The 57,671-nt window shown below is 48.9% G+C and carries 48 protein-coding genes, 2 tRNA genes, 3 rRNA genes, 1 pseudogene and 1 riboswitch (2 of these 55 only partly in view); of the genes and pseudogenes, 20 read left to right on the top strand and 34 right to left on the bottom strand.

Features of this window, described 5'->3' with window-relative positions; translation table 11 throughout:
• A protein-coding gene (locus SIB66_RS04760) for a hypothetical protein (RefSeq protein ID WP_063421486.1) crosses the window boundary here: on the top strand, positions 1-45 show its final stretch. The gene continues 144 nt to the left of window position 1, outside the view; the window shows 45 of its 189 coding nt (coding positions 145-189); its start codon lies off the left edge, out of view; it ends in the stop codon at positions 43-45.
• Positions 46-170: 125 nt separating this feature from the next.
• Here SIB66_RS04760 and SIB66_RS04755 read toward each other — a convergent pair whose 3' ends face one another.
• Entirely contained in the window at positions 171-1,358 is a 1,188-nt protein-coding gene (locus SIB66_RS04755) for a trypsin-like peptidase domain-containing protein (RefSeq protein ID WP_063405951.1), read from the bottom strand.
• 330 nt (positions 1,359-1,688) lie between these two features.
• On the opposite strand from SIB66_RS04755, the gene SIB66_RS04750 reads away from it, so the two are divergent.
• The 8 genes from SIB66_RS04750 to SIB66_RS04715 all read left to right on the top strand — a co-directional run bounded on the left by SIB66_RS04750 (position 1,689) and on the right by SIB66_RS04715 (position 9,421).
• A complete protein-coding gene (locus tag SIB66_RS04750; RefSeq protein ID WP_063405932.1) occupies positions 1,689-1,964 on the top strand; it encodes a DUF2973 domain-containing protein in 276 nt (91 codons plus the stop codon).
• A gap of 58 nt (positions 1,965-2,022) precedes the next feature.
• Positions 2,023-2,406, top strand: a complete 384-nt coding sequence (locus tag SIB66_RS04745) for a hypothetical protein (protein ID WP_036911765.1) — start codon at positions 2,023-2,025, stop codon at positions 2,404-2,406.
• 212 nt (positions 2,407-2,618) lie between these two features.
• The gene (gene hrpB, locus SIB66_RS04740) at positions 2,619-5,180 is read left to right on the top strand and encodes an ATP-dependent helicase HrpB (RefSeq protein WP_063421488.1); all 2,562 of its coding nucleotides are present in this window, start codon (positions 2,619-2,621) and stop codon (positions 5,178-5,180) included.
• Between the two features lie 105 nt (positions 5,181-5,285).
• Positions 5,286-5,432 (top strand): hypothetical protein, encoded by a 147-nt coding sequence (locus tag SIB66_RS04735; RefSeq protein ID WP_063405952.1) that lies wholly within the window; start codon positions 5,286-5,288, stop codon positions 5,430-5,432.
• A gap of 116 nt (positions 5,433-5,548) precedes the next feature.
• On the top strand, positions 5,549-5,734 hold the full coding sequence (locus SIB66_RS04730; RefSeq protein ID WP_041374662.1) for a hypothetical protein: 186 nt from the start codon (positions 5,549-5,551) through the stop codon (positions 5,732-5,734).
• Positions 5,724-6,881, top strand: a complete 1,158-nt coding sequence (gene xseA, locus SIB66_RS04725) for an exodeoxyribonuclease VII large subunit (RefSeq protein WP_063405934.1) — start codon at positions 5,724-5,726, stop codon at positions 6,879-6,881. Before SIB66_RS04730 ends, xseA begins: the two co-directional genes overlap by 11 nt.
• Entirely contained in the window at positions 6,878-7,210 is a 333-nt protein-coding gene (xseB, locus tag SIB66_RS04720) for an exodeoxyribonuclease VII small subunit (protein ID WP_063405935.1), read from the top strand. The genes xseA and xseB overlap by 4 nt, the downstream gene beginning before the upstream one ends.
• Positions 7,211-9,061: 1,851 nt before the next feature.
• Positions 9,062-9,421: a DUF2834 domain-containing protein gene (locus tag SIB66_RS04715; protein WP_011131010.1), complete on the top strand. Its 360-nt coding sequence runs from the start codon at positions 9,062-9,064 to the stop codon at positions 9,419-9,421.
• Between the two features lie 105 nt (positions 9,422-9,526).
• On the opposite strand, the gene SIB66_RS04710 is transcribed toward SIB66_RS04715, so the two are convergent.
• From SIB66_RS04710 to SIB66_RS04655, 12 genes are all read right to left on the bottom strand, one after another.
• Complete coding sequence (locus tag SIB66_RS04710) at positions 9,527-9,883, bottom strand: hypothetical protein (RefSeq protein ID WP_011131011.1); 357 nt, start codon at positions 9,881-9,883, stop codon at positions 9,527-9,529.
• A gap of 1 nt (position 9,884) precedes the next feature.
• On the bottom strand, positions 9,885-10,121 hold the full coding sequence (locus tag SIB66_RS04705; RefSeq protein ID WP_011131012.1) for a hypothetical protein: 237 nt from the start codon (positions 10,119-10,121) through the stop codon (positions 9,885-9,887).
• Positions 10,122-10,181: 60 nt separating this feature from the next.
• A complete protein-coding gene (locus tag SIB66_RS04700; RefSeq protein ID WP_063405938.1) occupies positions 10,182-11,126 on the bottom strand; it encodes a YihY/virulence factor BrkB family protein in 945 nt (314 codons plus the stop codon).
• A 178-nt stretch (positions 11,127-11,304) separates the two neighbouring features.
• A 5S ribosomal RNA gene (gene rrf / locus SIB66_RS04695) occupies positions 11,305-11,421 on the bottom strand.
• Between the two features lie 107 nt (positions 11,422-11,528).
• Positions 11,529-14,405, bottom strand: a 23S ribosomal RNA gene (locus SIB66_RS04690).
• Between the two features lie 491 nt (positions 14,406-14,896).
• Positions 14,897-14,969: transfer RNA gene (locus tag SIB66_RS04685), tRNA-Ala, on the bottom strand.
• Positions 14,970-14,978: 9 nt separating this feature from the next.
• A tRNA-Ile gene (locus SIB66_RS04680) sits at positions 14,979-15,052 on the bottom strand.
• A gap of 182 nt (positions 15,053-15,234) precedes the next feature.
• A 16S ribosomal RNA gene (locus tag SIB66_RS04675) occupies positions 15,235-16,719 on the bottom strand.
• Together the 16S, 23S and 5S rRNA genes with 2 tRNA genes alongside form the textbook arrangement of a ribosomal RNA operon.
• A 624-nt stretch (positions 16,720-17,343) precedes the next feature.
• Entirely contained in the window at positions 17,344-18,156 is an 813-nt protein-coding gene (locus SIB66_RS04670) for an inositol monophosphatase family protein (RefSeq protein ID WP_063405690.1), read from the bottom strand.
• Complete coding sequence (locus SIB66_RS04665; protein ID WP_063405689.1) at positions 18,156-19,886, bottom strand: TolC family protein; 1,731 nt, start codon at positions 19,884-19,886, stop codon at positions 18,156-18,158. The genes SIB66_RS04670 and SIB66_RS04665 overlap by 1 nt, the downstream gene beginning before the upstream one ends.
• Before the next feature lie 24 nt (positions 19,887-19,910).
• Positions 19,911-21,308, bottom strand: coding sequence for a TIGR03279 family radical SAM protein (locus SIB66_RS04660; protein ID WP_063405688.1), 1,398 nt, complete (start codon positions 21,306-21,308; stop codon positions 19,911-19,913).
• A gap of 21 nt (positions 21,309-21,329) precedes the next feature.
• Complete coding sequence (locus tag SIB66_RS04655) at positions 21,330-22,211, bottom strand: undecaprenyl-diphosphate phosphatase (protein ID WP_236070080.1); 882 nt, start codon at positions 22,209-22,211, stop codon at positions 21,330-21,332.
• Positions 22,212-22,307: 96 nt separating this feature from the next.
• On the opposite strand from SIB66_RS04655, the gene SIB66_RS04650 reads away from it, so the two are divergent.
• From SIB66_RS04650 to nadB, 3 genes are all read left to right on the top strand, one after another.
• Positions 22,308-23,099, top strand: a complete 792-nt coding sequence (locus SIB66_RS04650) for a DUF3120 domain-containing protein (RefSeq protein WP_063405687.1) — start codon at positions 22,308-22,310, stop codon at positions 23,097-23,099.
• 111 nt (positions 23,100-23,210) lie between these two features.
• Positions 23,211-23,573, top strand: a complete 363-nt coding sequence (gene psbU, locus SIB66_RS04645; RefSeq protein ID WP_063399140.1) for a photosystem II complex extrinsic protein PsbU — start codon at positions 23,211-23,213, stop codon at positions 23,571-23,573.
• Positions 23,574-23,643: 70 nt separating this feature from the next.
• On the top strand, positions 23,644-25,314 hold the full coding sequence (gene nadB, locus SIB66_RS04640) for an L-aspartate oxidase (RefSeq protein WP_063405695.1): 1,671 nt from the start codon (positions 23,644-23,646) through the stop codon (positions 25,312-25,314).
• A 9-nt stretch (positions 25,315-25,323) separates the two neighbouring features.
• Here nadB and SIB66_RS04635 read toward each other — a convergent pair whose 3' ends face one another.
• Positions 25,324-26,265, bottom strand: a complete 942-nt coding sequence (locus SIB66_RS04635) for a vitamin K epoxide reductase family protein (protein WP_063421414.1) — start codon at positions 26,263-26,265, stop codon at positions 25,324-25,326.
• Between the two features lie 108 nt (positions 26,266-26,373).
• Here SIB66_RS04635 and rimO point away from each other — a divergent pair, with 108 nt between their 5' ends.
• Positions 26,374-27,792: a 30S ribosomal protein S12 methylthiotransferase RimO gene (gene rimO, locus SIB66_RS04630; protein WP_063405685.1), complete on the top strand. Its 1,419-nt coding sequence runs from the start codon at positions 26,374-26,376 to the stop codon at positions 27,790-27,792.
• Positions 27,789-29,024, top strand: a complete 1,236-nt coding sequence (locus SIB66_RS04625) for an MFS transporter (RefSeq protein ID WP_063405684.1) — start codon at positions 27,789-27,791, stop codon at positions 29,022-29,024. Before rimO ends, SIB66_RS04625 begins: the two co-directional genes overlap by 4 nt.
• Here the strand turns inward: SIB66_RS04625 and SIB66_RS04620 are convergent.
• Complete coding sequence (locus SIB66_RS04620; protein WP_063405683.1) at positions 29,011-29,103, bottom strand: cytochrome B6; 93 nt, start codon at positions 29,101-29,103, stop codon at positions 29,011-29,013. The two genes, SIB66_RS04625 and SIB66_RS04620, sit on opposite strands and share 14 nt — an antisense overlap.
• 151 nt (positions 29,104-29,254) lie before the next feature.
• On the opposite strand from SIB66_RS04620, the gene SIB66_RS04615 reads away from it, so the two are divergent.
• On the top strand, positions 29,255-30,829 hold the full coding sequence (locus SIB66_RS04615) for a B12-binding domain-containing radical SAM protein (RefSeq protein WP_063405682.1): 1,575 nt from the start codon (positions 29,255-29,257) through the stop codon (positions 30,827-30,829).
• A gap of 15 nt (positions 30,830-30,844) precedes the next feature.
• Here the strand turns inward: SIB66_RS04615 and SIB66_RS04610 are convergent, their stop codons facing one another.
• The 8 genes from SIB66_RS04610 to SIB66_RS04575 all read right to left on the bottom strand — a co-directional run bounded on the left by SIB66_RS04610 (position 30,845) and on the right by SIB66_RS04575 (position 35,676).
• A complete protein-coding gene (locus SIB66_RS04610; RefSeq protein ID WP_063405681.1) occupies positions 30,845-31,216 on the bottom strand; it encodes a DUF4346 domain-containing protein in 372 nt (123 codons plus the stop codon).
• Between the two features lie 368 nt (positions 31,217-31,584).
• Positions 31,585-31,914, bottom strand: a complete 330-nt coding sequence (locus SIB66_RS04605) for a penicillin amidase (protein WP_236070079.1) — start codon at positions 31,912-31,914, stop codon at positions 31,585-31,587.
• A gap of 129 nt (positions 31,915-32,043) precedes the next feature.
• Complete coding sequence (locus SIB66_RS04600) at positions 32,044-33,180, bottom strand: GNAT family N-acetyltransferase (protein ID WP_063405679.1); 1,137 nt, start codon at positions 33,178-33,180, stop codon at positions 32,044-32,046.
• Between the two features lie 174 nt (positions 33,181-33,354).
• Complete coding sequence (locus SIB66_RS04595; protein ID WP_063405678.1) at positions 33,355-33,585, bottom strand: hypothetical protein; 231 nt, start codon at positions 33,583-33,585, stop codon at positions 33,355-33,357.
• 107 nt (positions 33,586-33,692) lie between these two features.
• Positions 33,693-33,815: a hypothetical protein gene (locus tag SIB66_RS04590; RefSeq protein ID WP_268873677.1), complete on the bottom strand. Its 123-nt coding sequence runs from the start codon at positions 33,813-33,815 to the stop codon at positions 33,693-33,695.
• Positions 33,816-33,842: 27 nt separating this feature from the next.
• The gene (locus SIB66_RS04585; protein ID WP_063405677.1) at positions 33,843-34,034 is read right to left on the bottom strand and encodes a hypothetical protein; all 192 of its coding nucleotides are present in this window, start codon (positions 34,032-34,034) and stop codon (positions 33,843-33,845) included.
• On the bottom strand, positions 34,031-34,747 hold the full coding sequence (locus tag SIB66_RS04580) for a RibD family protein (protein WP_063405676.1): 717 nt from the start codon (positions 34,745-34,747) through the stop codon (positions 34,031-34,033). Before SIB66_RS04580 ends, SIB66_RS04585 begins: the two co-directional genes overlap by 4 nt.
• Before the next feature lie 8 nt (positions 34,748-34,755).
• Positions 34,756-35,676 carry a 6-carboxytetrahydropterin synthase gene (locus SIB66_RS04575; RefSeq protein ID WP_063405675.1) on the bottom strand — a complete coding sequence of 307 codons (921 nt, stop codon included), beginning with the start codon at positions 35,674-35,676 and terminating at the stop codon, positions 34,756-34,758.
• A 52-nt stretch (positions 35,677-35,728) separates the two neighbouring features.
• Between SIB66_RS04575 and SIB66_RS04570 the strand changes: the two genes are divergently transcribed.
• The 3 genes from SIB66_RS04570 to SIB66_RS04560 all read left to right on the top strand — a co-directional run bounded on the left by SIB66_RS04570 (position 35,729) and on the right by SIB66_RS04560 (position 40,230).
• Complete coding sequence (locus tag SIB66_RS04570; RefSeq protein WP_063405674.1) at positions 35,729-36,307, top strand: shikimate kinase; 579 nt, start codon at positions 35,729-35,731, stop codon at positions 36,305-36,307.
• A gap of 1,504 nt (positions 36,308-37,811) precedes the next feature.
• Complete coding sequence (locus tag SIB66_RS04565; RefSeq protein WP_063421410.1) at positions 37,812-38,429, top strand: hypothetical protein; 618 nt, start codon at positions 37,812-37,814, stop codon at positions 38,427-38,429.
• Positions 38,430-39,903: 1,474 nt separating this feature from the next.
• Positions 39,904-40,230, top strand: coding sequence for a DUF1499 domain-containing protein (locus SIB66_RS04560; RefSeq protein WP_063421408.1), 327 nt, complete (start codon positions 39,904-39,906; stop codon positions 40,228-40,230).
• 870 nt (positions 40,231-41,100) lie between these two features.
• Here SIB66_RS04560 and SIB66_RS04555 read toward each other — a convergent pair.
• The 9 genes and pseudogenes from SIB66_RS04555 to ruvB form a co-directional block, all read right to left on the bottom strand.
• The gene (locus SIB66_RS04555; protein ID WP_063405670.1) at positions 41,101-41,283 is read right to left on the bottom strand and encodes a Nif11-like leader peptide family RiPP precursor; all 183 of its coding nucleotides are present in this window, start codon (positions 41,281-41,283) and stop codon (positions 41,101-41,103) included.
• A 2,232-nt stretch (positions 41,284-43,515) separates the two neighbouring features.
• A pseudogene (locus tag SIB66_RS04550) lies at positions 43,516-43,899 on the bottom strand (phosphomethylpyrimidine synthase ThiC); the annotation flags it as partial.
• A gap of 627 nt (positions 43,900-44,526) precedes the next feature.
• On the bottom strand, positions 44,527-45,645 hold the full coding sequence (locus SIB66_RS04545) for a glycosyltransferase family 2 protein (protein ID WP_236073636.1): 1,119 nt from the start codon (positions 45,643-45,645) through the stop codon (positions 44,527-44,529).
• A gap of 41 nt (positions 45,646-45,686) precedes the next feature.
• Positions 45,687-47,288 carry a hypothetical protein gene (locus tag SIB66_RS04540; protein ID WP_236070076.1) on the bottom strand — a complete coding sequence of 534 codons (1,602 nt, stop codon included), beginning with the start codon at positions 47,286-47,288 and terminating at the stop codon, positions 45,687-45,689.
• Positions 47,289-47,892: 604 nt separating this feature from the next.
• A complete protein-coding gene (gene thiC / locus SIB66_RS04535) occupies positions 47,893-49,293 on the bottom strand; it encodes a phosphomethylpyrimidine synthase ThiC (RefSeq protein ID WP_063405666.1) in 1,401 nt (466 codons plus the stop codon).
• A gap of 44 nt (positions 49,294-49,337) precedes the next feature.
• A riboswitch (TPP riboswitch) is annotated at positions 49,338-49,441 on the bottom strand.
• A gap of 134 nt (positions 49,442-49,575) precedes the next feature.
• Positions 49,576-49,794, bottom strand: a complete 219-nt coding sequence (locus SIB66_RS04530) for a DUF3188 domain-containing protein (RefSeq protein WP_063405665.1) — start codon at positions 49,792-49,794, stop codon at positions 49,576-49,578.
• Positions 49,791-50,987 (bottom strand): amidohydrolase, encoded by a 1,197-nt coding sequence (locus SIB66_RS04525; RefSeq protein ID WP_063405664.1) that lies wholly within the window; start codon positions 50,985-50,987, stop codon positions 49,791-49,793. Before SIB66_RS04525 ends, SIB66_RS04530 begins: the two co-directional genes overlap by 4 nt.
• Complete coding sequence (locus SIB66_RS04520) at positions 50,984-51,796, bottom strand: tetratricopeptide repeat protein (protein WP_063405663.1); 813 nt, start codon at positions 51,794-51,796, stop codon at positions 50,984-50,986. The genes SIB66_RS04525 and SIB66_RS04520 overlap by 4 nt, the downstream gene beginning before the upstream one ends.
• Entirely contained in the window at positions 51,793-52,851 is a 1,059-nt protein-coding gene (gene ruvB, locus SIB66_RS04515) for a Holliday junction branch migration DNA helicase RuvB (protein ID WP_063405662.1), read from the bottom strand. Before ruvB ends, SIB66_RS04520 begins: the two co-directional genes overlap by 4 nt.
• 51 nt (positions 52,852-52,902) lie before the next feature.
• Between ruvB and smpB the strand changes: the two genes are divergently transcribed.
• The gene (smpB, locus tag SIB66_RS04510; protein ID WP_011129533.1) at positions 52,903-53,400 is read left to right on the top strand and encodes an SsrA-binding protein SmpB; all 498 of its coding nucleotides are present in this window, start codon (positions 52,903-52,905) and stop codon (positions 53,398-53,400) included.
• 144 nt (positions 53,401-53,544) lie between these two features.
• On the opposite strand, the gene SIB66_RS04505 is transcribed toward smpB, so the two are convergent.
• Together SIB66_RS04505 and SIB66_RS04500 are read right to left on the bottom strand one after the other, a co-directional pair.
• Positions 53,545-55,437: a serine/threonine protein kinase gene (locus SIB66_RS04505; RefSeq protein ID WP_063405661.1), complete on the bottom strand. Its 1,893-nt coding sequence runs from the start codon at positions 55,435-55,437 to the stop codon at positions 53,545-53,547.
• 92 nt (positions 55,438-55,529) lie between these two features.
• The gene (locus SIB66_RS04500; RefSeq protein WP_413410267.1) at positions 55,530-55,817 is read right to left on the bottom strand and encodes a hypothetical protein; all 288 of its coding nucleotides are present in this window, start codon (positions 55,815-55,817) and stop codon (positions 55,530-55,532) included.
• A 1,085-nt stretch (positions 55,818-56,902) separates the two neighbouring features.
• Between SIB66_RS04500 and egtB the strand changes: the two genes are divergently transcribed.
• Positions 56,903-57,671: the 5' portion of an ergothioneine biosynthesis protein EgtB gene (gene egtB / locus SIB66_RS04495; RefSeq protein WP_063405659.1), read on the top strand. 413 nt of this gene lie beyond the right edge of the window; 769 of the gene's 1,182 nt are visible here — the first part of the coding sequence; its start codon is at positions 56,903-56,905; the stop codon falls past the right edge of the window.

Below are 57,671 nucleotides of genomic sequence, written 5' to 3'. Positions count from 1 at the left end.
TGCATCACCCGTTGCGTGGAGCAGTTACGAGACACTGACGAATGAATAGCTTCTAGCCGCAGCCGCAAAATGAGATTGCATCACTACCCGCTCATGGGCTGAACATGTCTTAGATCCTTTTGTAGAGCCTGAGACTGGACTAGTCGGGAGTAGTGCACATAACAACAGGGTCAAGGTGCCTGCATCGCCTTCAGCTCCACTGGTGTAACCGCCAGCTCAATCCGACTGTTGCCCCGGATTAATCCAAAATTGATTGGTCGCCCAACTCCATGACGATCAATCGCGCTCACTACCTCAGCAGGCCCATCAATCGGTAACCCTTCCACCGAAACGATCACATCATCAACCTTCAACCCGGCACGCGCTGCAGGCCCACCCGGCACCACGGAACGAATCACAGCACCAGGAGAGTTGGCTTCCCCAGAACGAACAGATGGCACCGGCGAGAGACCTACACCCACCATCGGATGACTGGCCCGTCCTCGCTCCACCAGCTGGTGGGCGATGGTCCTAGCCCGATTAATAGGAATAGCAAAACCCAGCCCAGCTCCTGGTCCAGAGCGAACGAGTGTATTGATACCCACCACATTGCCCTCAGAATTCAACAGCGGTCCTCCTGAGTTGCCTGGATTGATAGCAGCATCGGTCTGAATTAAATCCAACCGCTTGCCAGAGATCCCTAGCTGAGAGACGTTGCGGTTGAGGTTGCTGACGATTCCCAACGTCACCGTATTTTCAAGGCCAAAAGGGTTGCCAACAGCTATGGCCCAATCCCCGACCCGAAGCTGGTCCGAGTCTCCCAATGGGGCTGTGGGCCAAGGCCCCGAGCCATCCAACTGCACTACAGCCAGATCCGTAATCTTGTCCTGACCAACCAATCGCCCAGGCACCCTTCGACCATCTGGCAATCCCACCATCAGCTGATCGGTCTTCTCCACGACATGAGCATTGGTGAGAACCAATCCGTCCGCCGAAAAAATCACACCACTTCCCTGCCCTCGTTCTATCCGCGAGCGGGGAGCGACTCTGCCAGGCAAACCAAAGAAATGTTGGAACAGCGGGTCTGCTAATAGCCCCTGAGGCAGACCAGCCATGCCCATAGAACGGACCGTCCGACTCGTCTCAAGAGTCACCACAGCTGGGCCGCTGCGAGCCACGGCATCCGCTACAAACGACTGCTTGGATAAGGCTGTCGCGGCTGATGCCGCCTGCAGCCGTTGAGGGGAAAGTCCCGACAACACAGGCAGACAAACCAATCCAGTGCCAAGCAGAAGACCACCACGGAAAACCCTTCTCAAACCTGAAGATTGGCTGGATAACCGCAACTCTGCGGAGGATTCCTCAAGTAACGCAGACATTGGCCAAACGACAATCAATTCATGACTTTGACCGTAGACAGAGCTCTCTCAAACAACAGTGTCAATCCTTGACAGAGCTGTGACCAAATACGCCTGAGCTCGTCTTCATGAAGCTTCATTCCCCCACAGAACAGCTCAACAAGCTCCAAACTGAATGAACTGTTGCAACAAATCCTGGGCGCTAACCAGCCCTTTGCCTGAGTTTCGTGAAGTTTGAAAGGCCTGAGCTTTGCAAGAGCCTCGTGATTAGCACGATCATTCAAAGGCAAGCAATGATGAACGCAACGTGGCGACCACCCAATCGCCTTTATCGCAAACCATGAAGACGTCATGGAGAACCCCTTGTTCCCGATCCTTTACGGCGCTGCTTTCCTGATCCTGCTGTGGCAAGCCTTCCGCGTGATGGGGAAGGGTTTCGGCGCCGCACAGCAACCAATACGTAGCCAAGCAATTAGGAAGAACTCACAAGGTGATCGCACCGGTTTGGTGACCGTTCACCCTGAATTACTAGACCAGGAAGGCCGCCTCACAGAAGAAGAGCTCCTCACAGTTCGTTTCTCAGGAGACAACGAGCCACCCCAGTCAACAGAAACTCCTGCTGAATAAATTAGAAAGCCAGTGTCAAAAGGCTGGCACTGGATTGGACTCGATTGGGGGAGCCCTGGTGGATCAAAGAACGCGCATCGTGGCTGCAGTCATCAAAGCCGTGAAGTTGCCTCCGCGGTTTCGACTGCGGCTGGTCAAAGAAGATCCTGTTCGGCTTGAACTAAGCCTCACCCCTGCTTACGGCAAACAGCCGATCCAAGTGGGATTGGTCGAGTCTCTTGACCTGGTAGCTCGGCGCGATCGGGAAGGACGCATCCCTAGAGACTTGCAGGGAACATGGGATTGGACGGTCCGACACGGCGACGTAAGCACCGGGGGATGGAATCCCTTTCTCAAGGAAGCACTTCAAACCATGTTTGAAACAGGGCTACCAGCCATCGTTTACGAAGAACTCACAGGCGAGGACTATCACCCCGTTGACGGCACCCGCCACGTGCGCTGAGCGTGAAGGATGTGAAGCCCTGCGAACTACCAGGGCTACAAACAGGGACAAGGGGCTAGACCAGTACAGTTCCGGCTCTTAAGGTTTTCTTCATGAGCAGCCTGCAGCTTTCGACGGCGCCTTTAGTGAGGCTTCTCTTTGCGATAGGAGCCCTAAGCAGTCTGATGCTGCTAGCTCTTCTCAATCTGATCAGCTAACTCTTTCTTTGCAGCTTGGGAGTTCTCCCGATCGACTCGCTGCTAACGCAGCTCTGCCACAGCCTTACTGCAAGTGCCACAGTGCTGCTGCAAGCGCCACCAGGGGCAGGGAAAACCACCAGAGTTCCGCTTGCGCTACTTGGTGCCCTTGATGGTCACACCCCTCTTCCAGGCAGAATCTGGATGCTGGAACCCCGACGATTAGCTGTCAAAGCAGCAGCCTCGCGACTAGCCGCAAGCTTGAAAGAACCCTTAGGGGAGCGCGTGGGCTTCGCTATACGACATGAACAACTGCGCTCAAAACGAACTCAATTAGAGGTCATTACAGACGGCTTGTTTCTACGTCGCCTTCAGAGTGATCCAAGCCTAAACGGCATTGATTGCGTGATCTTTGATGAATTTCACGAACGACGGCGAGACAGCGACCTCGCCCTGGCCCTTTTGCTTGAAGCCCGACCGCTGCTCCATCCAGAGCTACGGCTTCTGATCATGTCTGCAACGCTCAATCTTGGCGAATTACAAGATCGCCTACCAGAAGCAACCCTTCTACAGAGCGAGGGGAAAGCCTTCCCCGTCGTCACCCATCATCAGACACCCCGCCCAGACGAACCGTTACCCCATCAGGTGATGCGGGCCATTAAGGCCCATGCCCTACCTCTCACAGAAGCAAGCGATCGCACCAGTTCACACCCCACCGTGCTGGTGTTCCTGCCTGGACAACGTGAGATCAAACGCACCCAAGAACTACTGGCGGTTCAAGAAAGTCTTACTCATTGGAATCTTGCCTATCTTCACGGTCAACAGCCTCTACATGTGCAAGCGCGTGCATTGCTGAGGGCTGAATCGCCTTGGATAGGCAAGATCGTCTTAGCAAGTTCTATCGCGGAGAGCTCACTCACCCTCGAAGGAGTTCGACTGGTCATCGACAGCGGCCTGAGTCGGCAAAGTCGCTTTGACCCCAACACTGGCATGGAGGGACTTGAGACAGTGCCCTCCAGCCTGGCAAGCGCCAAGCAACGCCAAGGGCGAGCCGGACGCCAAGGTCCAGGCCAATGCGTTCGACTTTGGTCGCTAGCAGAACAACTGCGCAAGCCCGAACATGCCCCTCCAGAAGTACTTGTTACCGATCCCATGCCCGTGGTACTTGAGCTCGCTGCCTGGGGCGCTGGCTTAGGAGAAACCCTGCCATGGATCGACCCCCCACCTCAATCAGCGTTGCAGAAGGGAAGGCAACAACTGATCAATCTGAACGCCCTCAACCATGACGGACGGATCACAACGCTAGGCCGCCATCTCTGCAAACTAGGCATACATCCCAGGCTAGGGATCCTGTTGCTCCAAGCCCAAGGATGGGGATGCGCAGCCCTGGGAGCCGAACTAGCCGCTTTACTTGGTGATCGAGATCCCCTCAACAGCCATCAGGTTGGCTCAGACCTGAGAACTCGTCTGGATTGGTTACGTCAGGACCAGCGAGAAATTCATCGATCTGCAAGAAAAGGCCATCAACAGATGCGCCGTCTCAGTCAAAGGCTGCTTGGTCAACTCAAGACCATTAGGCAAGACGATCAATCCAGCAAACAAGCAAATAAAGACCTCTCAGAACATGCCCTGGCAGCACAACTCATTGCCACAGCCTTCCCGGAATGGTTGGCCTTGGAACGACCAGGAAAAGCCGGACACTATCGATTGCGACAAGGACGCGGCGCCATTCTCCGCCAGCATGACCCTCTCAGATCTTCTCCTGCCCTAGCAGTTGCAAGGGTGGATCTTGGCCAGGCCAACACACTCATCCAGCTCGCAATCCCCCTCCCGGTGCAATGGGTAGAGACGCTGAGCAAGACAGATGGGGAATGGAGTGAATCAGTGAGCTGGGATGAAAAAAGCTCGCGAATACGAGCAGAGCGACTGTTGAAGATCGGCGAACTACTAATCCAAAGGGAACGCCTGCCACAGCCCGAACCAGAACACTGCCGCAAGATCCTGCTCGATGTCTTGTGCCATCAGGGTCTAGGGCAACTCCCCTGGGGCCGTCGCAGCCAACAACTGCGTGCACGCCTGGAACTCGCCCACCGCCACCTAGGCACCCCCTGGCCACCTCGCGACCTTAAATTCCTTGGCCATCAGCCAAGTTCATGGCTCAACCAACCGCTGTTGGGCTGCCATAGCTTGGATGAGCTGGGTGAAGAAGGGCTAATAGAAGCTCTCTGGGGAGAGCTCCCCTGGGAGATGCACCAGACACTAGACATCCTGCTGCCAAGCCAACTAACCATTCCCTCTGGTCGGTCTGCTGTACTCAACTATGGCGATGGAGAGGTGAAGTTATCGGTGAAGCTTCAAGAAATGTTTGGCTGCGAAGACGGTCCAAAACTGATCAATGGCAAGCTTCCTGTGACCCTTGAACTTCTCTCTCCAGCAGGGCATACTCTCCAGCTCACAAGAGATCTAGCAGGCTTCTGGAATGATAGCTATCAGGACGTGCGCCGCGAAATGCGCGGTCGCTACCCGAAGCATCCCTGGCCAGAAAACCCGCGAGAAGCCCAAGCAACAGCCAGCATCAAAAAACACATGGCCGGATGAGATGAATACAAGGGGGAAATTGCCTAAAAAATGGGAGTCTATTGCCATGGAGACGGTCAAGCCATCTCCATGCTTTGTTACATTGATGAGATCTTGGAGTTACAAATGGCCGACAAAACTCAGCCCCGTTTCGGCTTCGTTAACTTCGCAGAAACCTGGAACGGCCGTCTAGCAATGATAGGCGTCGTCATCGGCCTCAGCACCGAACTTCTGACCGGCCAAAGCATTCTCTCTCAGATGGGCCTTGGCTGAATCTCATTGCAACCCTTCAAGCAGTAGCAGCCATATGAGGTGATCACTGTAAATCGACAAAGTTTGCGTAAAGCGCGCCCTGCAATAACGATGGGCCACAGTAGATAAACGTTGGAGTGATTAACTTGCCCCCACTCTTCGTCAACAACCGACGCGATGGCGCAAGGCTGCTGAGCAGCGCCCTGGTGATTTTCACAATCGCATCCACCCAACTGGATCATGCCTGGGGGCAAGCTGTTGCTGCGCTTAGCGTCGTGATCTGCCTCTACTGGGGCATGGCCTACCGACGCCTTGACCGCTGAATCCCTTCCCAACTATTCAGTCCGCGATCTCAACGCGGCTATTGGCACTCTGCTGGAACGTGGCTTTGCACCTCGCTTTCTGGTGGAAGCGTCAGTCTCCAAGCCACAGATCAAAAAAGGGCATCTCTGGCTAACTCTGACTGACGGCAACGCAAGTATCACGGCAGTGGCTTGGGCTTCCAAGCTGCAGCAACTCACCTACAGGCCTGCAGAAGGGGATGGGGTAACGGTTGTCGGCAAGCTCAACTTCTGGGCAACCCGAGCAAGCCTGGCCGTGCAGGTCATAGACCTGCGACCGTCCCTATCGACGGTGCTGCGTCAGTTCGAAATTGTGAAAGCCCTGCTACTGAAAGAGGGCATCATCGACGAATCGAAACGGAAAGCGTTACCAAAATATCCAGAGGTTGTAGCCATCTTGACCAGCGTGCCCAGTTCCGCCCTAGCAGACATGCTGCGTACAGCAAAAGAGCGCTGGCCTCTAACTCAATTGCTGATCATTCCAATTCCAGTCCAAGGTGATGTAGCAAAACAAATCCAATCCGTTTTACGTTCTCTGGCTAATCAGCATGATGAGCTGGGGATTGCAGCGATCGTACTGGCCAGAGGAGGTGGCAGTCGTGAAGACCTGATAGTGTTTGATGATGAAGGCCTGTGCCGTGACCTGGCCAGTTTCCCAATACCGGTGGTGACTGGACTAGGGCATGAGGACGACCAAACAGTGGCTGATCTGGTTGCTGACCATAGAGCCGCGACGCCAACAGCAGCGATGGTGGCCCTGTTGCCCAGTCGGGAGTCAGCTCAAAATGTGCTGATGCAACGCCGTCATCGACTTAAAGACCACTGCAATTGGCTCATTCGCAAAGAACGTGAGCGGCTTGTAGATCGAGGCAAAGCGTTGGAGTGTCAACAACCGCTGAAACAGATAGAGCTTCAGCGCATTCACTTAAGCCAGAAGCATCAGCTCCTCCAAGCTCTATCACCAGAACTCTGGTTGATGCGCGGTTTTGCCATCGTGAAGAACAAGCAAGGCAAAACTCTGCGAAGCGTGGGTGATGTATCTGTGCTGGACAATTTGACCATCCAACTCAGCGATGGGCAGATCAATGCCACCGCAGAAGCAATTAATCAGCAAAGGCCATCGACATGATAAAAGCCACTTCATCATCTGAGAAGACGCCGAGAGATTCCGGCTCTAAACAGCAAAAGCACGGCATCAATACTGCGCAATCAACGCTAGATAGCATGCTGAAAGAATGGCGCCAAGATGCGAAATCACTCAGCTACGAAGAATCTCTACAAGCTCTCGATTTACTCCTTACTCAATTGCAGAATGACAGCGTTCCTGTAGAAGATCTCCAAAGACACTACTTACAAGGGAAGGTCTACCTTGAGCACTGTGAAGCACTGCTTAATGCAGTCGAACAAAGCGTGCTGCAGCTCGATGCGAACAACCTAAAGCCTGAATCAGGCACATAATTCAGCAGAAGTTTACACTTTAGGCAAGTCCTGAGTCCAACTTTCTGGAGCCTACTTGCCTAAAGAAATTACAAGTCTATTGCGACCTCTTAAGAATTTTACCTTATAAATTCCAGTCCATCCCCGACCCAATTGAGCTGATTCAACAGCCACAATATTACCCTTTAGAGCCATACATTAAGCGATGCAAATAGCATACCAACCCCCTCTCTTATTTTTAAAGCAACTGATCCATATAAAACCTAGGAGATCAGACTTAATGATGCAAGTTCCTTGGTCTTTAGCTTAGCAAGAGTCAGGGAAAATCACCACCCAATCAACAAACCGAGGCTCAAGAACGAGTTCTCACGTACTCGAGAAAACTAACATTTTCCTATAGGTCTTACGACTAGCCTTGTAAACTGATTCTGCAAATGATGTCTTCTGACTAAAACCTAATACGGCAGCAAGAGGAATGCGGCGAACAATCAATCCACGCATAACCAATACAGCCAACCAAAACCATTTCATAAACTAACAGCAATAGGCTATCTGATAGTTTTACAGGCTTAAATTCAATCGCATTAGAAGCACCTATTTGAGCCCTGGAAAGTGAACATCGCGTATCAATTATTACAATACCTCAATAAATTACTAATTGACTAGTTTTAAATTATTGAAGGCTGTCCTCAGGGGAAGCCCGGAATAATTCGGAAATAAAAAACTACTATTAATACTTTTAGGAGGCAACAGTTACGCACTTAGCAATCAATCAAGACCTGAGTCATTAACAATACGAGCCACAATCACTGAAGCAAACTTCTAGCAATCGCCAATGAATCATGCTCCCTATTGCTTGGCATGATTTCTCATCTGTTCAAATCAGAACCAATCTAAATGCCTTGACGAGTACTAGAGACTATCACTCCAATGATGCTGTTTGCACCTAGCAAGAAACAAATTCTATCAAGAAAATTGTGCTCAAAATCATTTCACTCAAAAATTCTTAAATGTAAAAATCAATAGCACCTTGAAAGGATCGCTACAATGGTTTCAGCTAAAGCAAATCAATGGGCATGGTTCTCAACTACATACTCTTGACCTTTATCAGTTGGCCATTTGTAGCACTGATAGCAGGTTGGTGTTGCCAACCGTTATTTCCAAATAACAAGGCCTTCGACTTACAAAGGAATAGTGGCCGTACAACATTCGCCACTCGATCGCTGATCATCTCTGCTGTTCTCTCAGCAATTGCCTGCTTCATCGATTTACCGCTCATCAGCCAGCCTTCAAGTTTAGGCCTTTAAAGAAACAACTTCATGCCTCTCGTTAACGACCACTGAAAATCAAAGAAAATTCGATCTCTGCTTTGATTGGCAACGCCACTTAAAAACATAATCATGAGGCAGCATTCGCTTTGAGCTTGGCTATGGAGAACAGACATCTGTAATCATTGAAAGTCATCTGTTTACGCTGAAAAATCATGGGCCAAGAGAATCTTTCAGCCAAAATTCAACTCGAGCCATATGATCTAAATGCCAACTTCAATTCCATAAAGACAATTGACAAAAAGCATCTACCCTAACTTGATTGAAACTCCAAAATAACAAGCAGCTCTAACCACTTCAAAGCCATACATTGTGGCCACTATTCGTTAAGGTAATGAGTGGGTATCTTAGGGCATTGCTCAAGCAAAGCAAAAAAGATATTTCCAAGACTTTGCCACTTGTTCTTCAGGCCCAGCGCATTGAACAGCAGTTCGCCTCTATGAAGGCACTGGCGAAACTCAGACCAGTAATCATACATATACAACTAATCAGTGATTTCACATGGCTTCTTCACTAGCGTTGCAACTATCACATCACGAGTGGCATGAAAGCACCAAATAGTTTGCTGCAATGGGTCTACTTGATCCTAGCAATCACTGGAGCGATCCTTCCTACACTAGCCAACATCGACTTTATGCAGCAATACGGCCCAGACTTTGATATCAGCTTATTTGTAGCACTATCGAATGCAAATCCTGCAGCTCAATCTTTATCCCGAGATCTGATCATAGGTGCTAGTGCTATAACCATCTGGATCGTTGTAGAGAGTCGACGACTTCAAATGCGACACCTGTGGATCGTGCTTTTAAGTAGCATCACAATTGCCTTTGCATTTGCCGCACCATTATTTCTCTTCCTGCGTGAACGTCGGCTACAAGAAATGGCTAATCATGCTGAGAACTAGAAATACACTGTTGATAGCTCTAATTGATTTTTTCAACCTCTTATCCAACAAAAAAACGCTCCTCAATAGGAGCGGATAAACACACTGATTAGTGTCTAAAGATCATCAACCCTCTGAACCAGCATCTTCAGCCGTAATATCAATTGTGGCCGCACTAGCAGGGGTAGAAATCCCTCCATCATCTTTAAAATCACCTAACTCTGAAGTATCAGACAGCCCTGCACCACAGACAGGACACTGACCAGAGCTGCCAAAAGTGCGCAATCCACAAGCCTGACAAGTCACCATGCGGGACTGAAGAACACGCCAACCCAACCAACCAAAGCCAGCTAGCAAAAACGGTAAGACCAAAGCGACAAGCATTAACCCACCAGCGAGATCAAGCAAAATCCGCCCGGCTGCAGTGGGCAACAGCAAGATCAGCAGAAGGGCCAACCAAATCAGAGGAGAAGGCCTGGCCATTTCAACGCTGGAAGCGGGCGTCCCGCTCCATCCAAGACTCCAAGGCTGCTAAGACTTCGATCAAAGCCCAGCTTCCAAAAAAGACTCCGGCAACCAGAGCTACCACAAATCCGATCAGCAGCATTACAGGCACCGCCAAAAGAGTAAGACCTGTAATCAGCACAACCGCACCTATCGCCATACTCAATAGAGCCATGCCTGCAAAGGCCGGCGGCAACCGGGCAGAGCGTGCTCGCATCAGAGAAGGCACAACAATCAATTAAAAATCAATTTTATGCTGACTGAAGACGTTGTGAAATCAGCTTTTTAGCGGGTTCGGTTCTCCCCATTGATGCCGACTCCTACTGGCAAGAACCACGCTCCAGCACTGCCCAAAGTAAAGGATCACACCGACCATCCAAACCCAAAAGGTGAGCACCAAAACACCACCGATGAAGCCATAAGCCTGATAACGCGTGCCCAGCGAAAGAATGCTGCGGCTAACGACCAGGTTGAGGATCGTCAAAAGCGTACCAATCAAAAAAGACCCAGGAACAAGAGGCCTCAGTGGGACACGTCTACTAGGTAGCAAAGCCTGCAACAACAACGCCATCCCAGAGAGACCGAGTAATGGCACAACGAACTGACCTACCTGAAGCACAGGCACTCGAGACAACAAAGCGGCAAGCCATGGTGTCGTGCGAATCAGCTCATCCCAAACAGCACCTGGGATCATGCGTAGATTGACGCTGATCTGATCAACAACAACAAGCAGCCCGACCAGGATCACGACCACAAAAGCCTCAATTCGAGCACGCAGGAAGCGGGTTAGCTGAACAACAAATGGTGCAGGTGTTGAAGGCAGGGGCAAGAGGTCTCGCCAAAGACGATCAGCACCACGCTGCAAAGTTAAATAGGCGTTACCAGCAGTCACCATCAGAAACACAGCTCCGAGCAATCCTGCACCAAAGCCTTGTTTGACAAGTTTGACCAATGTTGATTCCACCAAACCAACCACAGAAGGTGGGAGAACCTGCGCAGTAAAATCAACAATTTGCTGATCAAGGCCATGCTGACGGCCAAGAAACCAAGAGGCCACAGACAGCGAGATCAACAGAATTGGGAAAAATGACTGCAACGTGTAATAAGCAAAAGCAGCACTAAGATCTACACAATCACAACGCATCCAGCGAAGGTAAGCCCGCCACAAACTTGTGACCAACCATCTAGCCCAACGTTTCCAACGAAGCTCCACGCTTGGCATTCATCTACTGCTAATAACGCTAGCGCCAGCCAATCAAAGACCTCAGGAGTCTATTTGATTATCTTCTTTAAAAATCACACTGGCTTAGCCATCAAAAAAGCCACCCGTAGGGGTGGCTTTTTCTTGGTAAATCAACAACTCTTTCGCAAGATTGATGATCTACATGTGGAAATATTTTACCTGGCATTGAGCTATTTTCTCAGAGGGCTACCCCTAAAATATCGTCGCCGCTGATGCGTTTCACAACCGAGTTCGAGATGGATCGGAGTGGTTCCACATCGCCATGAACACCAGGATAAAATCATTCCCAAGGAGTGAACCTTGAGAACTGCATAGGTCATCATCCTTGCGAATGATGCTCTGAATTGAATAAAACTTGTTTCTCGGGCAAGAACCAAATGGATGGTCAAGCCCTCGGTCTATTAGTACTCCTCCGCTGCATCCATTACTGGACTTCCACGTAGAGCCTATCAACGGGTGTTCTTCCCGTGACCTTACTGGCTTATGCCATGGGAACACTCATCTTGAGGTGGGCTTCCCACTTAGATGCTTTCAGCGGTTATCCACTCCGCACATGGCTACCCAGCGTTTACCGTTGGCACGATAACTGGTACACCAGAGGTGCGTTCCTCCCGGTCCTCTCGTACTAGGGAGAAATCCTCTCAATGTTCCTGCGCGTACACCGGATATGGACCGAACTGTCTCACGACGTTCTGAACCCAGCTCGCGTACCGCTTTAATGGGCGAACAGCCCAACCCTTGGGACCGACTTCAGCCCCAGGTTGCGATGAGCCGACATCGAGGTGCCAAACCTCCCCGTCGATGTGAACTCTTGGGGGAGATCAGCCTGTTATCCCTAGAGTAACTTTTATCCGTTGAGCGACGGCCCTTCCACTCAGAACCGTCGGATCACTAAGGCCGACTTTCGTCCCTGTTCGACTTGTAGGTCTCACAGTCAAGCTCCCTTCTGCCTTTGCACTCGTCGACTGATTTCCAACCAGCCTGAGGGAACCTTTGCGCGCCTCCGTTACCTTTTAGGAGGCGACCGCCCCAGTCAAACTGCCCACCTGATACTGTCCGCTCCCCGGATAACGGGTGAACGTTAGAACCCTAGCTCTGAAAGAGTGGTATCTCACCATTGACTCAGTAGCACCCACGAGCACTACTTCAACGTCTCCCACCTATCCTGCGCATTCAGAGCCCGGGCACAATACCAAGCTACAGTAAAGCTTCATAGGGTCTTTCTGTCCGGGTGTACGTAGTCCGCATCTTCACAGACAATTCTATTTCGCCGAGCCTCTCTCCGAGACAGCGCCCAGATCGTTACGCCTTTCGTGCGGGTCGGAACTTACCCGACAAGGAATTTCGCTACCTTAGGACCGTTATAGTTACGGCCGCCGTTCACCGGGGCTTCAGTCGCCAGCTTCGCTTACGCTGACCGGCTTCCTTAACCTTCCGGCACTGGGCAGGCGTCAGCCCCCATACATCGTCTTGCGACTTAGCGGAGACCTGTGTTTTTGGTAAACAGTCGCCTGGGCCTCTTCACTGCGACCAGCTCTCGCTGGCACCCCTTCTCCCGAAGTTACGGGGCCATTTTGCCGAGTTCCTTAGAGAGAGTTATCTCGCGCCCCTCGGTATTCTCTACCACCCTACCTGTGTCGGTTTCGGGTACTGGCAGTTATGCCTTAACGGGTATAGGGCTTTTCTTGGAAGCATGACATCACCAACTTCGCTGCCGTAGCAGCTCGTATTCACGCCTTAGCTCAGAACGTTTTCGCCGCTCCTCAACGCCTCGAACGCTTAAACCAGTAACCAACATCTGGCTTGGCTAGCCTTCTCCGTCCCCCTTCCCAAAACATAACCGGTACAGGAATGTTGACCTGTTATCCATCGACTACGCCTTTCGGCCTCGCCTTAGGTCCAGACTAACCCTCCGCGGACGAGCCTGCCGGAGGAACCCTTAGGGTTTCGGGGCATGGGATTCTCACCCATGTTTTCGCTACTCAAGCCGACATTCTCACTTCTATGCAGTCCACGCCCGCTTACGCTAACGCTTCACCCCACATAGAACGCTCCCCTACCATTTAACAAGTTAAATCCGCAGCTTCGGTACAACACTTAGCCCCGTTCATTTTCGGCGCAGGATCGCTCGACCAGTGAGCTATTACGCACTCCTTTGAGGATGGCTGCTTCTAGGCAAACCTCCTGGTTGTCTGGGCAATCCCACCTCCTTTATCACTTAGTGTTGATTTGGGGACCTTAGCTGGCGGTCTGGGCTGTTTCCCTTTCGACTATGGAGCTTATCCCCCACAGTCTGACTGCCTAGTTACACACAGGGTATTCAGAGTTCATCTCGATTAGGTACCGCTCTCGCAGCCCGCACCGAAATGGTGGCTTTACCCCCCTGCTGGAGCACTAGACGCTACGCCTCAACGTATTTCGGGGAGAACCAGCTAGCTCCGGGTTCGATTGGCATTTCACCCCTAACCACAGCTCATCCGCTGATTTTTCAACATCAGTCGGTTCGGACCTCCACTTGGTATCACCCAAGCTTCATCCTGGCCATGGTTAGATCACCCGGGTTCGGGTCTATAAACACTGACGATCGCCCTATTCAGACTCGCTTTCGCTATGGCTCCACCATTTCCGGTTTAACCTGCCAGTGCCTATAAGTCGCCGGCTCATTCTTCAACAGGCACACGGTCACCCGATTTAGTCGGGCTCCCATTGCTTGTAGGCTCATGGTTTCATGTTCTATTTCACTCCCCTCCCGGGGTTCTTTTCACCTTTCCCTCGCGGTACTGTTGCGCTATCGGTCACACAGTAGTACTTAGCCTTACGAGGTGGTCCTCGCGGATTCACACGGAATTTCACGTGCTCCGTGCTACTCGGGATACAGCTAGTTCAGTTCAGTTTTCGGTTACGGGACTTTCACCCTCTGTGGTGTGCCATTCAAACACTTCTCCTAACATCCCTGATACACATTGCTGTCCCACAACCCCGATGGTCGCAACCATCGGTTTAGGCTCTTCCCCGTTCGCTCGCCGCTACTTAGGGAGTCGTTTTTACTTTCCTTTCCTCCAGCTACTAAGATGTTTCAGTTCGCTGGGTTGGCTCGCACCAGCCTATGGATTCAGCTGGCCGTACTAGGGGTTGCCCCATTCGGAAATTCCCGGATCAAAGCGTGTGTCCAGCTCCCCGAGACTTATCGCAGGTAACTACGTCCTTCATCGCCTCTGTGTGCCAAGGTATCCACCATGAGCCCTTTGTAGCTTGACCAATTAATCTCTATAACGCTTCACGTAGTTGAATACGTATTCTTAGCAATTCACCTGGGTTCAATCTCAAACTTCTCCAGTTAAACTGAATTGTTTGTCATTGAAGATGGTTTGAATCACCAATCAAACTTTCGATGCCTCGATGACATCGAAAGAACGCTATAGAGTCTCGGCTCTTGACTCAAGAATCAAACATCATTCTCGTTAATCAACCTCAGCTCTCTACTCGCGCAGATTGCATCAGCTGATTCCCAAGAATCATGCATCCATGAGATGCTTTATTCTTTCCAGACTTACCTATGCAGTTGTCAAGGTTCTGCCAAACATCTCTGCAATTCTTGCGAATTACAGTGAGCCCAGCGTCCTATCAACCTCATCTCAATTGATTGAGTCCTGGAATGATAAGAAGCTAGGGTCTGCCAGCAAACTTAAATTCTAAATCACATCACACAACGATTCTCACCATTGGCTCGTTGTCAGAAGATTCGTCAGTGGAGGTTAGCGGACTCGAACCGCTGACATCCTGCTTGCAAAGCAGGCGCTCTACCAACTGAGCTAAACCCCCAACACCGAATGGGCCATCCTGGACTTGAACCAGGGACCTCACCCTTATCAGGGGTGCGCTCTAACCACCTGAGCTAATGGCCCAGGAGTAACCCTTGCGGGGTGTGACCTAGACAAGTTTAGGAACTAAAATCAATCATCAATCTCCAAGCTGATTAATCAGCTTTTCTTTGATTCTCAACTTGAGGTACCGATCGACCTAAGGTGACAGGATCATGGCCTAAGTATCAATAACTCAGACATCACGATCAGTTGTTGTCTCCCTGTTAGGAGGTGATCCAGCCGCACCTTCCGGTACGGCTACCTTGTTACGACTTCACCCCAGTCATCAGCCCCACCTTCGGCGTCCTCCTCCACAAGGGTTGGAGTAACGACTTCGGGCGTGGCCAACTTCCATGGTGTGACGGGCGGTGTGTACAAGGCCCGGGAACGTATTCACCGCAGTATGCTGACCTGCGATTACTAGCGATTCCTTCTTCACGTAGGCGAGTTGCAGCCTACGATCTGAACTGAGCCACGGTTTATGGGATTTGCTTGCCCTCGCGAGTTCGCTGCCCTTTGTCCGTAGCATTGTAGTACGTGTGTAGCCCAGGATGTAAGGGGCATGATGACTTGACGTCATCCACACCTTCCTCCGGTTTATCACCGGCGGTCTCTCTAGAGTGCCCAACTGAATGCTGGCAACTAAAAACGTGGGTTGCGCTCGTTGCGGGACTTAACCCAACATCTCACGACACGAGCTGACGACAGCCATGCACCACCTGTCACTGCGTTCCCAAAGGCACCCTCTAATTTCTTAGAGGTTCGCAGGATGTCAAACCCTGGTAAGGTTCTTCGCGTTGCATCGAATTAAACCACATACTCCACCGCTTGTGCGGGCCCCCGTCAATTCCTTTGAGTTTCACACTTGCGTGCGTACTCCCCAGGCGGAACACTTAACGCGTTGGCTACGACACCGAGGGGGTCGATTCCCCCGACACCTAGTGTTCATCGTTTACGGCCAGGACTACAGGGGTATCTAATCCCTTTCGCTCCCCTGGCTTTCGTCCATGAGCGTCAGTGATGGCCCAGCAGAGCGCCTTCGCCACTGGTGTTCTTCCCGATATCTACGCATTTCACCGCTACACCGGGAATTCCCTCTGCCCCTACCACACTCAAGCCAATCAGTTTCCACTGCCTTGATGGAGTTAAGCTCCACGCTTTAACAGCAGACTTGAAAAGCCGCCTGCGGACGCTTTACGCCCAATAATTCCGGATAACGCTTGCCACTCCCGTATTACCGCGGCTGCTGGCACGGAATTAGCCGTGGCTTATTCCTCAAGTACCGTCAGATCTTCTTCCTTGAGAAAAGAGGTTTACAGCCCAGAGGCCTTCATCCCTCACGCGGCGTTGCTCCGTCAGGCTTGCGCCCATTGCGGAAAATTCCCCACTGCTGCCTCCCGTAGGAGTCTGGGCCGTGTCTCAGTCCCAGTGTGGCTGATCATCCTCTCAGACCAGCTACTGATCGATGCCTTGGTGAGCCATTACCTCACCAACTAGCTAATCAGACGCGGGCTCATCCTCAGGCGAAATTCATTTCACCTCTCGGCATATGGGGTATTAGCGGCCGTTTCCAACCGTTATCCCCCTCCTGAGGGCAGATTCCCACGCGTTACTCACCCGTCCGCCACTAACCCGAAGGTTCGTTCGACTTGCATGTGTTAAGCACGCCGCCAGCGTTCATCCTGAGCCAGGATCAAACTCTCCGTAGTAGATCAAACCCTCTCGCAATCAACCCTTACAGGCTCATCACTCAGTCTGATTTGCTTCACCCACTCATTCGCACTGGCGTACGACAAGCAGTTGTTGCCCCCTTCCTCTGACAGAAGGATTACAAGAGTGCACTTCAGAATCTCTTCCTTCTGTGACTTTCCAGGATCTCAGATCCGGTCGTTGCTTTCACCTGTCACACCTTTGACATCAATCCTCGCCCGTGAAAGCAAAAATTGATGCTGTAACAGGTTTCTGCAACTCATTTCTTTTGACGGGACCTCACACTCTCGTCGCATATCTGCTCAAACCTTTTGATCAGCTTTTAATCGCTGCTCATAGGGCCTAAACGCGACAAAAGCGTCAGTTCCTAAACTCTTAAGTTGTCCAGGTTCTGCTCCTCCACTCCCTTGTAAGGAGTGTCAGGCGCTGCGATCTTGCGATCGCTTCTAAAACCTACAACACCAGCGGATCGCTCCTGTGATCTTGTAGACGCCCACTGACACCTCAAGCTTTCGCCATCAGCACCGAGTGGGTTTGCGCTACAGGGCTCAGCCCTTCACGCAGTCCAAAAACATAGCCCATTTCATACCCCTCTCGCAATCTTTTCGCAATCCTGACCTGACTCAGCCATGCCGCAAGGCCTCTCCCCAAGAGCGCAAACGCTGCATTTCTACCGGGGAACCAGTCGCTAAAACAGGAAAGTCAGCCGCAGTCAAGTCTTGCCCGGGATGAAGCTGAGCAGGATCTGCAGCCAACCATTGCATGGGGCAATTGAGCTCATTGAGGACTAACCAAGCCGCAGCAAGGTCCCAGATCTTCGGAGTGGCTTCCAAAGCAGCAACGGTTTGCCCCATGGCCACACTCACCAGATTAAGGCTGGCAACACCGAGGAGTCGAATTTTACCGGGGAACGGTTGATCAGGCCTCCGCTGCAAAACCCGAATAGAACGACTACAAAGTGAGACACAGGAACTACCAGTCGAACGCGTTTCATTCGTTAGCCGCTTGCCATTACGCCAAACACCCTCACCTCGAATCGCCACAATTCTCTGGTTAAGGGAAGGAACATCCAGAAAAGCCTCCACTGGCCTTCCTCCAACAAAGCGAGCCATGGAAATAGCCCAATAAGGAATACCGGCTGCAAAATTTGTAGTGCCGTCCAAAGGATCAACCACCCAATAAGCCGGTGAATCAGGAACGCGTTTGGAACCTTCCTCACTCAACACACCCTCCTGTTCAGCAATCTGAGCCAGACCAGCGACGATAGCTGCATCACTCCAACGATCACAAGAAGTAATCAATGAACCGTCAGGCTTGAAATCGGAAACGATATTGCCAAAGTCTTGACGTTGACGATCTGCAACTCGATCAAGGAGTTGATGAACTGCGCTCAGTTGCAAAGAGCCAAGAGATTCAGGCAAAGGCCTACTGCTCATCACTCAGCTTGCAGGATGGAAGCCTTGCAGGCTGGAGTGAGCGGAGAAGGTTTGATAGGAACTGCGGCCGAGTCCAAGAGATCATCTTTCGGCTTCTTATTGGAAAGCTCTAAGGAATCACAAGCCGCAATCTGATCCAGACCTGTACGGCGACTAAGCTGGATCATGCTTTGATTGTATTTCAGCATTGCATCTGCATAGAGAATCTTGGCCTGTTTAAGATCACGCTGATTATTCACAACCTCTCTTTGGGTTGTCACTCCAGCCTGGAATCTCAAACGCGCCAATCGAAGTGATTCTCTTGAAGACAAAACTCCAATACTCGTTGTCTTGATATCTTGATTAGAAGCACGAAGATTAAAAAAACTTTGCTCGACTTCTAGGCGAATCTGATCACGCTTTGCTGCGAATTCAAACTCACTTTGCTGAGCCCTCTGCTTGTTCTGGCGATATTGAGCCCATGCTCTCCCTCCATCAAAAATATTCCAGGTGAAGCCCAAACCAACTGTGTTCGCAGATGTCCATGAATGTTGCTTCCAATCGACAGAATTATCAATGGTTACGCCATTTTGCCCCTCTAATCGCCTTGCTTGATAACTGTTAGAGAGGCTAATGACTGGCTGCACTGCAGCAAGAGCAGCATTGGCATTGCTATTATTAATAGAGATGTCAAGTATTAAACTATCAAGTTCCTCACGAAAAGCATAAGCTGCAACAATGCTCTCCTCAAGTGAGGGCTGCCAGATACCAATGATTTGAACAGGATCAGCAGCTGTAGGAGTTACATCTTGGGGCAAGTCTAATAATTGAGCAAGCTGTCGGCGTCCAGTGTTCTGCTGAGCCAGAGCACGAGTTAAAGACTGAGTATCTCGAGCAAGCTGAGTTTCCGCCTCGAGCACTTCAAGCTTGGTTGCGACCCCTGCCTGCAAGCGTGACTGAGCATCACGCAAGCTCACTAGAGAAGCACGAACGGCATTTTGACCAATACCCACACCTTCATCAGCTCGCTGCAATTGAAAATAAAGGTCTGCAGCATTTAAACGTAAGTCGCGAAGTCCAATCAAATAAGTATCTCTCTGCTTTTCAAAATTATCTCTAGCTGATGCAATTTGAGGAGCTCTTGCAGGATCAATAAGATCCCACTTAACAGTAGCTCCGAAACTTGCAATCCATTCTTCACCAAAAGTATATTCCTCACTCGACAACTGATGATTGTCAGGATTTACACGACTCTCCGAGCCTCTAAAATTGACATCAGAAGAAAGACTTAAAGTTGGATACCAAGTTGAAAGAGCAGCTAAAAGGGCTGACTTTGCTTGCTCAACCTGACTGGCCGCAGCTTTGAGACTGGGACTATTGACTTCAGCTAATTGCTCTACTTCCGCCAAGCTTAGAGGTCGAAGCTCCCGAATCCTCACCTCTGAAGTTTTATTTGGCAGCGCAAGAGTTGGCGTGGCCCCAAGCGAAGAAAGCGGCTCAGGCAAACTAGTTGCTGCAGGCTTCACTACGGAAGGGTCAACCCTGGGGCGAGAGCCCTTGAGCTCAATGGCGCTAGGTAGCGTCGACTGATCAATTAAAGCTGAACCATCCGCCTCAGTTGCTAGCGAGGCAGGTGCTTGATCAGTGCTGCCATGCGGTTGAACCTCAAGCGACTGCTGAGCTCGAACACCAGTACCCCCTTGAGCCAATACGCCTGCAAGGAGCAGCATTCTTGCGGTAGTCAGACGCACAGCAATTTGAAAACTGCGGGGAGCTTAATGAATTTTCTGGCCATCTCCCATCGCAGCGGCCACGATGTCAGCCGCCCCATGCACGATACGTATCGAGATCTGCAGCGCCTCACTTAGCTGTTCCAGAGTCATGTCATCTAGAAAAACAAGCTCACCCTGACGGAGCATCACTGAAGGCAGTAGTAACTGATCACCAAGATCAAGAGCCTTCAATCCCTCAAGCAAGTCATAACCAGTGAGCAAGCCTGTTACAACCTGATCCTGCCCCCAATAAGGACTCGGTAGCCCATGTAACTCCACTGCCAAGCCTTCAACCGCATTAAGTCGTTCACAAGCAGAACCCAGAGCCTGTTCGACCAGCCGACCCACCACCCAACTGCAACGCCTGGGCTGCCTTAACCGCTTGGGAAGAATAGCCGTGGCCTGGTCCAGAGCTTCCAAAAAAGAACGGATACTGCCAACGCCATTTTCTTGTTGTGGGAGATCCTCGTAGGTACAGCGAGGTGGAAGAGGCGCACCTGCAATCAGATACCACTCATCCGAAAGCCACGCGAAACGGGATCCCATAACAGCCTGAAACTGATCCTGAAAAAGCTCGACCTGGCTAATCACACGCCTTGCACAAGCAGAACCAACAGGCAACAATCCATCTTCTGCTGGACGAAAACGAGTCAATCCGACCGGCACCACAGCCACTGAAAGCACAGCAGGCCAATCACCCTTTCCAAAATCAGCAAGCTCACGCAGGGTGCGATCCAGAGCCAAACCGTCATTCAAGCCAGGGCAAACAACCACCTGGGCATGGACCTGAAGATCGCGATCACTGAACCACTGCAACTGCTCCAGTAGAAGTCCCGCGCGGGGGTTTTTCAGCAACTGAGCCCTCAAGGATGGCTCAGTTGCATGGACAGAAACAAAAAGAGGTGAAAGGCGCTGTGTCTCGATCCTTTGCCAATCTGCCTCTTTCAGATTGGTCAGAGTCAGATAAGACCCATAGAGAAAACTGAGGCGATAATCATCGTCCTTGAGATAGAGGCTATTGCGTCGGCCAAGTGGCTGCTGATCAATGAAGCAGAAAGGACAGTGGTTGTTGCACTGGCGAAGGCCATCAAATAAGGCTTCTGTAAAAGCCAAACCCAAACCATCATCAGAGTCTTTCTCAAGATCCACTTGATGAGATGCCCCGGTTGCATCCCTAACTTCGAGATGAAGATCCTCCTCAACGATGAGGTAGCGATAATCAATCAGATCCCTTGGGCGCACACCATTAACACTTAAAAGTTGATCGCCGGGTTCAAAGCCCAATTGCTCTCCGATCGATCCCTGCTCAACCGATGCAACTACTGCAGGTCGTGGTTGGGGCGCCGCAGATTCAGGATCCAATGCTGACACCGCAACACCAGCGGAGGGCTCATTCCACACAAATGAGAAGGGCGGTTTGTTTTAGTTTGATCTGCCGCTCAACCACCAGGCGAGCACTAACACCCCAAACAACAAGCGATAGGCCACGAAGATCCAAGTGCTGTGCCTTTGAAGGTATTTGAGCAACCAATCAATCGCCCACCATGACACGAACGCCGCAGAAACGATTCCAACAAGCAGCGGCAAAACTCCTCCTAAGGAGAGCTCCGCAAAGGCATCTTTGAGTTCAACCAGACCGGCCAGAGTGATCGCCGGGATACCAAGTAGAAAACAGAAGCGAGCAGCATCTTGACGCTGCCATCCATCAAATAGCGAGGCCGTCAGAGTGCTACCCGAGCGCGACACACCCGGAATTAAGGCCAGAGCCTGAGCTAAGCCCACTACAAAGCCATCACGCCCCTTGACTAGATGCATTTGCTTCAGCCGCGGGCCGAAGCTCTCAGCCAATGCCAGCAGCAAAGCCATCACAATCGAAACAACTGCGATTGAAGGCAGACTGCGAATTGAAGAGGCCTCGTAACCAGGCCAGAAAAGCTTGATCGCCATCCCCGCCAACAGAATCGGCATCGTCCCTATAGCAATCGCAAGACCGAGACGGGCGTTCGGTTCACGCCACTGACCATGCTTAAACGCTAAAGCGATGCCCTTAAGGACCTCAGCAAGATCCCTCTTGAAATAAGCGATCACCGCCAAGATGCTGCCTAGTTGGATCACGGCTGTCGCAGAGACGCCGGGGTCACCCCAACCAACCAGCATGGGAACGACCTTCAAATGAGCTGTGCTGCTAATCGGCAAAAACTCCGTAAGACCTTGCACCACTCCCAGCACCAAGTTCCTCCAACAGGCGGCCAGCAGTTCAGAGGTCGCAGCCAGGAGAATCATCAAGGGAAACAGGGGACCCATGGAGGCTATTGCCCCCATGGATCCAATGCCAAAAGCAGCGTAATTCCAGAGAGTCTTATAAGGTTCAATGTCTTGACTGCATAGTGAGGGGGTGCTTTGTCCAGCGGCTTGATCAAAAAAAAACAGCCCGACAGCAGCACATTTGTACGGAATCAACCCCTGAGCAATCCTGTCGAATCGCAAACATCTGAAAAAGATTTCGACGCCAATTTTTCAGACCTTCAGCAATTGCAACTTTGGGCAGGTGCCCTGGTCGTGCTGCCGGTTTTTGTGCAGGCCCCCTGGGTACGCCTGAATCCATTATCAGCCTGCTTATTCACGCTGTTCCTGCTCGCTCTTGGCATTCCCCTTGCCCTAATCGGCCAACGGGGATGGGCTGTGGCTGGCGAGCTTTTGGTCGGGGTTAGCGGCAGCTGGCTCGCGGGATGCCTCTACTGGGGATGGCTGAGAACACAGCCCTTGTGGCACTTACCCGTTGAATCTCTAGTGCTGCCTATTGCCCTGTTGGGGCTTTCGAGCCGCTGGAGATTGAGTTCAAGTTTCTATTTGGCCTCCCTGCTTGGAACAGCTTGCACTGATCTGATGATGGTCATGACAGGCGTCATGAATCAATGGCCTGTTGTAGTGATGGCTCCACTACAGCAAGCACCAAGATTGCTTCACGAAACTGCTCAGCAGCTTCTTCATCCCCTACCCCTTATCGCTCTGGTCTGTGCAGCAACGCTGATCGTGCTGCTGGCGCAAGCTATGCAGCAAAAAACCCGTCTGGCTTCAGAATTTCGCAACACATGGGCTGTAGCCAGTGCAGTACTAGTGACAACGGTAATAATCGATGGACTTTTCCTGATTGCAGCCCTAATCAACCCAGGGTTGAGCGGCTTGATCTGAAACGAACTGCAAAAGCTGATCACAGTCCTGGGTTAAGTTCCTGTCCAAACTTGTAAAGTTGGTAGACCGGCATAGCCGGAAGACCTGTTCCGATCCACTGCGGAGTATTTGATGAAGCGCCTGTTGTCCTTGCTTACTGGGGTTCTGGTGATGACAGGCCTGCTAATGGCCCTGATATTTCCCCAGTCCGCCTACGCCAATGTCTCTGACGAAAAACTCGGAGATAGAGGCGAAAAGGTGGACCTAAACAACTCATCAGTACGAGCCTTTAGACAGTTCCCCGGCATGTTCCCAACCATCGCCGGAAAAATTGTTGTCGGCGGTCCTTATGCCAGCGTGAGTGATGCCTCATCAGTTCTGGATGCCTCACAAAAATCTGTTTTCGACAAGTACAAAGACAACTTCACTGTCACAGACCAAGAAATTGCTGTGAATGAAGGTTTCGATCGGATCAACGACGGTCAATACAGATAAACGATTCCTCACTCAACAATCAGCTCAACCGAAAGCCGTCGGTACACCCGGCGGCTTTTTTGTAGGTTTCATGAGTCTCTCGAACCCATCCACGCCCATTCCTAACGGTCCCTGGGATGTCGTGGTGATCGGCGCAGGGGCAGCAGGGCTGATGACCTGCCTTGAGCTGCCTGCTCAGCTGAAGGTGCTTTTGCTGAACCGCAACACCAGCCGCCACTCCTCCAGCCGCTGGGCTCAAGGTGGCATCGCCGCAGTAACAAGACCTAAAGACAGCGCCGAGAGCCATGCAGAAGACACTCTCAAAGCAGGCGCAGGACTCTGTGATGCTGATGCTGTCAGACAACTTGTAGAAGAAGCTCCCCACTGCGTTCAACGTCTCCAGCAGCTTGGGATGGCCTTTGACCGGGAGGGTGATGCGCTAGCCACCACCTTGGAGGCAGCCCATAGCCATCGAAGAGTGCTGCATGTGCAGGACCAAACGGGCCGCGCCTTGGTTGAAGCGCTGCAAGAGCAAGTGGAACGGCGCCCCAACCTCTTGCACCGGCGAGGGGTACGCGCCACCCAGCTTTGGATTGAGCACAATCGCTGCTACGGGGTACAAGTTCTCGACGGAACCTTGCTCCATTGGCTTTCGGCCAGAGCGGTAGTCCTGGCAACTGGTGGCGGTGGCCATCTGTTCGCAAACACCACCAATCCGGCTCAGGCCTGCGGAGAAGGCTTAGCCCTTGCTTGGCAAGCAGGCGCCACGATCGAGGATCTTGAATTCGTGCAGTTTCATCCCACAGCTCTGAAACTGCCAGGAGCTCCATGCTTTCTGATTTCAGAAGCAGTCAGAGGCGAAGGTGCCGTACTGGTTGATGCCCAAGGGCAAAGTCCTGTAAAGGAATTGAGCGCTGGTGATCTTGCTCCCCGCGACCAAGTCAGCCGGTCCCTCATCCAAACCATGCATCACCAAGGGGTCCAGCATCTTGGCCTAGATCTCACACCCATCCCTTCAGGGCAGGCCGAGGCCCGCTTCCCCACCATCCTGGAACGCTGTCGGGAATTAGGTTTAGATCCACTCAACCAACCGATCCCGGTCGCCCCAGCAGCTCACTACTGGATGGGAGGAATCGCCACCAACCTCCAAGCCGCAACAAATCTTCCAGGGCTCTATGCGATTGGAGAAGTCGCCTGCACCGGAGTGCATGGAGCCAACCGACTCGCTGGCAACTCACTGATGGAATGCATGGTATTTGCCAGACAAATGGCCACAATCGAACTGGGCTCTTTGCCTCGTCTGGGTGTTCATCACAGAGATTCTTCCCCCGAGCCTTGCTGTCAGCAACTCCATGGAACTGAAAGTGCCGAGTCACTAACTCGCGCCATCGCAAATCTGCGAGAGCTTTGCTGGCGAAAGGCGGGTGTAGATCGCTCAGCAAAGGGAATGAAACAAAGCCTCGCGAGCATCCGTAAGGATCTACAGCACTTTGGTGAACAGCCTTTGCTCAAGCTGGTAAGCCATCAGCCCAAAGAGATTGGCCATCGTCTCGATGACACGGCCAGAAGGGACCTCAACTTGCTACTGGACCTCAACCATCGCCAATTGACCAGCTCCTTACTGCTGGAAGCCTGTTTGTTCCGCCGCGAAAGTCGCGGCGGACATTTCAGAACTGATGCACCTGCAGCAATGCCTCATTGGAAACGTCACTCACGCCAAAAACGAGGAGAAGACCTCTCCACAAGGCCAGTGAGGTCCTAACTGGGCTGCTTAAAACTGCCTCGCGCCCTGATAGCCACTCAGATCAGCAAGCTTATTGAGCGGTTTCACGCCGGATTCGAGCTCCCCGTTAATTTCCCAGGTAGGGAAGGCATCAATCCCTTTGCGTTCACACAGATCTCTTTGGCTGTTCTGACCATCTAACGCACACTCAACGACCTGCAGTTGAGCGGCGGCCTCTTCACCAAACATCTCCTTCTGCTCGTGGCAATGAGGACACCAATAAGCGCTATAGAACACTGCTCCAGTCTCTGTGAGATGTTCAGCCAAAGCCAGCGTAGATGGCGTACTCCTCGTCTTCACAACTGGAGGGACCCCTACCCCCCCTACACCAACGCCAGGACGGCTCGGATCAACAACCGAAGACCAAATCAAACCTCCGAGCAACACTGCCAAGGCAAGCAGAACACCCCGAAAAACCACCTTTCCAGGATCATCCCAACCTCCTCCAATCAACGACAAGACCAACATGCCCATGGATAGGGCAGCAGAAAGAACGCAGAAGAAACAAAACGCATCGATCTTGAACACCATCAACCCGATCAAAATCAGGCTGAACACAGCCATACCGCAAGAGAAGGCAAACAACCCCCACCATGTGCGGCGGGACAGGTCTGCTCGGTTCTCTGAAAGCCCTGGCAACAAGGGCAGCACAGCCATCACCAAAATGGCGAGGTAGGACAAAAAGCCCAGCAATGAAAGTGGAATCGATACGCCATCTCCCTGAAACAGCGTTCCCCAGGCGCTGTTGAGAACTTTGTCGCAACCTTCATTCCCCCCAGGACAAGAGAGAGATCCAATCCATCCCCAGCGATGCAGAGTGATTGACCCTGTATCGATCAACCCAACGGTGGCAAGCACCGCCATCGCAATCCGAGGCCACTTCAACCCCTGATCCTGACGGCGGCGGCTGGTGAGGCGAGACGAACCCATTTCGGCTACACAGATCTAAGAATTGTGGCAGCTCTGGAAGAAGCCAGACTCTCTTTAGGGTGGCGCCTAGCGGGAACTGCCTAGGCAGCCCAGAAATCAACCCTTTCCATGACCAAGCCTGCGTTGCGATCCGACATACCAATGAAGCCCACAGTCCACAAACAAGAAAAACCATCGGTGGCCTTTGCCCATTTGGGCTGTGAGAAAAATCGCGTTGACACCGAACACATGCTGGGACTGCTTACAGAAGCGGGCTATAGCGTCAGCAGCGATGAAAACGATGCCGCCGTCGTGGTGGTCAACACCTGCAGCTTCATCCAGGACGCGCGGGAGGAATCGGTGCGGACGTTGATTGGACTAGCAGAACAGGGCAAGGAACTGATCATCGCCGGATGCCTTGCCCAGCATTTTCAAGAGGAACTGCTCGAGTCAATCCCGGAGGCAAAAGCAATCGTCGGCACCGGTGACTATCAGCACATCGTGGATGTGCTGAAGCGAGTAGAAGCGGGTGAACGGGTGAACCGTGTCAGCGAATTTCCCACGTTTGTGGGCGATGAGACTCTCCCCCGGCAGCGCACCACTGACCAGGCTGTGGCTTATCTGAAAGTTGCTGAGGGATGTGATTACCGCTGTGCCTTCTGCATCATCCCAAAGCTGCGTGGCGACCAGCGCAGCCGACCGGTGGAGTCGATTGTGGCAGAGGCGCACCAGCTGGCTGAGCAGGGGGTGCAGGAACTAATCCTGATCAGCCAAATCACCACCAACTATGGCCTTGACCTCTATGGCAAGCCCAAATTTGCAGAGCTGCTACAGGCGCTGGGGGAGGTAGACATCCCCTGGGTGAGGGTGCATTACGCCTACCCCACTGGCCTCACTCCAGAGGTGCTGGCGGCCTATCGGGAGGTGCCAAATGTGCTTCGCTATCTCGACCTTCCACTGCAACACAGCCATCCAGAGGTGCTACGGGCTATGAACCGTCCCTGGCAAACGGATGTGAACGAACGGCTCTTGGATCGGATTCGTGAGCAGCTACCAGACGCAGTCCTGCGTACCACGCTCATCGTCGGCTTCCCAGGGGAAACTGAAGATCACTTCAATCACCTCGCCGCCTTCATCGAACGGCAGCGTTTTGATCACGTTGGCGTGTTCACCTTTTCTCCAGAAGACGGAACCGCCGCAGCCGATCTGCCAGACAGGGTAGACCCGTCAATCGCCGCAGCCCGCAAGGATCGATTGATGGCGCTTCAGCAACCCATCTCAGCGGAAAGGAACCAAAGATGGGTTGGACGCACCATCGATGTGCTGATCGAGCAGCACAACCCCGAAACCGGAGCGATGATTGGCCGCTGCGACCGTTTCGCTCCGGAGGTCGATGGCGAGGTGTTGGTACTGCCTAGTGAGAAAGGTCTGCAGGCCAGTCCAGGAACGATGGTTCCTGTCTTCATTACCGGCTCTGATGTCTATGACCTCACCGGCCAGCTGGTAGACACCAACGCCATGGCGATCACAGCCCAGACGCCTCAGTGAGTCCATTCCCCTGTTTGCGAGCCCATCAACGCAACATCTTTCTGACAGCCTCTGGCATCAGTACTGCAGGCTCCTTCGCTGGAATGACTGCAAAAGGCTGGATCCTCATGGACGGCACCAACAATCCAATGTTGCTTGCCGCCCACTTCGCCGCCCTTTCCCTGCCAACCCTGCTGGTCAGTGGAGCAGCAGGTACCTGCACAGACCGATTCGGCTGTGAACGGGTTCTTGTGCAAGCCCAGTGGGGCCTTTTAGCAGCTGCGTTACTGGGAGCACTGGCCATTCCTCTGATGACAGGAACCGCGCTCGTGACAATGCTATTAACCAGCACGTTGCTTGTCGGGATCGCGAGTGCTTACGAACTCACTGCCCGCAATAAATACTGCGCCCTATTGATAGACGAGCCCAATCAACTGGCCCCCTATCTCTCTAGTTTTGCGGTTGTGTTCAACGTAGGCAAACTCCTTGGGCCTCCCATAGGAGGATGGTTACTAGTCATCACAGGACCTGCGGCTGCTCTCAGCATTGATGCCGCAAGTTACTTACTACCGATCGCCAGTCTCCTCTGGTTACTCGATCCAAACCGAAGCCAAGAACAACGCAGCGTTCCGGGTAAGCAATCAACAATGCTCTATGCATGGCACAACAGCAGCTCTTCGCTTCGACATGTGCTGGGCTTCACCGCAACACTCTGCTTGGTAGGTTTTTTCCACCCTGGTCTAGCCCCTCTAATCGCCGACCAGGTATTGGGTTCAGATCCAAGAGATCTTGGCGTGTTCACCAGCGTGCTTGCAGCAGGGAGCATTGCTGGGGGGCTGGTACTACAACGCAATAGCCAACGATTCTGTAGACGCCCATTTCTCACTCTGAGTGGGTTCGCTCTCATCACTGCCATCGCCCAATTGGGAATGGCTCAAACTGAAAACACGCCACTAGCATTCAGCCTCACAATGACCCTGCTGATTGGAGCTGGTACTGCAGGCCTATTGAGCAGCTGCAACATGATCACCCAAGTGGGGTCCCCTCAAGTCTTGCGTGGGCGCATGGCAGGGCTAAGTCAAATCGCCTTCCTTGGGGGAGGAGGGCTAAGTGGCCTTCTTGCCGCTCAGATGGTGATTTCAACGGGCATATCCACGACCTTCGCCACCGCAGGTGGAATCGGACTTGGCCTAGCCCTCTGGGGGTTCTGGCAAAAAGGCAGAACCGTACTAGAGGAGGTCAGATCAGCTTGATGCCTTTAAGAACCTTGGTTAGTGCGAATGCCGCCACCAGGCCAACTACGACGAACACCAAATAAAAAACGACGCCCATGTGCAACAAATCAGGTGAACACCATTAGATCAGAAATCGGGCCGGCACTTCCTCAAAGCGCCTAAGGTTTCAGCAATTCCCTATCCAACACTCGGAGAGGTTTCAGCCCCGAGTCGACCTTCCACATCTCTTCTCTGTCGCATAGATCTGCATGCGCACTCTCTTTATCTACCCAAAGTTCCCCAAAACATTCTGGAGCTACGAGAAGATCCTCGAGCTGGTGAACCGCAAGGTGCTGCTTCCACCTCTCGGACTAGTCACCGTGGCAGCCCTGCTGCCTCAAGAATGGGAGATGAAGCTCGTTGATCGCAACGTCCGAGAACTCAGCGAAGCCGAGTGGCAATGGGCCGAGCTTGTTGTGATCTCGGGGATGATCGTTCAAAAAGACGACATGCAGCGGCAAATCGCTGAGGCCAAAAGACGTGGGCTAACGGTTGCTGTTGGAGGCCCATTCGCCAGCTCTACGCCAGAAGCGCCCGAAATCGATCTAGCAGATTTCAAGGTGCTGGATGAAGGAGAGATCACCCTGCCAATGTTTGTAGAGGCCATTCAACGCGGTGACACCAGCGGCCGATTCAGTGCTGAAGGGGACAAGCCGGATGTGACCTCAACTCCCATCCCTCGCTTCGACCTTCTCGAGCTGGATGCCTACGACTCCATGTCCGTTCAGTTTTCAAGGGGTTGTCCATTCAATTGCGAGTTCTGCGACATCATCGTGCTGTATGGGCGCAAACCACGTACGAAAACACCAGAGCAATTAATTGCCGAGCTTCAGTCGATTTACGACTTGGGCTGGCGACGCTCGATCTTTCTTGTGGATGACAACTTCATCGGCAATAAACGCAATGCCAAGTTGTTGCTACCAGCCATTCGACAATGGCAGGAAGAAAAAGGCTATCCATTTAGTTTCGCTACTGAAGCTTCTGTAGATCTCGCCGATGACGATGAGATGATGCGAATGATGCACGAAGCGCGTTTCGAAAGTGTTTTCTTAGGGATTGAAACACCTGATGAGGCCAGTCTAGAAACAGCTAGAAAGATTCAAAACACACGTCATCCTCTCGATGAAGCTGTCGACAAAATCACCGCAAATGGGATCCGAGTGATGGCAGGCTTCATCATCGGATTTGATGGTGAAAAAGATGGAGCAGGAGCTCGGATTGTTGATTTCGTAACCCGCACTGGCATCCCCGCCGCAATGATGGGAATGCTCCAGGCCTTGCCAAACACAGCCCTATGGCATCGACTAGAGAAAGAGGGTCGCCTGATTGAGGACAAGGATGCTGCCAAAGGAGTCAATCAAACCAATCTGCTGAACTTCCAGCCCACCAGACCCATCCGAGATATCGCCAACGAATACGTCGAGGCCTTCTGTGCTCTTTATGAGCCCAACGCCTATATGGATCGCGTCTACTCCTACTACCTAAAAATGGGAGCTCCTCGTTGGCAAGGAACGGCAACATTACCCAGCTGGATCGATCTTCGCGCTCTAGCCATTGTCGTCTGGAGACAAGGCCTCAAACGCAACACCCGCAACCGTTTCTGGCGCTACATGCTGGGCATGGCACGAAACAATCCAGCCATGCTTGAACAGTTCTTAGTTGTACTGGCCCACAACGAACATTTCATGGAATACCGATCCATTGTGCAGCGAGAGATTCGCGAACAACTTGAATCAATTCCACCAGAGGAGCACAGCCCCAAAAAAACTTTGCAACCTGTCTGAATTGAACTTCAAAGCTCAATCTTGAACATAAGGCGTACCGCTGAGAAGACAGCTCTCAGCGCGTTGCAGTTCCCGCCCCAAATAAAGAGCATGATCAAGCTTGCTCAAGGGATATGGACGCTGCCCTTCTGTGAGCTGAATCCCTAGCTGCTTGGCAGTTCTTCCCCTGTAGACAGTCGCCGGGGAGAGTGTGCCTCCCCGACAAGCAAGGACCTCGCCAGTCACAGGATCGGTAGCTCGGCCCAGTTCATCAACATCGTTCAGGTAATGCTCCACGACCAGTTCTTCAGCTGAAGCATCCACCTGAATCAAGAAATAGCCATTTGGATCAAGCGCAATAAAGCGCTGCGAAAGCTGATCATCTATGGCACTGAGGGCATCAGACATCACTGGGAGGTCAATGGTTCTCTGGACTATTTCTTAAGCCTACAAATCAGAGCCTTGGATTACAAGCTAGAAGCATGGAATCTGCTCCTGACAATCCTTAAGAAAACAAAGATAACAATCAATCCACGCTCCTCTTCACCATTGACCTCCTAATGCGAAAAGTAAAATGGCCGCCTTCCAAGATCAGTTAAAATTTCACCGCATAGGTTCATTACTTAACACCTCCGAAGCAGAAGGAAATTCATCAGGGTCTTAACTTTGTCGGTGAGCTCAAGATCATAATCTTGAAAATTCAAAAAAAGACATCATCACTCTTTCCAAAATGCAGCACTAGCTAGATCTGCATGAGCATAAAGGCAAACAAACAATCATAAGCCTGGAAGCGCTGGTTTACAGCTTGGATATCTCTTTACAGTTCGCTCAATAACCCATTGATAAATATCAACTCCATGCTCTTTTTCGATTTCCTCTGTAATCACCGAAATACTTATCTTGGTATTCTCAAGACTAAGATGCCCCCATCCAAACCAGGAGCAAGTTGCATCTATCCAACCAATATCTCGTCCTAGATTAATCATCTCAGCGTCTCTAGTCATCTCAGTTGGGTTTTCTTTATTCTCTTCGACTCGAAGCTCAGGCCTAGCATCCACAGGCAGAGCAGTGAAAATCAGTTGCAAGAACAACAGCGAACGCATCATCGCACAGAAGACCATCGTAGGCGCTCTGAGCATTCTAGCTTGACCACATCTGTGATAATCGATTAACAAAAATTGGGCTCAAGCAATCACAATAAGCGCTGGGCCAGATGCATGGAGCATGAGTGAAAGTTATTCCACAATTAACTTAGGGGTAAGCTCAACCCGAAAAGGCAAATCAGCATTCACCGCCTCAATCTCCTCAAGCATTAGAGGATTGACCTTACTCAGCCAGCCACGAATCAAAGCATCCATACGCGGTTCATACCAACGATGCAAGCTGGCATGGGGCTTCGCCACAAAACCCCTACGGCGCTTGTGTTGACCGCCTGCGCCAGGGTCAAAATTCTCTAAACCATGTTCCAGCGCCCAGGCAATCGGCGCGTAATAACAAACCTCGAAATGAAGGCAATCGATCTCCTCCTTGCTACCCCAATAACGCCCCCACAACATTTGTCCATCCTGTATACAAAGAGACATCGCTACAGGCTCTCTAGGACCATCACGATGAGCACTAAACAACACCACCTGATCTCTTAGAGACGAATCTGCCAAGGCCTCAAAAAACGCTTCAGAGAGATACTTGCTTCCCCAAGGTCCCCAACGAGCGCAATGCTGCTCATAAAAGCCATGCATGCACCTCAACAGCTGCACATCAAGTTCTGCGCCTGTCAACGCTGAAACCGTAAGCCCCGCCTGCTGGACGACCTTGCGTTCACGCTTGATATTGCGTCGCTGGTTGGCATTGAAGCTATTGAGATAGGCAGAGAAATCAGACTGCCCATCTGCTGACCAAAGGCTCTGCTGGTTCAACCAAGTGGCACAGCCAGCAGCTTCCGCCAAAGGCCGCCAATGCGGATCAACATAAAGAAAGTTACAGCTGAGAATCTGGTTGCGTCGCGCAAAAGCATCGATGGTTTCCAGCATCAAAACTGTCAACTCTGCCTCGTCCTCCCCTGGCGCCACATAGAAGCGATAGCCCTGCACAGGGCTCACAGGGCTCATCCCCAGCAGTTTTGGGTAATACCCCAAACCAAGATCACCTGCCAGGCGAGCAAAGGCCTGATCAAAAACAAATTCGCCATAGCTATGCCCCTTGAGATAAAGAGGGGCAACCGCTACAGGCGTGTCGTCTCGCCACAGGGCTAAGTGCAGTGGCTGCCAACCATATTTGGCGGAAATGCTGCTTGAGTCTTCAAGAGCAGCAAGCCACCGCCAGCGAAAGAAAGGAATCGCCTGCTCACCAACCAGGCTTTCCCAGTGATGCAATGGGATCTCGTGAATGGAGCGGTGCCAGCGGGCTGAGAGGTTGGCGATTTGAAGCGCGCCTTGAGCACAGACTCAAATGACCATAACCAGCAGCCAGAGAGAAAGGGTATGAGTATGTTCGGCATTCGTAACTATGGGGTTTTTACCTTTGCATAAATGGTGTAATCCCAATAGCTAAGCAGCATCGACGGCTACTACTGCAATGACACAGAGGACAACCACACCCCTGGAGAAGATTGCCGCCACTCCATCAACAGCAATATGGCGCAACAAAGTTAGAGTTTTTGAATCACAACTATGTGCAACAAAAAAGCCTTTCTGCTCAGAAAAGAACTGAGGAGGAGATGCAAGCAGCGATGCTAATTGAAGCCAAGAAAAGTTTTCCGTAAAAATGACGTCCACCATCTAAATCTCACCTAACCAGACAAGCTTGGTAAATTTGGCAATCCTGACTGAAGCCTGCTGAAGGCTTATCACAGGCAAAATCAAATCAAATGCAATGACTGATTGACTCAAATAAACTCAATTACATCAGCAGCCAGGACCTCATCCTTATCCACATCGAGCAGTGTGGTGTGAATACCATCTGCTGTGAGCAATAAATCATCTCCGACCTGCTTAAAGGAAAGCTCCATTCCATTACCAACAGAAATGCCATCGTTTCAAGCGAGTGAGAAGCTGTCAATCACATCATTAGCACTAGTAAGTTTATAGGTATCAGCTCCTCGATCACCTTTAATGGTGTCATCTACATAGCCACAATCAAGGCGATGAGCATCAGTGTCTAGCATTCTTAGTTCACTCAATCTATAAGCAGGAACACCAAAGAATGATTTCATGTAGAGCTCAATCAACTAGGCCAGTCCGCACGGGAACCTTCAACGCGATTGCGGTCGTAACGCAGCAGTAGTTCATTGTCAGTTAAGGGCTCAACGGTTTGCAAATGCCAAGCTTCAGCATCGCCAAGATCATCTGGCAAACCAACGCCTTCAAAGGGAACCCATGCATGCATGCCACCAAGCAATTTTGGGGTGAGGGTGAGTTGCAACTCATCGACAACATCAGCCTGCAATAGCGATGCGGCCAGCTGAGCCCCACCCAACAAAACAAGTCGAGACAATCCAAACTCAGCCAAACGATTGAGCGCCTGAGGCCAATCTTGCTCAAACAAGACCTGACGCTCGTAACCAACAGGAAGAAAAGGATCTTTTGATCCCTTTGCTGAATGCAAATGGGGGCTCAACAGCCAACGCTCAATCGGCTGTTGAAAGAAAGGCACCTCTGCTGCATACCACTGCTGACGACTAACAACCACCGCCGTGGGCTGCGCACTATGCCCGGCAGACTTGCGCTGGTTCAGTAAGTCCTGATCACGAATCAAACATGTGCTGCGATGAGCACGCAACGTTCCCGCACCGAGCAAGGCCCCATCAGCCCAAGCCAAAGCCTCTTCTAAAACCCGTCGATCACCAACTCCACCTAATTGGGCCGGCCCACCAATCGCAGGTGCCAACCGGCCATCCAAGCTGATTGCTAGGACAAGACGAAGCCAAAACTGCTTTTGCAAATGCTTGGCTAGTGAGCCGCGATAGCATGCAATACCTCAGGGATGGCTTCAAGCCTTGGGGTTTCCGCATAGACCTCAGCTGCATTATTAGGGCTTTCCTGCAACCGCACCTTGTGGAGATGGGCTCCGATCGCTCGTATCGGTTTCGCTAAACAATCAGAAATGTACAAGGCAATATTCTCTGCCGTTGGTACACAGTTGGCGAAATGGGGAATATCTTTATTTAAGAAGGTGTGGTCAAAAGGTTCCACAACAATGTCATTCACAAGGCTTTGCAAAGCACCTAGATCACAGACCATGCCTGTTCGGGGATCAATTTCTCCGCGGACGGTGACATCCACAAAATAATTATGACCATGCCCATGAGGCCGCGCGCATTTGCCATAAATACGTTCATTTTCCTCCTGACTCAGTTCAACCCTGGCAAGCCGATGGGCAGCCGCAAAATGGGTACGGATCGTTAGATAGGCGTCCATGGCATCTCCGTGATAATCAGCCCAGAGGTTTTCTTGTTCGTAAAGCCGAATGGCCACGATTGGCAGATGAGCAATTAAACGAGTCCAGATAATTCTTAGCAGAGCCTCCGTGGTCGGTAGGCAGCCCTCTGGCCTGGAAAGATCAAATTCCGGCCAAACATCGTTAAGAAAGCGAAAGTCAAGCTGATCGGTCACCTCAGAACGGATGGCGTGTTTCACCTCAGAGAGGTTCAACACCATGCCATCGACATTAAGCCCGCCAGCCATGGCGACGATCAACTCATAATTGTGACCATGCCCAGCAGGTAAAGCACAGAGTCCAAAACGAGCTGCATTGTCATCGCTTGACAGTTCCGGTAAGTAATAGCGATGGCTAGCACTGAAACTAGCTTTGCGAGTAATCACACAGCCGCGACCATGACCATGGCGTTCCAAATCGGGGACGTCAGTCATCGCTCTCTCATACTAGAAGTCATCCTAGAGATCTATAGACATTTGCGAACCAATGGACGAAAGCCCAGCCCCTCATCCTCTCAAGCAAAGACTTGGCGGTCGCAACCTCTATTTGGTGGGAATGATGGCCAGTGGCAAGAGCAGCACAGGCAGGCCTTTGGCCGAACAACTCAGCTATGGGTTTGTGGATACAGATGCCGTCATCGAACAACTTGCTGGCCAACCAATACCCAAGATCTTTAACGAAGAAGGAGAAGAAGGATTTCGCGCACTGGAGTATCAAGTACTCAATGCCATTGGCCAACGCCATTCACTTGTTGTTGCTACTGGCGGGGGGATGGTGAGTAAGCCAGAAAACTGGGGGGTGTTGCATCAGGGCATCGTGATCTGGCTAAACCCTGGCCGAGAAGAGCTACTCAGACGTTTACATGCCGATAGCGGCAATAGGCCATTACTACAAACAGAAAATCCAGAGGCAGCCTTCGACTGTTTATTTGCCGAACGCCTACCGCTTTATGCCGAAGCAGACTTGCATGTGGAAGTGGGAGTAGAGGAACCAGAGGGGATTGCGCTAAAGATTATTGAGTTCCTGCCCCAGCTATTATCGCCCCCTGTACAAATGAATGGTTAAAGCAACTATTTTGTCGGTACTGAAAGAATAGACTATTTAAGTCAGTAGGGCTGGACTGGTAGACAATACCAATCAAAACAGACGATCAATCCTTACTTGACGATAAACTAAAATCCTAAAGGGCTTGAAGACAGTATATTTCAAGCATCTTATAGGGATTCATTTTGCTAACACATGCAAGACAGTTGACCAGGTAGACATTACTATCTTTTCTAGTTGCCAAAAACAACGGTAAAAACAAGCAAAATAATGAAATCCAATTACAGCAGAATAGGCCAGAGTGAAAGACTCAAGAATTGCTACCAGAAAGAATCATCAAGAAGATAGACGACTATTTTCGAAGGCAAGGTAGACATATCAATCTATAGATTGCGTATTCAGCTTTAATGAACCTCAGGCTGAGCAGGCTGCAAACTGCAAATAAGCCTCCTGTCTCAAGGTAAATGCAAAAGGTGCAATAAATGCCACCAAACCAGAGGCCGTCAACAATACAAGCAGCAGAAGTAATGGAAATATCAACCTGACAGATTTAGCGGACCACTGCAAGTGATTGATCAGAGGTTATGGCTCATCAAGACGTGATAGATAACAAATAGCATTTTCTAAATGATAAGAGGCGGCTAGAAGAAGTGCGATCTCTAAACAGAGGTAATTCTACGACAAATTGAGCCGGCTGGATTGAAATATAAACTGTATTGCAGCGAAGATTATCTACTACACAAACAAGCCAAGAAGGCCAGCAGAAGCTTTATCCAATTTCAAAGAAATTTCATTCAGGCAAGAAAGTAGCAACCTGGAGGACAGCACATCAGCAACCGGGCTGACAGGGCGCGTCCCTGCAACCCGCCTCCATTCCGGCAACCTCTAAGTATAATTACCTAGAGATTTACCTGAATGACTGGGCCTCCAAGAAAACAACGTGGCAAGGGTTGCAGCCGAGCTAGAACAAGACAAGCGGTGGGTCACAGGAAAGGTAGCTTACTAAGCAGGAGAAATGGTCGAATAATAAATGGGAATATTTTATCAAGGAGAATACCACTGAACTACGCATCCTCCTAAAGGCTAGCGCTAAAATGAAAAGACTAAACATAAATGACATTCGTTAGCCTAAACTACATTAGCTGGCTCAGCACTAATGCAGTCTAGGGTCAACTTAGAGCACTAAAAGGTATTTAAATAAATAATGCAAGGGTATTGGCAAAATTCAACTAAATATGTATAGCAAATAAGGAAGCAATTGAGATTATCTATGCTGAGATTCTTTCAAGATGGAACATATAGGGATAGACGAATCAAGAAGCGCAATTTAGAATCGTAACTAGCAGCGCCAAATGAGGAGTTTAATAAGCAAGCCCAAGGGACTAAAGTCTGGTAATTCTCAGATCTCTCATCCAGCAAATAAACTCTTGAGGTCGACGAGCGATGACCTGGGAAAGTAGTTCAAAAATACTCAATTTGAACGACTCGTTCAAATGCGCTAGGGTGCGGAAAGCGGGGTACCTCAATGACTGATTCAGCGATCGACCTCAAAGTCATCTCGCCAGATAGGCACAGTGCCGGTTCCGAGTCAATCGTCCTTCCTGAGGCGCTTACGGAAGGCTTGAATGACGTTCAGATAGGAATCATGAAAGATACGGTTCATGCTGTCAATCTCAATTCACGGATTGCAGCAGAGCTAGTTCGAAGCACTGCTGCTGAGCTCCATCGGCTTAAATGTGTTCTTAAGAAGCAACAGCAATGGACAAGGTTCAGAGAATCTGGCGTCATTCCAATGACTGCAGGCCAGATTAGAGACCTAACCTCGGCATGGGAGTCATGGCTCAAGAATACCGATGTGACCGACCAAGAGTTGGTTGGCACTAGCATGAGAACGCTAGCAGCAATTGGGAAAGCTGATCCTGGAACTCGAAAAGATGCATTAGGTAAAATGAAACGAGGAGAAAAGGTTACAGAGAAAGATGTCAGCGATAAAGCCATTGAGGAGTTAGTTAAAGGTAATAAGGAGTGGGAAATAACCACATCAATGAAAAGGACGGACCTAATGAAAGTATGTAAAGCTCTAAGAGATGAGAATCAAAAGCTAAAAGTTAAGATCAAAGAATTGCAAACCGTTGTAATTTAAGAAAAACATGATGCCAAATACTCCTACGATTCAAGCTGCTCTTCACGAGCTAAACAAACAGATGAACGATAATTGCTTAAAGGATATTATAATAAATGGAAACATTGGACTATTGAGAGATGACAATCCAATGGAATATACAGAGAAGGAATGGAATGCAATCATGGACTATTTGAAGGAAAATATCAATATTGAGATTATCGCTCGGGTCAATTAGTAAGAACAACATGTGATTATTTTAATTTTTTTTAGATATATCCTAAGAGATTTAATTAATGGCGTAAAGATGTTATGCATTTAAACCATATCAGGGTAGATTAGCTAAAATCGAGCAGGCCAATAAGGAATATAGAGGCATATACGATGCACTATATTCCAATATGGGCATATTTTAACTTATTAAATCAAATTAAAAGGTGATATTAGATAAATAGTAATTTTTTATGAAATATATTCTTTCATTCTGTTTTTTCATCTTGAATAGTCGCACTAAGCATCTAATAGTTGCTGCATTAGCCAAAGCATAGAGGGTTTATATAACTAAATCCTTAGAAGAATTTATTATAGTTATTTCAAAACATAAGATTAATATTAGAGCAACAACACTAGCGAAGATTAGGGTAAATATATTAATTTCTTGCTATGAATATAGATAAATATATTTGAATGAGCAGGTAATTTATAATTTTCAATGGAATCAAAAAACGAATTCATTATAGATAAAATAATAGAAATATAGCAATAGAAATTGTGAAAAGATATCGATTCTATCAACATTTCACCTGGCTGATGGTACTATCCTAAATATATATGAGACCTGATAAATAAGGTTATAATTCTGATAAAAGCTAGACATCATGCTACCACTGCCAATCCTTTTTGATCTGCCTCCTATATATTTTCAATATCTATTGGCAGCATCAATTATAGCATTAGGGATACTGGTTTCGAGTATATTATATGTGAAGACTAAAGATAGATTATGAGCAGTAATCTGCAAAGAGATCGATCTTTCATAATTAGTTTGCATTGTGAATATAGATAAAAGACCATGTATTGATGTACAGAATAAGTTGACCACAAAGTGAATTAGTTTACTTCAATGAAACTATTTATACAGATATCAAAGCTTTAGGCCGTCTCTCTATATCTCTTATGAGCCTATGGGAATAATCGTCATAATTATGATGGTTAATCTATATTGAATGCTCTCTAATTTACATAAAACTTGAAAAGTATATATTGCACTTATATGGAATACCAAGCAAAAAATTAATCGCTATTAGTTTTGATATTACTAATTATTCAACATCAGGAAATACGTGAACATTTATTTCGTTTAAAAGCCTGCGATCGACATTATATCCGAATAAATTAATATGATAAATTTAATAGCGATGATATGCGAACCGATCTCTATAGGAATAGATCAATCCCTCCATACTCATCATCTAACATCTAACTTCAACAGCTAATGGCCTTAACAAAGGATGGTATCCTATCAAGTTGCACGATCCCTACCAACTGTGTGCTTATCGAATGGAAGTTTGACAATGTAAAGAAATCATACGACAAGCTTATTGACATTGCAGAATCCCTGCCAAGGGTGGAAGTAGTAGAAAGAACAGAAAGTTATTGGCATGGTGTTGTAAGAAGCCTAATCTTTAGGTTTCCAGATGATCTTGAGATCCTTAAAATACCAAATAAAGGAATTATTCAAGTAAGATCTGCTTCTAGACTAGGAATTGGAGATCTAGGTGTTAATAGAAACAGAATTAAAAAACTCTACTTGCAATTATAAATGGATAAAGACTTAAGATCCAACTCCAATTGCCACTTACACAAAAAACTAGATTATAAACGCTATATATAATTATAATAAGCCTCTAGTAGTTTGTCCGCAATAGTTATCACATGCTAATGCCATTATTAGGGCCTGACGATGGCATTATAGCCCTTTTAGGAAGAATCCAACATTCTTCTGTTTATCGATAAGAAAACTTATTCATGCGAAGCAGCTCTTTACACTAAGTTTAAAGATTCACTAGAGTCTCGTTCTGAATTTACCAAATTACTTGACCATTTCTTTTCTCACACTCCTTCATCGATAATCCTGAAACAGAGCGTTGTGCATCTTTAAGTGCTTTACATCTCTACGGCATTCTGAAAAAGTCCATTCACGGGTAGTATCTTTTCGATCTTGACTGAACAACTCCTTGCACATTTGATCTGAAGACTGCTCAATATCTGAGTTGGGTGCTTCTGGATTAGCGATAGGTGTAATTCAACTTTTTATAGCCTATTAAGCTATAAAATTCAGGAGAAGGACTATATCTTATCAACTTAGCTATATAAATTGTAGAAATAACTGATTTATAATCAAATCGCTTCTATGCCAATTTTCTACATTGGATTAGCAAAACACACTTTAATATTGGCAGCACAGGCATTATCGGACATCAGCACAATGTAATCAATATAGAAATCACTTGCTACATATATTCTTCAAGTACTCGTCAAGATACCCAGAAAACATGCTGACTGGCGGCTTATAAAAAAGAATTTCTAATTGTAAAATAAAGCTAGAAATTACAATGCTGATTAACTTCAATATGAAATCATTATTCAAGGCATTTTGAATAGCACTGTAGAGATATATCTTTTTTTTATTTCAGCTTGCAAGTGAATCCTTCACCCACTCAGTGTATGCTATGCGCAGATCATCTGTCGTTATCGAAAAGCCAGCTGCCTTAGCGATATAAACTAGGTCAGCATTTTCTTTCTTAACTTGGTCTTGCAGAGTTTTATCTTGTTTGACTTTAGTCACGAATGCTTTCAGTTGCTCATAAGACATTGAATCTGTGCAGATTTAAATAAACTAGCAGCTCGGCAAGTATAAAGATACATTCTTAATTAATCAAGATGATCAGTGAATATTTATTAAAACCTAGATTTAGCGAGCATATTTTTGTTTCACAGGTTTAGTACTTTTGTTCCAGTCAAAAGCCTCCTCTTGCTATTGCCTTGCTCTTTTTTAAAATCCTTCAATCTCATACCCATGGCTACAGCTTGTTACTTTGAAGAAAATTCTGCCTCTATCAGAATTTGCAATATAGATCGATTCTCACCAGCTTTTGAAAGTACGCTCGTAAAAATTCAAATAATTATACTCATTTAGGCGTCAGATTCTATATATTTGCCATCTTATTCTCTTAATTTCGAGATTTTAAGAGCTAGTTATTCTATGGGTTACAGGTTTATAGTTGCTCTAATGATAATCTGGCCATCTTTACTATAAAGCTTTAAGGAATAGTAGAAATTATTCAAAACCTTTTTGCATGAGTAGATTGTACTATTGAATGGCATGCAACCCTTGACTAAGACATAGAATAGATAAGAACAAGCATACCTACGATGTTCTCAGATTTTTTTAGTCAGACAAATCTTATGACAATGGCTTGTAATGCACTTTTAACACTCATCATAGGATTTATGATCATCACAGGTCAGCAAAAAGCCCACTAAGTATTAAAAAACAAAATTTACAAACAGTTTATTGATCAGTATATTCGACTAAACTAATCAAATAAATGCACACATGGCTAGATTTCTAAATTATTAAATTGAGAGTTGATCGATAATCTCAGCTACAAGCAGAATGATGACAAATTCTATTAAGATTTACAGAAAAATAACGTGTTTCATTTGAACCAGACGTAATTATACCAAGATAAGTTATGACTCTTGAATAACAGAACGCCTCAAGATCTCGAATAATAAAACTAAAAAACTCAGCATGTAGTCATACGGTTGCCATAGATCATAATTGGTGCTTTGTATGTCTCAATCACTGGTAAATTTAGCAAGATTTACACTTTTATCCTAAAAGCCAAACCCTAAATTAGTTTTTGAAGGAGAATTTTTAGAAATAAGTGGTGGCTTTACTGATTCAGGAAAGCATAAAACTGCTTGTGCCCCTGCCAAGCAACCGATCAAAAAGATGCTAAAAACCTGTAAAAGCTTCATAGCTTAAGGATTGAGCTTACCAATAATAAGCACTATCCAATGCATTGCCAATATCATCATGCAAAAATGTCTAAATCCAATTATTACCAGGATTGGATACCCGAGTCTATCCCTTTAGATTGCCCTAAACTACATATTCTTCATCTCAGAATTGATCTTGAATCAGCTTAATATCCCATATTTCTAATGATCCCAGCTCCCAAATTGACTAGATCTCTTATCTTCGGTATTTATCTAGCAATTAAGATTGTTTAGGGCTGATTATATACCACCTATAACAAAATCCTAGCCAATTAAGTAAAAATATTAAAGAGATTTAAGCCTTTTGTAGATGTCCTAGAACAATGATGAATGATTAATTTGACAAAAGCATAATCCAAGCAATCAATTCGCTAGCCCAGACAACAGCCTTAGTATAACTAATAGGTATAAATACTTGCCGATAGAGCTATCTTGCTGCCATGCTCTAGGCATCGGCACCCCTCTTCTAGGGTTTTGCACAAGTCATTTCGTGGCTGAGACTATAGCGATAAAAGCAACTTACTGAAAGGCAGGATGTCATCAGCAGTCAATTAAGCATCGTCAAATTAAAAAATCAGGCCCGGTAAGGACACATAGCGCTTCGCCAACATTGAGAACAGTCACAAGAGTTAGTGAATGAATTGGCAACGAAAAGACAAGTCTCACATTGATTCCTGAAGCGGGAATCAATACACCAGTTGTGTTGACCAAAAAATTCTCAATGACGGTAAAATTACTGCTCTATAGTTTTTGCAAGAGGCAAATCTAAAGGCCCAAGCATGCAAAATGTATAGCCCCCAGCGAGAAGCGAGACAGTCTTAAAGCAGATCGCTATTCCCTTTTCAAGGTTGCCAATATGAATAGCTTTAACGCGCATATAGCGCGCCATCTATTCATGCTTGCCTATAAAAGCTCAACCTTACAAAGGCAAATATTCTAGAATTCTAATTATTTTTTTCATTGCATCATGACCAAATGGATTCTCTATGCAAATATCACATAAGAGTCAAGCAAGTGATGGTTTAATTGTTTCACCCTTCTAAGCTGACAACTCAGCTTTCCCTTTACTTTGTAGAGATTTTTCAAGACCTTCGAGATCCTCATCCGTGATTTTGGCCTGCATTGGACAATGCTTTGAACCACACATTGAACAAAGCTCAGCTTGCTTGTAAATGTCAGCTGGCAAAGTTTCATCGTGATACTGCTTGGCTCGCTCTGGATCAAGTGAAAGCTCAAACTGTTTGTTCCAATCAAAGTTGTACCTTGCTCGGCCTAATTTATCATCGCGATCTCGAGCACCCGGCCGGTGACGAGCAATGTCAGCGGCATGCGCTGCAATTTTGTAGGCAATCAAGCCCTCACGAACATCCTCAGGGTGCGGTAAACCCAAATGCTCCTTAGGAGTCACGTAGCAGTAAATCGCGAAGGAATTCCAGCAGTCCATCTTCAAGGCCAAAACCACCACAAGGGGTCAGAGATCCCTAGATAACTACCAATTGAACAATCTAATCGATTATCACTCTTTAAGGTTAACAAGAAAATGTTTGTGGCCAACACCCTTAATACTTCAAGAGGGAAGCAAAACAACTAGAGCTTGAAGCAAAGTTCACAAGCAAATCAATCTCCGACAAAGCCAGCCAGCCTTCCACCAAACATATAAATCAATCATTGTGATTTCTTTTGAACGAAACCCTTGCGCCTAAATAATTTGCAACGGAGACAATGCCAGTAGCCATTATTAGCACTAAAATCGTTTAAAGGTACAATGAGACTGGAGAAAATCAATAGGTTGACAATCAAGCCGAACAACTGCGTGGACGCATTCGGACGAAGGAACTAAACGAATAGCAAGAGGCAAATGTAATCTTGGCATTATAAGCATAGGTAACAATAAGACCTGTAATCAAGCCTAGCAGTTTATTAAAACTAGGCGAAATATACAAGCTTAAGAGATAAAAAATCCACCCAGCAAAGAAGTATATGAATGCATCAAAAAAGAAGGCAACTGCCCCAATCAAGTAAAAATTAGAAACAGTCTTAATGGACAAACTTAATTGCGAATCGACCTAATTGTAGATATTTTGGCGGCAGTCAAATAACAAGTCAAAGCCACAGACCACGAAAAACAGCCTAAATAGATAATAATATTTTCTATTTTAGTAGAGGGTGATTCATTAATGAATGCGGAGATAGAGGAAATAAAGATTGCCAAACCCACTAAAAATGCAAAACCGGAAACCTGATAAATAGTGTCGACACCTTGTTCCCCCCGAAAAGGGTATTTTTGCAACCAAGAAGCAAATAAACTTGGCTTTCCATAGGTTTCAGCAAATATCGTACGAGTTGTTAAGTAATCAGAAAAAACGAAAAGGCCACTAAAAAGTAAAAACAGAGATATTACTAATGTATTAGGGCCGCTTGCGCGAGTAAAATTAAAAGCAAAACTCAGAAGCGACAATCCTGAAAAACAAAAAAGCAAAAAAGCAAAAAACAAAAAAGAATACTTAGGACTAAACGACAGCATAAACTTTAAGTGCCTCCAACCATCACGCCATGTTCGCAAGTGTGGAGTTCTTTCAGGATGATCAAGACTTAGGGATGTAGGGACCTCTACTAGTTTTAAGTCACGCAAGGAAGCCTTAATTACCATTTCAGATGCAAACTCCATACCATTAGACTTAAGGCCTAATAACTTTATAGATTCACTCTTGAAAGCCCTCAAGCCACAATGAAAATCACCAATAGGAATTCCAAAAAAAAGACTACCAATTCCGCTTAAAATTGGATTCCCAAACCAACGGTGCAAAATAGGCATCGCGCCAGGTTGAATAAATCCCTTAAATCGGTTGCCCATAACCAGATCAGCACCCACAAATAATTGGTCTAAAAATAAAGGTGCATCCTTAAAGTTATATGTTCCGTCAGCATCACCCATGATGATGAAATCACCTTCAGCTGCCTCTAAACCCGCCTTCAAAGCAGCTCCATATCCTTTTTCGTCTACATTTATTAGCTTGGCACCGTTAGCCAAAGCAATTTCTTGTGATCCATCGGAACTCCCATTATCAGCAACAATAACTTCGTATGACATTTGAGCAAGCTTTCCACCTTCATGACAGTCATCCAAAACTCCTTGCAAGCACATTGATTCGTTAAGACATGGAATCACGAATGAGAGAAAAGTCTTTTTGTTGGTATTCATAAATTTAATTACCTGTCAGCGTAAGCAAAAATGAATTTAATTCTATGGAGCAATCTATCATAGTATCTCCAAATAAATAAAGACATCAAAGGAGAAACCATAGAAAGGTATTTCACAGATGGGAAACTAGTCACTTGCACGAGAACAATCACTATAAAATTAGCAAAAAGCAGTGTAAGTATAAAATTAAGGCCTGGGTCAAGCAAACAAGTAAGCAAGCTTGGCTTCCAAAAAGCAGTGGACAAAAGTACAACCAAAAAACAAACAAGCAGGCATTTCCGAAGAAGGGAACTTAGCTTATTAAAGCTTGCTATTCTTTGATTGAATTTATTTATTTGATCAGGGGTATTATCAGAAGATAAACGAACCCCCATCTTTCTGGCTTGTTCATGATTGTGGGTGACAGGTCCATAGTTAAAAGCATTGGGAGAGATCAACCAGGAGAAGTGAGTCAGAACTGAATCTGAAAAAGCTTTCAAAGGAGATTCACCTTTAGATACCCAACGCGATGGATATGGAAGGTATCCGACAGTAGAAGGCAAGCAATTTAAAAACTCAGAATTTGAAGTGCACACTTGCGCTAATTCTGCATTCAAATGTAAAACTTTCTCTTGAAAATCCAAAGGGTTTTTAATGTCAAAAGTTTCAAATATTGATTGCCTCAATGCCCACACAAACCATCCACCCGCATATTCTTCACACAATTCTTTGTTAATTGCACATCCATCTTTCTTCCATTCCTCTTTTAAATTGGCGAGAGTCCTGGCAAGTTGACTGGTTCCAGACAAAGATATAATTGTACTAATTACATCTTGCTTGATTGGAACAAAAGGCTTATATTCTCTGTCAACCAGTTTAACCGAAGAGAGGTCTTGATAAAAAGATTTAAAGTTTCCCTCCTCAAACTCATTAGAAATTGCAAGCCCATAGCTTGTATAATTTAAGCTTTTAACAGAAGCGACTGGAAGGTTAAACGACAGCAACAGTGCTAGCGCTATTGAAATTAATTTCATATAATTTCTCTTGACAATTAGATTGCATTTGTAGGCCTTGCATAAAAGCAATAAAGCATAAATTATAGAAGTAAAAACTACAACTATACGACCTTCTCTGGTTATGAGCAAAAGACCCAAGCAAAAATAAGTAAGCACCAATGAAGCACTAAATATTCCCCATTTCCGCAAGCTTAAAACTGGAGTCTTTGCACTTAGAGAAGAAAGAATATCCAATGCATAGATGCCAAATGTTAACGCAAGGAGTTCTATTGGTACGTAAGAAACTTGCCTAAGTAATCTCCAACCAGCATTCGTACCAATAAGAATAGGATCAAATAAAAGGCACAAAAATGCTAAAGATTTTAAGAATGTAGACAAGCTGCGAAGAGCAACTGAACAAAATAATGCGCTAGTAGCTGCATAAAAAATACGTAATCCAAGTAATGGAGGCACACCAAAGACCGAAGACAGCCAGATTTGAATCGAGTGATATGGACCCTTTATTAGTGTAAGAGCTCCATATTCATCACCCAGCCAATTACCTGAGGCTATGGATAATGCCTGACCTATAAATAAATCCCCATCATGCGGAGTTAAAGGGGCATCTGTAGGCATGCCATAAATTAGAGAAAAATATATCGTCATTAAAAATATTATGCTAATGATCCAGTCGCACCGATAAGAATGCACAAAATATCTAGAAAACATGCATTTTGAATATTGTCTAAATGATTATACACTAGATGCAATAGATTTCTGTGATATTACAACTAACTGCTATCATGCCAGGGAAATTTATACTTTATACTATGCCCCGTGATCTATTTTCGTGGGAACTAGACAGGTCTTATCTAGAAGATAATTCAACTTAAGAGAATTTTTCATGAGGCAGAAAAATGGACAACGCAGGGAAATAATTTCCAAAAGGTTCGTTGCAAATTAATTTAAAATCAAATGCTACATTATATCTGTATCAATTATTTGACATCCTCATTGCAGATTATCTGTAGCTGCTAGTCATTTGCAAAACATCATAAATCCTCATCAGTGGCATAAATATAAATTAAGCGCTTAAGCGTATCTGAAAGTCCATCCTGCCGGCAAAATATCAATCAACGATGACTTGCTATCAGATTTATAAAATACTCTAATTGACAAACTCAACACTATGGCATCGTCAAAAGAGTGAAGCAAATTGCTTTCACTCTTTTGACGATGCTCATTCAATCTTATCCATCTTCACCCCAGCCAATTCTGATCCAACTCTAACTTCCAGCGCCTTCTCCAGCCCTTCAAGATCCTCATCCGTAATTTTGGTCTGCATTGGACAATGCTTTGGACCACACATTGAACAAAACTCAGCTTGCTTGTAAATGTCAGCTGGCAAAGTTTCATCGTGATACTGCTTGGCTCGCTCTGGATCAAGTGAAAGCTCAAACTGTTTGTTCCAATCAAAGTTGTACCTTGCTCGGCTTAATTCATCATCGCGATCTCGAGCACCCGGCCGGTGACGAGCAATGTCAGCGGCATGCGCGGCAATTTTGTAGGCAATCAAGCCCTCACGAACATCCTCAGGGTTTGGCAGACCCAAATGCTCCTTCGGGGTCACATAACAAAGCATCGCTGTTCCATACCAGCCTGCCATCGCCGCACCGATGGCACTCGTGATGTGGTCATAACCCGGTGCGATGTCTGTCACCAAAGGGCCAAGCACATAAAAGGGTGCCTCATTGCACTCTTCCATCTGCTTGCGCACATTGAATTCGATCTGATCCATTGGTACATGACCAGGACCCTCGACCATCACCTGCACGTCATGTGCCCAAGCTCTCTTAGTCAATTCTCCAAGGGTCTTCAACTCGGCAAGTTGAGCTACATCAGAAGCATCGTGCTGACAACCAGGGCGGAGAGAATCGCCAAGTGAAAAACTGCAGTCGTAGCGCTTGAAGATCTCGCAGATGTCGTCAAAGCGGGTAAAAAGAGGGTTCTGTCTGTGGTGATAAAGCATCCACTGAGCAAGAATTCCACCCCCGCGACTGACGATGCCTGTCAGGCGTCCCTTTACCAACGGAAGGTGCTCAATCAACAAACCGGCGTGAATGGTTTGATAATCGACACCCTGCTGACAATGCTTCTCAATGATGTGTAGGAAGTCATCTTCGTCGAGCTTCTCAATCGAGCCATGCACGCTTTCCAACGCCTGATAGACAGGCACAGTGCCGATCGGCACTGGTGAAGCATTAATGATCGCCGTGCGCACCTCATCAAGATTGACCCCTCCAGTGGACAGATCCATCACGGTGTCTGCGCCATATTTAACTGCCAGCTCGAGCTTCTTGAGCTCTTCAGCTACATCACTGGCGTTAGGTGAGGCGCCAATGTTTGCATTCACCTTGCAGCTGGAGGCGATACCAATCGCCATCGGCTCTAAATTTGAATGATTGATGTTGGCAGGAATAATCATCCTGCCCCGGGCCACCTCCTCCATGACAAGCGATTCAGGCAAGTTTTCACGCTTGGCCACGTAGTCCATTTCTTGAGTGACAACGCCCTGTCGAGCGAAATGCAATTGCGAAACATTGGCCTGACCCTTACGGGCAGCCACCCAAGAGGCGCGCATGATCAAAAGGCGAAATGGATACCAGGGTTTGGCGAAAAACCAATGATCACGTCATTTCACTTCCCTGCGACGGCACAACCCGTATCAGGTTCGGAGGGTGTGATCTCAGCCACTCAGAGATTGCTGAGTGGCACCCCTAGTGTTTTGCAAAACCTAGCAGTGGTTTTTGATCCGAGCCGCAATCCATTCCGCTAAACGTGCAAAACCGCATGGATCTTGTCCTGCAGCGCTTAAAGGTCCAACAGTGATAAAGGCATGGCTGTGTTCAACATGAAGTCAGTGCTAGTGCTCCTCGGTTTGGGTGCTGTGAAGTGCTGCAAGCAGCTTGCTGCGGCGACGGCGGCGGCCCACAGCCCCGCTGATAATTAGACCAGCACCCACCAAAGCTGCTGGTATTGACTGCAATCGATCGCTGCCCTGCCGATGCATCAAACAAAGCATGGCCAAGACGATCAGCAAAGGAGCTGCAAGAGATAGCAAGGGATAGCCAAGAAGCTTCATGTCCTCTCCAAAGCCAGCCTTGAACGCTCATCCATCCAGGCCAATAGGGTCGCTGTCAGTACCCGAATACCAACTCCAAGACTGCTCTCCTCTAGGCAGAACTGACCATTGTGTAAAGGCGCGCACCCATTAGGACCGCTCACCCCTAATCGGAACATTGTTCCACGGACCTTTTGCAGTAGTTCTGCAAAGTCTTCAGCACCAAGCGAGGGTTGTTCAAGCCGCGACACACGCTCTTTTCCTATCTGAGAGATAGCACAACTTTCCAATAGGTCTGTGAGTTCAGGATCGTTGTAAACAGGCGGCGTAATGCTGCGATAGCGCACGATCGCCTCTGCCCCAAAACTTCCACAGATGGCCTGAACAATCTGCTCGATCCAAGCTGGGAGCTTGTCAAAAACAGCCCCGTCCAAACAGCGGACCGTACCCAGCAGCCGAACTCGATCTGCAATCACATTGAAAGCCTGACCACCTTCGATCTTCCCGAAACTCACTACCACAGGATGCAAAGCATCCAAGCGACGACTGATCGCCTCCTGCAGTCCACAAACAACTCGCGCGGCAAGCCAAATGGCATCCATAGCCTGATGAGGCCTTGCACCGTGGCCTCCTTCACCGATCACTTCGATATCCAGCTCTCCCGCCGCAGCCGTCAAGCACCCACTGCGTACACCGATACTTCCAGCCGGCAATTCGGGACAAACATGAACCCCAAACAGGGCCTCGATGCCATCGGTCGCCCCGTCCATACGCATCCAACGAGCCCCTTCGCACAATTCTTCTGCCGGTTGAAACAACAGCCTTACGCCTATTGGCATCGACTCCTCTTTGGCCAAAACCCTTGCAACCCCAAGACCAATGCAGGTATGCAGATCATGGCCACAGGCATGCATCACCCCCTCTCGCCGTGAGGCATAAACAAGCCCTGTGCGCTCTTCCACTGGCAGAGCATCCATATCCACCCGCAGGCCCACAAACGGACCACCGATTGGCCCCAACTCCGCCAACACACCTGTGCGCCCAACCCCCTCAGACACCCGCCAACCATCCCCCCGCAACTGACCTGCTACAAGGACTGCCGTCTGATGCTCCTCACCACTCAGTTCTGGATGAGCATGCAGATGGCGCCGCAACTCAATCAGCTCGGGCAAAACTTGATCAAGACGCTCGCTCCAATGAAGAAGAGGAGTCATGGAGCCTCCAACAAAGCAAGAAAATCCATCAGATCAGCCGTGGGCTGTGGTGGCCATCGGCGGATCTGCAACAACCAATCCCGTTGGCGATAGCGGTTATCCAGCCCGACTGCGGCATTCCAGTGGCTTTCAGCTTCACCAAATGAGCCGTAATGCCATAAAAGACCGCTAAGGGCCGCACGGGGATCGGCAAACATGGGATACCGGCGAATCAATGCACGCAGTTCCTTCTCCGCCAGATCAAAGTCGCCCAGCTGATAAACCGCTAACGCCTTGCTTGAGCTAGCCATAGCAAAGTCTGGGCTGGCGTCAGAGGCCTTTCTGTAAAGAGCTTCTGCCTGCAACCAGTCGCCCTGAGAGCCCAATACATTGCCCAGGTTGTAAAGAGCCGATGCATTGACAGCATCGCGCTCAAGAACCCAGTTGTAATCGCTAGCGGCTTGCTGCCAATGATGCAATACCTCCTCAGCAATACCACGGTTGAGATGAGGGTCAAGCTCTGCTGGGGCCAATTCCATGGCCCTAGTCTGATCAACGATCGCACCCTTGGGATCACCCAAAATCAACTTCACATTGCCGCGATTGCTCCACGCGGCAGGCTGCTCGGGCGCAAGCTCAAGAAACTCATCCCAAAGAGGTAGGGCTGCTTGAAAATCACCTTGCCTAGAAGCCTCGAGTGCCTGCTCAAACAGAGGCTGAAGTGATGGGGTAGCTGCTCCAGTGACGGGATCCATGACCAGCACCAGCACAACTAAAAGCAACCCTGACCATCTAGGCAGCCAATTTTTCAACTCCTGGAGAACGCTCATGGCAACTCCGGCCAACCAAGATGGCGTCGCCCCGCGCCAGTCACCACGCGCCCACGCGGAGTTCGCTGCAAAAAACCCAGCTGCAGCAGAAATGGTTCTACCACTGCTTCAAGAGTGGCTGGATCCTCTCCCAAAGCGGCAGCCAAAGTCTCCAAACCAACCGGGCCGCCGCCATGAGACTCCAGCAACAAGTCCAACAAACGCCGATCACTGGCATCAAGACCCCGAGCATCGACTCGATGCAAAGTAAGGGCCTCATCCACCAATGCAGCATCGATCAAGCTCTCCCCGCCACAGACACTCGCTACATCACGAACCCGTCGCAGCAATCTGTTGGCGATCCTCGGTGTACCCCTACAACGACGAGCAATCTCCTGGCAGGCTTGCGCAGTTAAGTGCAACCTCAGCAGCCCCGCCGCCCGCTCAACAATCGCTTGCAGATCCTCCAGGCCATAAAACTCCAATCGTTGAATAAGACCGAAACGATCCCGCAGCGGCGAGCTCAGGGCACCAGCGCGAGTCGTAGCACCCACCAGGGTGAACGGAGGCAGCTCCAATGCCCTGGTGCGAGCGGTACTGCCCTTGCCCACGGTGAGATCGAGACGCCTATCCTCCATTGCTGGATAAAGCAATTCCTCAGCAACCCTTGTGAGCCGATGAATCTCATCAATGAATAAAACCTCGCGAGGTTGCAGATTCACCAACAGACCAACGATGTCACGAGGGCGCTCGAGAGCAGGCGCACTGGTAACCCGACACTTAACACCCAATTCTTCAGCCAAAACCATGGCCATGGTGGTTTTACCCAAGCCCGGAGGGCCGTAGAGCAAAACATGATCCAAAGCATCGCCTCTGCCCATTGCCGCCTTGACGGCAATCCCCAACACCTGCTTAAGCTCACGCTGACCGATGTAGTCCTCCAAACGCCTAGGCCTAAGCCCATCTTCTCGAGCTGGACTGGCCTCTTCCGGCAAAGGGGAAGCATCTACCACCCGAGACTTTGCTTCTGGCGGCTGGGAATCAGCTCGGCCAGCACTGGAAGACACAATCGCCATGTTGGAAGAGTACCGATCCCTGGATAGGGTCGAAAGCATCGGTAAATGCAGATGGCCAAGGGAGGAAACAAAAAAGCGACTGCTGCAGCTCGAGCCGCGGCCAACCGTCTACTCGCGGACAACCGTCTGGCAAGGCATCAATACGAGATCCTCGACACCCTCGAAACTGGCATTGAGTTGGTGGGAACCGAAGTCAAGTCAATCCGGGCCGGCCAAGCCAATCTCCGCGATGGCTTCTGCCTGATTCGCAAGGGCGAACTCCAGCTCCACAATGTTCATATCTCCCCTCATAGCCATGCCGGCAGCTACTTCAATCACGATCCCCTACGAACACGCAAACTGCTCGCGCACCGCCGTGAGATCGATAAACTTCGCGGCCAACTCGACAGAAAAGGGCTCACACTGATTCCCCTCAACCTTCATCTCAAGGGTTCATGGATCAAACTCACTATTGGGCTGGGCAAAGGTCGCAAACTGCACGACAAACGCCAAGACGAGAAACGCAAACAAGCCGATCGAGAAGTGAAGTCCGCTCTGGCGCGCTACTGATCAGCCAAGGGGGTCAAGGAGGCTGAAGAAAGTTTTCTTTCGCCGAAGCACGAGGCGAGGCAATCTGGGTGTTCTAGAAGGGTGTTCTGACCGAACAAAGAAGCCATGAGCTGTATCCGGCAACGGATTCGGATTCAAAGCTGCTTAAGGCATAAAAGCTTGCGGATCGGCACGACAAGAGAGGGTCAATAGAGCTGTTGCCAAACCCTCGTTGGTCACCAGCACTTGCACAGGCGAGCCTGCTTCTGGCTCAAGGGTCACCATACGCAACGATCCGCGCTCGGCAATGACATCGCCCTGCGAGCCATAGATGGTCATCTGCATCAACGGCGTGCCCTTGATTTCTAGTACTAGTCGATGCCCAGCAGGCACCTGAAGAGAAATCAAGCGCGCAGCCCCAGGAGAAACCCTTGAAGAAAACTCAGTGGGAGTTGAAGGTCTGACCTTGAGGGTTTCGATCTGCACATCAGCCAGGCTGCGCAGAGCTGCCGCATACCAAAACTGCAAATAGGGCTCTGGAGGCTTCTGATCATTGAACGAACCCAAAAGCAATTTCTGTGCTCCTGCTGTAACCAACTGCTCAATCACACGACCATGCACCCCCAATTCGCTCAGACCTTCACGCTGCTCCTGCCAGTCAGTGTTCTTCAACTCACCTAAACGCCTGCGCAGCTGAGGTGATAGCTGTTCGATTCTGACCAACCATTCCTCCGCCAAGTCATTCCAGGCCTGGCGCAAGGGAACATCGTCCAGTGCATCGGAGGGGAAGGGACCACCTCTATGAGGGAAACGAGCTAGCACACTGGCATCCACCAACTGCAGAAACCAACTTTGTTTGACCTGCAAAGCCCGCAGCCGACTCAATAACTGCTGCCGATTGTCCACCTCTACTGCTGATGGGCTCTCCACTGGGCCATTGCCCACGAGATCTCTATCCCTGACAGGATCCATCCCTAGCGGGGAACTACGGCTGAGCAAGAACCAGCCAATCGCCGTACCTACCAATGCAGATGCCAACAAGGCACCTACAACAGACCAAAGTCTGCCTTCAGCAGCCTGCTCCCGTTCTTCAGCCCGCCGCCGCCGCCGCGACTGATGGGCAGAACGATGTTCCGTCAAGAGCGATTGAGACGTACTCGAGGGGTGATCGGATAAAGGCACTGCTTGAGGCGCGAGTGCCAGAGGGCGATCTGCTATGAGCTTAGGGCCGATGCTTTCGGGCATGATCACAGCTTGAAGGGCAGAAATCACATCCGATGCCTTTTCAAAACGCTGGTCAGGAGCCTCACTCAACATTCGCTCCAACACATCGCGAAAAGACCCATCCAGCTCAAAAGACTCTGGCCAGACCCAAGCCCGAACATCACTGTTCCAAAGTTCCTCGGGGCAACGACCAGTCAGCAAAGTCAGTGCTGTAACGCCCAAGCCATGCAAATCCATCCAAGCTTCAGCTGGTTCGGTGCTGCTCTGTGCAATTGAGGCATACGCTGAAGTCACACCACCCCAAGGGGTTATCCCTTGGGGCTGAAGTAAGCCAAAGTCCAACAAAATCGACAAGCCGTCCTGATGACGCCTCAACAGGACGCTGGGATTGATATCACCATGCACCAACCCCTTGGCATGCAAGGCAATCAAAGGAGGTAGCAGCTGCAAAAGCAACTGCAACACTTCTCCAGCGCCGAAGAGCAACTGACGCTCGGCCCGATGCTGCTGAATCTTTCGGTAAGTCACACCCTCCTGCCAGTAACGCACCGCCCAGAGGCTGACCTCCGCCTCGAACAATTCACCACAACGCGGCAACTGAGGATGGGAAAGGGATTGAAGCTCAGGCCAAAACTTCTGAAAGTGCTGCCTTGTAGGGGCATCGCTGATTTGGTGAAGCACCACCGATCTCTCACCATCGAGGATGTCGACCCCACGCCAAAGCACACCCTGGATCGGCATCGCCTTCTGGATGGTCGTATCCAACCGATAGCGCTGTGCCAGCACAGTGCCGGCAACCACGGCGCTGGGTTCGCTCACGTGACGCCGAAGCATTGATGGGCTGATCGTACTAATGGCCAATCCATTGCAACCGCTTCCGCAAAGCTAAACAGCAGAATCGACTCGTTTCCAGAAGAAAGATTGCCTTAAAAATAATCTTTATCGCGGATGATTAAATCGACATAAACCAGCAGAAAAAGGTCCACGACTGTCAACAATAATATGGACAAAGCCACATCCGAAGCCCCATGCATGAAAACAGCTGTGATTAACCCAGGAGCAGTAACCGGTCCCCAGCAAAAATTCATCAGCGACTTGGCTTCATTACTCACCTGACAACGCATTAAAAGACCTTCGTCAACGAGCACCACGCCTGGGCCCGCCACCGCCAATATGAATGCAGCTACAATCGCGACTAGAATGAGGGAAGTCAACTTCAAGGAATCAATCGCGATAAGAGTCAAAGCAAATGCAGCCGTGAGAAGCGCAAGAAGCGATGGTCTATGCCTGCATGTCCTATCACTCATCCAACAAAAACAGGGTGATGCAAATACATTTGAAATTGCAAACCAGATGATTGCAAGAGCAACTAAGCCAAAATCAGCATCTACTCCATAAGTCTATAAGTACCCGACACGGCAAGAACTCCAATCGTCAATCCTGGGAATGAAGCAACTCAAAACTCTATTGCAACCTTGCTGCTATCAATGTAGAGCATTAACCCTAGCCAAGATTATGCTGCCTTAGAAAATCCCTTGAAAGCATCAAAAGCTCACCAAAGCCAAACATTGAAAAAGGCAAGATTATTCCAAGCTCAAAAGATAGAACAACAATGATCAGACCAAATGCTATACCCGCAGCCGCACGGATATAAATAATTGCAATCGCAAAACCGCGCTTGCCAGAACCACAAAAAATTCTGCTCTACCGAACCAACCTGAACAAACGACTGCACTAGAAGCCAGCCCAAATACGTAACCATATTAACCAAAAGAAATCATCACAAAAATAGACAATGGAAAGTCCTATTATTAAAAACTCATTGCAATTAAAGGCTTTTCATACGCACATCTCAGAGCAGCCAAGCGCAACCAATAACGGATTATTCAGCGCGAATTAATATTCAAGGGCAACAAATTATAACGCCACAGCCAGACAAAAGATAGCCTCGGATCAAGCACTAAGAGCACAAATAACAGCACAAAGCCTAGAGGCTGAATCACAATGAACGCGGAAAATAATGGATTCAGCGGCCTTCAAACTTTACACTTTAATTTTCAAGTCGAAACAGAAACTTCAACCGCCCTGACTGATGACCAATTCAACCCAAGCAGAACACGCGAACCCAACATTTTGTGCGATCAGATCGATCGATGCCACTCAGTAGATTGCCTGGATCGTTTTTCCAAGGGAACTTTCCCTATCAGTGCCCTTCGGTGACCAAGAGCTTTTCTATGACCAGATCCATTCGGCCGTGGTGCTTGGGCGCACAAGTGGGGATCAGTAAAACCGTTTCCTCATGCTGAACCTGCTCTTGGCAGTGCGTCAGCGAAGTGAATCGCTGGTTGCACCCCTCGAACCGGAAGATCTCTGCCTTCAGGGCATGGCCGATGCAAGTCCGCCGAAATGGCACCTTGCTCACACCACCTGGTTCTTCGATACCTTTTTGCTTCAGCCCTATCTCAAAGGCTACGAAGGCTGTGATCCCCGCTGGAGTTATCAATTCAACTCCTATTACGAAGCGGCCGGGGCACGCCATCCAAGACCCTCACGGGGTGTCCTGACCCGGCCGACAATCAGGGAGGTCTTGGCGTGGCGGCAACGGGTGGACGCTGCATTAACGCAACTCCTGACCTCCCCGGACGCTGACCAAGAAGACATCCAGCAACTGGCAGAACTGGGTCTACATCACGAACAGCAGCATCAGGAATTGCTGTTGATGGATCTCTTGGATGGCTTCAGCCGACAACCGTTAGAGCCTGCTTATCAAACTGGCGCCGATCATCATCTGGGACCTTTAGAGCCAACCCAAGCCCGCTGGATCTCCTGCGATGGAGGTCTCTATGAAATCGGCCATGCTGGCGCAGGATTCCATTTTGACAACGAGGGACCGTCGCATCGCATCTGGCTGGAGGCCTTTGCCCTGATGGATCATTTGGTGTGCAACGACGACTTCAGGTGCTTTATCGCAGATGGGGGGTATCAGCGCCCAGAACTTTGGATGAGTGAGGGCTGGGCCGTACAACAACAACTGGGATGGCAGGCTCCCCGCTACTGGCGCGGCGACG

It is taken from the genome of Prochlorococcus sp. MIT 1318, from assembly GCF_047304505.1.
Taxonomy (GTDB): Bacteria; Cyanobacteriota; Cyanobacteriia; order PCC-6307; family Cyanobiaceae; genus Prochlorococcus; species Prochlorococcus marinus_D.
This window is presented reverse-complemented; position numbering and strand designations above follow the sequence as displayed.

Excerpts from the sequence above, each read along its gene's own strand:
- SIB66_RS04755 (WP_063405951.1), bottom strand. The coding sequence starts at position 1,358 with ATGTCTGCGTTACTTGAGGAATCCTCCGCAGAGTTGCGGTTATCCAGC.
- SIB66_RS04750 (WP_063405932.1), top strand. The coding sequence starts at position 1,689 with ATGGAGAACCCCTTGTTCCCGATCCTTTACGGCGCTGCTTTCCTGATC.
- SIB66_RS04735 (WP_063405952.1), top strand. The coding sequence starts at position 5,286 with ATGGCCGACAAAACTCAGCCCCGTTTCGGCTTCGTTAACTTCGCAGAA.
- xseB (WP_063405935.1), top strand. The coding sequence starts at position 6,878 with ATGATAAAAGCCACTTCATCATCTGAGAAGACGCCGAGAGATTCCGGC.
- SIB66_RS04715 (WP_011131010.1), top strand. The coding sequence starts at position 9,062 with ATGAAAGCACCAAATAGTTTGCTGCAATGGGTCTACTTGATCCTAGCA.
- SIB66_RS04710 (WP_011131011.1), bottom strand. The coding sequence starts at position 9,883 with ATGGCCAGGCCTTCTCCTCTGATTTGGTTGGCCCTTCTGCTGATCTTG.
- SIB66_RS04705 (WP_011131012.1), bottom strand. The coding sequence starts at position 10,121 with ATGCGAGCACGCTCTGCCCGGTTGCCGCCGGCCTTTGCAGGCATGGCT.
- SIB66_RS04700 (WP_063405938.1), bottom strand. The coding sequence starts at position 11,126 with ATGCCAAGCGTGGAGCTTCGTTGGAAACGTTGGGCTAGATGGTTGGTC.
- SIB66_RS04670 (WP_063405690.1), bottom strand. The coding sequence starts at position 18,156 with ATGAGCAGTAGGCCTTTGCCTGAATCTCTTGGCTCTTTGCAACTGAGC.
- SIB66_RS04655 (WP_236070080.1), bottom strand. The coding sequence starts at position 22,211 with ATGGGTCCCCTGTTTCCCTTGATGATTCTCCTGGCTGCGACCTCTGAA.
- psbU (WP_063399140.1), top strand. The coding sequence starts at position 23,211 with ATGAAGCGCCTGTTGTCCTTGCTTACTGGGGTTCTGGTGATGACAGGC.
- nadB (WP_063405695.1), top strand. The coding sequence starts at position 23,644 with ATGAGTCTCTCGAACCCATCCACGCCCATTCCTAACGGTCCCTGGGAT.
- SIB66_RS04635 (WP_063421414.1), bottom strand. The coding sequence starts at position 26,265 with ATGGGTTCGTCTCGCCTCACCAGCCGCCGCCGTCAGGATCAGGGGTTG.
- rimO (WP_063405685.1), top strand. The coding sequence starts at position 26,374 with ATGACCAAGCCTGCGTTGCGATCCGACATACCAATGAAGCCCACAGTC.
- SIB66_RS04620 (WP_063405683.1), bottom strand. The coding sequence starts at position 29,103 with ATGGGCGTCGTTTTTTATTTGGTGTTCGTCGTAGTTGGCCTGGTGGCG.
- SIB66_RS04615 (WP_063405682.1), top strand. The coding sequence starts at position 29,255 with ATGCGCACTCTCTTTATCTACCCAAAGTTCCCCAAAACATTCTGGAGC.
- SIB66_RS04610 (WP_063405681.1), bottom strand. The coding sequence starts at position 31,216 with ATGTCTGATGCCCTCAGTGCCATAGATGATCAGCTTTCGCAGCGCTTT.
- SIB66_RS04605 (WP_236070079.1), bottom strand. The coding sequence starts at position 31,914 with ATGATGCGTTCGCTGTTGTTCTTGCAACTGATTTTCACTGCTCTGCCT.
- SIB66_RS04595 (WP_063405678.1), bottom strand. The coding sequence starts at position 33,585 with ATGGTGGACGTCATTTTTACGGAAAACTTTTCTTGGCTTCAATTAGCA.
- SIB66_RS04590 (WP_268873677.1), bottom strand. The coding sequence starts at position 33,815 with ATGGAGCTTTCCTTTAAGCAGGTCGGAGATGATTTATTGCTCACAGCA.
- SIB66_RS04575 (WP_063405675.1), bottom strand. The coding sequence starts at position 35,676 with ATGACTGACGTCCCCGATTTGGAACGCCATGGTCATGGTCGCGGCTGT.
- SIB66_RS04570 (WP_063405674.1), top strand. The coding sequence starts at position 35,729 with ATGGACGAAAGCCCAGCCCCTCATCCTCTCAAGCAAAGACTTGGCGGT.
- SIB66_RS04565 (WP_063421410.1), top strand. The coding sequence starts at position 37,812 with ATGACTGATTCAGCGATCGACCTCAAAGTCATCTCGCCAGATAGGCAC.
- SIB66_RS04560 (WP_063421408.1), top strand. The coding sequence starts at position 39,904 with ATGGCCTTAACAAAGGATGGTATCCTATCAAGTTGCACGATCCCTACC.
- SIB66_RS04555 (WP_063405670.1), bottom strand. The coding sequence starts at position 41,283 with ATGTCTTATGAGCAACTGAAAGCATTCGTGACTAAAGTCAAACAAGAT.
- SIB66_RS04540 (WP_236070076.1), bottom strand. The coding sequence starts at position 47,288 with ATGCCTACAGATGCCCCTTTAACTCCGCATGATGGGGATTTATTTATA.
- thiC (WP_063405666.1), bottom strand. The coding sequence starts at position 49,293 with ATGCGCGCCTCTTGGGTGGCTGCCCGTAAGGGTCAGGCCAATGTTTCG.
- SIB66_RS04530 (WP_063405665.1), bottom strand. The coding sequence starts at position 49,794 with ATGAAGCTTCTTGGCTATCCCTTGCTATCTCTTGCAGCTCCTTTGCTG.
- SIB66_RS04525 (WP_063405664.1), bottom strand. The coding sequence starts at position 50,987 with ATGACTCCTCTTCTTCATTGGAGCGAGCGTCTTGATCAAGTTTTGCCC.
- SIB66_RS04520 (WP_063405663.1), bottom strand. The coding sequence starts at position 51,796 with ATGAGCGTTCTCCAGGAGTTGAAAAATTGGCTGCCTAGATGGTCAGGG.
- ruvB (WP_063405662.1), bottom strand. The coding sequence starts at position 52,851 with ATGGCGATTGTGTCTTCCAGTGCTGGCCGAGCTGATTCCCAGCCGCCA.
- smpB (WP_011129533.1), top strand. The coding sequence starts at position 52,903 with ATGGCCAAGGGAGGAAACAAAAAAGCGACTGCTGCAGCTCGAGCCGCG.
- SIB66_RS04505 (WP_063405661.1), bottom strand. The coding sequence starts at position 55,437 with ATGCTTCGGCGTCACGTGAGCGAACCCAGCGCCGTGGTTGCCGGCACT.